53 protein-coding genes and 1 tRNA gene (1 of these 54 only partly in view) are annotated in these 55,290 nt (G+C 69.2%); 33 read left to right on the forward strand and 21 right to left on the reverse strand.

Annotation, left to right across the window (positions count from 1 at the left end; genetic code table 11):
- Positions 1 to 20 precede the first annotated feature (20 nt).
- The 4 genes from AC07YS_RS18285 to AC07YS_RS18300 all read left to right on the forward strand — a co-directional run bounded on the left by AC07YS_RS18285 (position 21) and on the right by AC07YS_RS18300 (position 5,021).
- Positions 21 to 1,016 (forward strand): LysR family transcriptional regulator, encoded by a 996-nt coding sequence (locus AC07YS_RS18285; RefSeq protein WP_495268812.1) that lies wholly within the window; start codon positions 21 to 23, stop codon positions 1,014 to 1,016.
- Positions 1,017 to 1,157: 141 nt separating this feature from the next.
- Positions 1,158 to 2,729, forward strand: a complete 1,572-nt coding sequence (locus AC07YS_RS18290; RefSeq protein ID WP_495268811.1) for an AMP-binding protein — start codon at positions 1,158 to 1,160, stop codon at positions 2,727 to 2,729.
- A gap of 20 nt (positions 2,730 to 2,749) precedes the next feature.
- Complete coding sequence (locus tag AC07YS_RS18295; RefSeq protein WP_495268810.1) at positions 2,750 to 3,988, forward strand: acyl-CoA dehydrogenase family protein; 1,239 nt, start codon at positions 2,750 to 2,752, stop codon at positions 3,986 to 3,988.
- A gap of 34 nt (positions 3,989 to 4,022) precedes the next feature.
- Positions 4,023 to 5,021 (forward strand): tripartite tricarboxylate transporter substrate binding protein, encoded by a 999-nt coding sequence (locus tag AC07YS_RS18300; protein ID WP_495268809.1) that lies wholly within the window; start codon positions 4,023 to 4,025, stop codon positions 5,019 to 5,021.
- A 12-nt stretch (positions 5,022 to 5,033) separates the two neighbouring features.
- Here the strand turns inward: AC07YS_RS18300 and trhA are convergent, their stop codons facing one another.
- Complete coding sequence (gene trhA, locus AC07YS_RS18305; protein ID WP_495268808.1) at positions 5,034 to 5,657, reverse strand: PAQR family membrane homeostasis protein TrhA; 624 nt, start codon at positions 5,655 to 5,657, stop codon at positions 5,034 to 5,036.
- Between the two features lie 197 nt (positions 5,658 to 5,854).
- Between trhA and AC07YS_RS18310 the strand changes: the two genes are divergently transcribed.
- A complete protein-coding gene (locus tag AC07YS_RS18310) occupies positions 5,855 to 6,850 on the forward strand; it encodes a sialic acid TRAP transporter substrate-binding protein SiaP (RefSeq protein WP_095947501.1) in 996 nt (331 codons plus the stop codon).
- Here AC07YS_RS18310 and AC07YS_RS18315 read toward each other — a convergent pair.
- Positions 6,847 to 7,866 carry an AraC family transcriptional regulator gene (locus AC07YS_RS18315; protein WP_495268807.1) on the reverse strand — a complete coding sequence of 340 codons (1,020 nt, stop codon included), beginning with the start codon at positions 7,864 to 7,866 and terminating at the stop codon, positions 6,847 to 6,849. The genes AC07YS_RS18310 and AC07YS_RS18315 overlap by 4 nt on opposite strands.
- A 140-nt stretch (positions 7,867 to 8,006) precedes the next feature.
- Between AC07YS_RS18315 and AC07YS_RS18320 the strand changes: the two genes are divergently transcribed.
- Entirely contained in the window at positions 8,007 to 8,798 is a 792-nt protein-coding gene (locus AC07YS_RS18320) for a crotonase/enoyl-CoA hydratase family protein (RefSeq protein ID WP_255221122.1), read from the forward strand.
- Between the two features lie 9 nt (positions 8,799 to 8,807).
- Here the strand turns inward: AC07YS_RS18320 and AC07YS_RS18325 are convergent, their stop codons facing one another.
- From AC07YS_RS18325 to AC07YS_RS18335, 3 genes are all read right to left on the reverse strand, one after another.
- Positions 8,808 to 10,232, reverse strand: a complete 1,425-nt coding sequence (locus tag AC07YS_RS18325) for a GTPase/DUF3482 domain-containing protein (protein WP_495268806.1) — start codon at positions 10,230 to 10,232, stop codon at positions 8,808 to 8,810.
- The gene (locus tag AC07YS_RS18330) at positions 10,229 to 11,617 is read right to left on the reverse strand and encodes a DUF2868 domain-containing protein (RefSeq protein ID WP_495268805.1); all 1,389 of its coding nucleotides are present in this window, start codon (positions 11,615 to 11,617) and stop codon (positions 10,229 to 10,231) included. The genes AC07YS_RS18325 and AC07YS_RS18330 overlap by 4 nt, the downstream gene beginning before the upstream one ends.
- Before the next feature lie 140 nt (positions 11,618 to 11,757).
- A complete protein-coding gene (locus AC07YS_RS18335; RefSeq protein ID WP_302622609.1) occupies positions 11,758 to 11,886 on the reverse strand; it encodes a hypothetical protein in 129 nt (42 codons plus the stop codon).
- A gap of 181 nt (positions 11,887 to 12,067) precedes the next feature.
- Between AC07YS_RS18335 and tssE the strand changes: the two genes are divergently transcribed.
- Positions 12,068 to 12,658, forward strand: a complete 591-nt coding sequence (gene tssE, locus AC07YS_RS18340; protein WP_083258999.1) for a type VI secretion system baseplate subunit TssE — start codon at positions 12,068 to 12,070, stop codon at positions 12,656 to 12,658.
- 58 nt (positions 12,659 to 12,716) lie between these two features.
- Positions 12,717 to 14,597, forward strand: coding sequence for a type VI secretion system baseplate subunit TssF (gene tssF / locus AC07YS_RS18345; protein ID WP_062475631.1), 1,881 nt, complete (start codon positions 12,717 to 12,719; stop codon positions 14,595 to 14,597).
- On the opposite strand, the gene AC07YS_RS18350 is transcribed toward tssF, so the two are convergent.
- Complete coding sequence (locus AC07YS_RS18350) at positions 14,594 to 15,187, reverse strand: TetR/AcrR family transcriptional regulator (protein ID WP_495268804.1); 594 nt, start codon at positions 15,185 to 15,187, stop codon at positions 14,594 to 14,596. The genes tssF and AC07YS_RS18350 overlap by 4 nt on opposite strands.
- Before the next feature lie 85 nt (positions 15,188 to 15,272).
- Here AC07YS_RS18350 and AC07YS_RS18355 point away from each other — a divergent pair, with 85 nt between their 5' ends.
- A complete protein-coding gene (locus AC07YS_RS18355; RefSeq protein WP_495268803.1) occupies positions 15,273 to 15,701 on the forward strand; it encodes a VOC family protein in 429 nt (142 codons plus the stop codon).
- Positions 15,702 to 15,708: 7 nt separating this feature from the next.
- Here AC07YS_RS18355 and AC07YS_RS18360 read toward each other — a convergent pair whose 3' ends face one another.
- Together AC07YS_RS18360 and AC07YS_RS18365 are read right to left on the reverse strand one after the other, a co-directional pair.
- The gene (locus AC07YS_RS18360; RefSeq protein WP_495268802.1) at positions 15,709 to 17,565 is read right to left on the reverse strand and encodes an ABC transporter ATP-binding protein; all 1,857 of its coding nucleotides are present in this window, start codon (positions 17,563 to 17,565) and stop codon (positions 15,709 to 15,711) included.
- A 94-nt stretch (positions 17,566 to 17,659) separates the two neighbouring features.
- Complete coding sequence (locus AC07YS_RS18365; RefSeq protein WP_489057131.1) at positions 17,660 to 18,595, reverse strand: LysR family transcriptional regulator; 936 nt, start codon at positions 18,593 to 18,595, stop codon at positions 17,660 to 17,662.
- Between the two features lie 100 nt (positions 18,596 to 18,695).
- On the opposite strand from AC07YS_RS18365, the gene AC07YS_RS18370 reads away from it, so the two are divergent.
- Both AC07YS_RS18370 and AC07YS_RS18375 read left to right on the forward strand, forming a co-directional pair.
- Positions 18,696 to 19,523: a DODA-type extradiol aromatic ring-opening family dioxygenase gene (locus AC07YS_RS18370; protein WP_495268801.1), complete on the forward strand. Its 828-nt coding sequence runs from the start codon at positions 18,696 to 18,698 to the stop codon at positions 19,521 to 19,523.
- Between the two features lie 31 nt (positions 19,524 to 19,554).
- Positions 19,555 to 20,433, forward strand: coding sequence for an alpha/beta fold hydrolase (locus AC07YS_RS18375; RefSeq protein ID WP_495268800.1), 879 nt, complete (start codon positions 19,555 to 19,557; stop codon positions 20,431 to 20,433).
- A 16-nt stretch (positions 20,434 to 20,449) separates the two neighbouring features.
- On the opposite strand, the gene AC07YS_RS18380 is transcribed toward AC07YS_RS18375, so the two are convergent.
- Both AC07YS_RS18380 and AC07YS_RS18385 read right to left on the reverse strand, forming a co-directional pair.
- Positions 20,450 to 21,454 carry a Bug family tripartite tricarboxylate transporter substrate binding protein gene (locus AC07YS_RS18380; protein ID WP_495268799.1) on the reverse strand — a complete coding sequence of 335 codons (1,005 nt, stop codon included), beginning with the start codon at positions 21,452 to 21,454 and terminating at the stop codon, positions 20,450 to 20,452.
- Positions 21,451 to 22,446: a Bug family tripartite tricarboxylate transporter substrate binding protein gene (locus AC07YS_RS18385; RefSeq protein ID WP_495268798.1), complete on the reverse strand. Its 996-nt coding sequence runs from the start codon at positions 22,444 to 22,446 to the stop codon at positions 21,451 to 21,453. The genes AC07YS_RS18380 and AC07YS_RS18385 overlap by 4 nt, the downstream gene beginning before the upstream one ends.
- Positions 22,447 to 22,612: 166 nt before the next feature.
- Here AC07YS_RS18385 and AC07YS_RS18390 point away from each other — a divergent pair, with 166 nt between their 5' ends.
- The 7 genes from AC07YS_RS18390 (at position 22,613) to AC07YS_RS18420 (ending at position 30,728) form a co-directional block, all read left to right on the forward strand.
- Entirely contained in the window at positions 22,613 to 24,067 is a 1,455-nt protein-coding gene (locus AC07YS_RS18390; protein ID WP_495268797.1) for an FAD-dependent oxidoreductase, read from the forward strand.
- An 88-nt stretch (positions 24,068 to 24,155) separates the two neighbouring features.
- Complete coding sequence (locus AC07YS_RS18395; protein WP_062475657.1) at positions 24,156 to 24,998, forward strand: IclR family transcriptional regulator; 843 nt, start codon at positions 24,156 to 24,158, stop codon at positions 24,996 to 24,998.
- A 50-nt stretch (positions 24,999 to 25,048) separates the two neighbouring features.
- Complete coding sequence (locus tag AC07YS_RS18400) at positions 25,049 to 26,344, forward strand: aconitase X (protein WP_495268796.1); 1,296 nt, start codon at positions 25,049 to 25,051, stop codon at positions 26,342 to 26,344.
- Positions 26,341 to 26,802: an aconitase X swivel domain-containing protein gene (locus AC07YS_RS18405; RefSeq protein ID WP_495268795.1), complete on the forward strand. Its 462-nt coding sequence runs from the start codon at positions 26,341 to 26,343 to the stop codon at positions 26,800 to 26,802. The genes AC07YS_RS18400 and AC07YS_RS18405 overlap by 4 nt, the downstream gene beginning before the upstream one ends.
- Positions 26,799 to 28,499 carry a dihydroxy-acid dehydratase gene (gene ilvD / locus AC07YS_RS18410; RefSeq protein ID WP_495268794.1) on the forward strand — a complete coding sequence of 567 codons (1,701 nt, stop codon included), beginning with the start codon at positions 26,799 to 26,801 and terminating at the stop codon, positions 28,497 to 28,499. The genes AC07YS_RS18405 and ilvD overlap by 4 nt, the downstream gene beginning before the upstream one ends.
- A gap of 114 nt (positions 28,500 to 28,613) precedes the next feature.
- The gene (locus AC07YS_RS18415; RefSeq protein WP_495268793.1) at positions 28,614 to 29,741 is read left to right on the forward strand and encodes a porin; all 1,128 of its coding nucleotides are present in this window, start codon (positions 28,614 to 28,616) and stop codon (positions 29,739 to 29,741) included.
- A gap of 24 nt (positions 29,742 to 29,765) precedes the next feature.
- A complete protein-coding gene (locus tag AC07YS_RS18420) occupies positions 29,766 to 30,728 on the forward strand; it encodes a Bug family tripartite tricarboxylate transporter substrate binding protein (protein WP_062475671.1) in 963 nt (320 codons plus the stop codon).
- Here AC07YS_RS18420 and AC07YS_RS18425 read toward each other — a convergent pair.
- Complete coding sequence (locus tag AC07YS_RS18425) at positions 30,715 to 31,542, reverse strand: aldo/keto reductase (protein ID WP_495268792.1); 828 nt, start codon at positions 31,540 to 31,542, stop codon at positions 30,715 to 30,717. The two genes, AC07YS_RS18420 and AC07YS_RS18425, sit on opposite strands and share 14 nt — an antisense overlap.
- A 170-nt stretch (positions 31,543 to 31,712) precedes the next feature.
- Positions 31,713 to 32,840: an ABC transporter substrate-binding protein gene (locus tag AC07YS_RS18430; protein ID WP_495268791.1), complete on the reverse strand. Its 1,128-nt coding sequence runs from the start codon at positions 32,838 to 32,840 to the stop codon at positions 31,713 to 31,715.
- Positions 32,841 to 32,951: 111 nt separating this feature from the next.
- Between AC07YS_RS18430 and imuA the strand changes: the two genes are divergently transcribed.
- From imuA to AC07YS_RS18450, 4 genes are all read left to right on the forward strand, one after another.
- On the forward strand, positions 32,952 to 33,749 hold the full coding sequence (gene imuA / locus AC07YS_RS18435) for a translesion DNA synthesis-associated protein ImuA (protein ID WP_495268790.1): 798 nt from the start codon (positions 32,952 to 32,954) through the stop codon (positions 33,747 to 33,749).
- Positions 33,718 to 35,061 carry a Y-family DNA polymerase gene (locus tag AC07YS_RS18440; RefSeq protein WP_495268789.1) on the forward strand — a complete coding sequence of 448 codons (1,344 nt, stop codon included), beginning with the start codon at positions 33,718 to 33,720 and terminating at the stop codon, positions 35,059 to 35,061. Before imuA ends, AC07YS_RS18440 begins: the two co-directional genes overlap by 32 nt.
- Positions 35,054 to 38,404, forward strand: a complete 3,351-nt coding sequence (locus AC07YS_RS18445) for an error-prone DNA polymerase (protein ID WP_495268788.1) — start codon at positions 35,054 to 35,056, stop codon at positions 38,402 to 38,404. The genes AC07YS_RS18440 and AC07YS_RS18445 overlap by 8 nt, the downstream gene beginning before the upstream one ends.
- A gap of 70 nt (positions 38,405 to 38,474) precedes the next feature.
- Positions 38,475 to 39,401 carry a hypothetical protein gene (locus AC07YS_RS18450; RefSeq protein ID WP_095744951.1) on the forward strand — a complete coding sequence of 309 codons (927 nt, stop codon included), beginning with the start codon at positions 38,475 to 38,477 and terminating at the stop codon, positions 39,399 to 39,401.
- Positions 39,402 to 39,420: 19 nt separating this feature from the next.
- Here AC07YS_RS18450 and AC07YS_RS18455 read toward each other — a convergent pair whose 3' ends face one another.
- From AC07YS_RS18455 to AC07YS_RS18470, 4 genes are all read right to left on the reverse strand, one after another.
- Positions 39,421 to 40,437 carry a phosphotransferase enzyme family protein gene (locus AC07YS_RS18455; protein WP_495268787.1) on the reverse strand — a complete coding sequence of 339 codons (1,017 nt, stop codon included), beginning with the start codon at positions 40,435 to 40,437 and terminating at the stop codon, positions 39,421 to 39,423.
- Positions 40,438 to 40,515: 78 nt separating this feature from the next.
- Entirely contained in the window at positions 40,516 to 41,121 is a 606-nt protein-coding gene (gene thpR / locus AC07YS_RS18460; protein WP_495268786.1) for an RNA 2',3'-cyclic phosphodiesterase, read from the reverse strand.
- A 36-nt stretch (positions 41,122 to 41,157) separates the two neighbouring features.
- Positions 41,158 to 41,394 (reverse strand): hypothetical protein, encoded by a 237-nt coding sequence (locus tag AC07YS_RS18465; protein ID WP_095744954.1) that lies wholly within the window; start codon positions 41,392 to 41,394, stop codon positions 41,158 to 41,160.
- Positions 41,395 to 41,472: 78 nt separating this feature from the next.
- A complete protein-coding gene (locus AC07YS_RS18470) occupies positions 41,473 to 42,741 on the reverse strand; it encodes an SGNH/GDSL hydrolase family protein (protein WP_495268785.1) in 1,269 nt (422 codons plus the stop codon).
- Positions 42,742 to 42,852: 111 nt separating this feature from the next.
- Between AC07YS_RS18470 and AC07YS_RS18475 the strand changes: the two genes are divergently transcribed.
- A complete protein-coding gene (locus tag AC07YS_RS18475; RefSeq protein WP_495268784.1) occupies positions 42,853 to 43,761 on the forward strand; it encodes a LysR family transcriptional regulator in 909 nt (302 codons plus the stop codon).
- On the opposite strand, the gene ku is transcribed toward AC07YS_RS18475, so the two are convergent.
- Both ku and ligD read right to left on the reverse strand, forming a co-directional pair.
- The gene (gene ku, locus AC07YS_RS18480; protein WP_495268783.1) at positions 43,762 to 44,676 is read right to left on the reverse strand and encodes a non-homologous end joining protein Ku; all 915 of its coding nucleotides are present in this window, start codon (positions 44,674 to 44,676) and stop codon (positions 43,762 to 43,764) included.
- A 33-nt stretch (positions 44,677 to 44,709) separates the two neighbouring features.
- Positions 44,710 to 47,244, reverse strand: a complete 2,535-nt coding sequence (gene ligD, locus AC07YS_RS18485; protein WP_495268782.1) for a DNA ligase D — start codon at positions 47,242 to 47,244, stop codon at positions 44,710 to 44,712.
- Positions 47,245 to 47,488: 244 nt separating this feature from the next.
- Here ligD and AC07YS_RS18490 point away from each other — a divergent pair, with 244 nt between their 5' ends.
- From AC07YS_RS18490 to AC07YS_RS18530, 9 genes are all read left to right on the forward strand, one after another.
- Positions 47,489 to 47,764 carry a hypothetical protein gene (locus tag AC07YS_RS18490; protein ID WP_495268781.1) on the forward strand — a complete coding sequence of 92 codons (276 nt, stop codon included), beginning with the start codon at positions 47,489 to 47,491 and terminating at the stop codon, positions 47,762 to 47,764.
- 7 nt (positions 47,765 to 47,771) lie between these two features.
- Entirely contained in the window at positions 47,772 to 48,947 is a 1,176-nt protein-coding gene (locus AC07YS_RS18495; RefSeq protein ID WP_495268780.1) for a DUF3182 family protein, read from the forward strand.
- On the forward strand, positions 48,931 to 49,707 hold the full coding sequence (locus tag AC07YS_RS18500) for an alpha/beta hydrolase family protein (RefSeq protein WP_354347656.1): 777 nt from the start codon (positions 48,931 to 48,933) through the stop codon (positions 49,705 to 49,707). The genes AC07YS_RS18495 and AC07YS_RS18500 overlap by 17 nt, the downstream gene beginning before the upstream one ends.
- A 112-nt stretch (positions 49,708 to 49,819) precedes the next feature.
- Complete coding sequence (locus AC07YS_RS18505; protein ID WP_492695732.1) at positions 49,820 to 50,095, forward strand: hypothetical protein; 276 nt, start codon at positions 49,820 to 49,822, stop codon at positions 50,093 to 50,095.
- Positions 50,096 to 50,247: 152 nt separating this feature from the next.
- Positions 50,248 to 50,472 carry a hypothetical protein gene (locus AC07YS_RS18510; protein WP_062472399.1) on the forward strand — a complete coding sequence of 75 codons (225 nt, stop codon included), beginning with the start codon at positions 50,248 to 50,250 and terminating at the stop codon, positions 50,470 to 50,472.
- Between the two features lie 50 nt (positions 50,473 to 50,522).
- Positions 50,523 to 50,759, forward strand: coding sequence for a hypothetical protein (locus AC07YS_RS18515; protein ID WP_487847188.1), 237 nt, complete (start codon positions 50,523 to 50,525; stop codon positions 50,757 to 50,759).
- A gap of 217 nt (positions 50,760 to 50,976) precedes the next feature.
- Positions 50,977 to 51,639 (forward strand): hypothetical protein, encoded by a 663-nt coding sequence (locus AC07YS_RS18520; RefSeq protein ID WP_495268779.1) that lies wholly within the window; start codon positions 50,977 to 50,979, stop codon positions 51,637 to 51,639.
- Positions 51,640 to 51,832: 193 nt separating this feature from the next.
- On the forward strand, positions 51,833 to 52,516 hold the full coding sequence (locus tag AC07YS_RS18525; RefSeq protein WP_495268778.1) for a DUF1780 domain-containing protein: 684 nt from the start codon (positions 51,833 to 51,835) through the stop codon (positions 52,514 to 52,516).
- A 52-nt stretch (positions 52,517 to 52,568) separates the two neighbouring features.
- Positions 52,569 to 52,642, forward strand: a tRNA-Gly gene (locus AC07YS_RS18530).
- Positions 52,643 to 52,671: 29 nt separating this feature from the next.
- Here the strand turns inward: AC07YS_RS18530 and AC07YS_RS18535 are convergent.
- From AC07YS_RS18535 to AC07YS_RS18545, 3 genes are all read right to left on the reverse strand, one after another.
- Positions 52,672 to 53,127, reverse strand: coding sequence for a DUF6841 family protein (locus AC07YS_RS18535; RefSeq protein WP_495268777.1), 456 nt, complete (start codon positions 53,125 to 53,127; stop codon positions 52,672 to 52,674).
- 61 nt (positions 53,128 to 53,188) lie between these two features.
- Positions 53,189 to 53,773, reverse strand: coding sequence for a BPSL1445 family SYLF domain-containing lipoprotein (locus AC07YS_RS18540; protein ID WP_495268776.1), 585 nt, complete (start codon positions 53,771 to 53,773; stop codon positions 53,189 to 53,191).
- Between the two features lie 70 nt (positions 53,774 to 53,843).
- Positions 53,844 to 54,269, reverse strand: coding sequence for a CBS domain-containing protein (locus tag AC07YS_RS18545; protein ID WP_062480639.1), 426 nt, complete (start codon positions 54,267 to 54,269; stop codon positions 53,844 to 53,846).
- 690 nt (positions 54,270 to 54,959) lie between these two features.
- Between AC07YS_RS18545 and AC07YS_RS18550 the strand changes: the two genes are divergently transcribed.
- Positions 54,960 to 55,290 carry the 5' portion of an HlyD family secretion protein gene (locus AC07YS_RS18550; RefSeq protein ID WP_495268775.1) on the forward strand. 947 nt of this gene lie beyond the right edge of the window, so the window shows 331 of its 1,278 coding nt (coding positions 1-331); the start codon lies at positions 54,960 to 54,962; its stop codon lies beyond the right edge, outside the window.

Raw genomic sequence — 55,290 nt, forward strand, 5'->3', positions numbered from 1 at the left:
ATCTTTCCCCCGCCCGCCCCATGGATCTGAGGTCTCTTCGCTATTTCATCGCGGTGCTCGAAGCCGGCAGCCTGTCGCGCGCGGCGGCGTCGCTGTACGTGGCGCAGCCCGCGCTGACCGCGCAGATCAAGAAGCTCGAGGCCGAGCTCGGCACGCAGCTGTTCGACCGCTCGCACGTCGGCGTCACGCCCACGGCCGCGGGGCTGCAGCTGTACCAGGACGCGCGACGCCTGCTGTCGGATGCTGCGGCCATGCGCGAGCGGCTGCAGCGCGCGCCCGACGGGCCCGAGGGCTCGGTCACGGTGGCCGTGCCGTTCCTGCTGGCCTCGCTGCTGCTCGGGCCGGTGCTGGCGCGGCTGAAGCAGTCGCATCCGCGCATCCGCGTGTTCGTGATCGACGACCTGAGCCTGATGGTGCGCAAGGCGATGGTCGATCGCCGCGCCGACATCGGCCTGCTGGTCGACACCCCGAGCGTCGAGGGGCTGGACGTGCGCCCCTTCGTGCGCGAAGGCATGTTCCTCTGCGGCTTCGATGCGAAGGGTGAGGTGGCGGCGTTGCTCGGCAAAAGTGCGAAGGGTGGGCGCGGGAAGAAGGGGGCGCCCGCGCGCCCCACGGTGCCTTTCGCACGCGCCGCGAGCCTGCCGCTGGTGCTGCAGTCGCGCCGCTTCAGCATCCGCCAGCGCGTCGAGGCGGCGGCCGAGGCGGTGGGCGTGGAACTCAACGTGGTGCACGAGCATGACTCGGCGCGCGTGCTGCGCTCGCTCTACCTGGCGGGTGCGGGCTTCACGGTCACGCCCGCCTGCGCGCTCGCGGACGGGCCGGGCGACCAGCCGAACTGGTTGATCGCACGCATCGTCGAGCCCGAGCTGGCGCGCACCTACCACCTGGCCACGCCGGCCGGCAAGGTGCCCGACGCGGCCACGCAGGTCGTGAGGCAGGCGCTGGCTGACGAAGCGCGCTCGATGATCGCCTCGGGGCGTTGGGACGCGCAGTTCCTGGGCGACGGCAAGCCATAGCCATCGCGGGCAGGAAGATCTCGCGTCGGGGTCATCATCTTTTGTGATGGCCGCGCATCAGCAATCGGTATTTGTTGTGCGGTGGCGTTGTTTGCGAAAGTTCTCCCCACGGTGCACAGGCACCGGCCTCAAGGAGACAACTTGCCCTCACTTTCGCCCGAGGTCGCCAACGTCGGCGAACTCGCATCCCGCGCCGCCCGCCTGCATGCGCGGCAGATCGCCGTGACCACGCCGCAGCGCGCCTGCACCTACGAACAGCTCGACCGGCGCGCCAACCGCCTGGCCAATGCCCTGCGCGGGCTCGGCCTGCAGCGCGGCGACCGCGTGGGCGTGTACCTGCCCAACTGCGTCGAGATCGTCGAGCTGGAGCTGGCCTGCTACAAGGCCGCCCTGGTGAAGGCGCCGATGAACGCGCGGCTCGCGCCGGTCGAGGTGGCCGAGGTCATCGAGAACAGCGACGCCGCGCTGATCGTCACCACCGCCGCGCGCGCCGAGACCTTCCTGCCGCTGCTGAAAGGCGCGGCCCCGAAGCTGTTGCTGCTCGACGCGGCCGAAGGCGCGCCCGCTTCCTACGAAGGCCAGTTGGCACGCGCGAGCGACGCCTTCACCTGCGAGCGCGTGCGCGCCGACGAACTGGCCGTGCTGCACTACACCTCGGGCTCCAGCGGCGTGCTCAAGGCCGCGATGCAGACCTTCGGCAACCGACTGGCCCAGCTGCGCAAGTTCCTCTCGCGCAGCGAGGGCCTGCGCCCCGGCGACCTGCTGGGGCTGGTGGGGCCGATCACGCACGCCTCGGGCATGCAGATCGTGCCGGCGCTGTGCAGCGGCGCGACCATCCGCCTGTTCACCGGCTTCGAGCCCGCGCGCTTCCTGGACGACATGAAGAAGGAGCGCGTGACCCACACCTTCATGGTGCCCACCATGATCAACATGCTGCTGGCCGAGCTGCAGGGCCGCTACCGGCCGCTGCCCGACCTGCAGCGCCTGGGCTACGGCGCCGCGCCGATGGCGCCCGCGCGGATCATGCAGGCGATGGACGTGTTCGGCCCGGTGCTGTCGCAGGGCTACGGCGCGGGCGAGACCACCTCGGGCGTGTGCGGCCTCTCGGTGGAAGACCACCTGTTCGCGCGCGCCGCCATGCCCGAGCGGCTGGCCTCGTGCGGCCGGCCCTTCCTCGAATCGCTGGTGGAGATCGTCGATGACGAAGGCCAGACGGTCGCACCCGGCGAGGTGGGCGAGATCGTCGTGAGCGGCGAGGACATCTTCGCCGGCTACTGGCGCGCGCCCGAGCTCACGGCCGAGGTGCTCAAAGAGGGCCGCTACCACACGGGCGACCTCGCGCGCGCCGACGACGAGGGCTACATCTACATCGTCGACCGCAAGAAGGACATGGTCATCAGCGGCGGCTTCAACGTGTACCCCTCGGAGGTCGAGGCCGTGCTGTACCAGCACGCGGCGGTGGCCGAGGCCTGCGTGTTCAGCGTGCCCGACGACAAGTGGGGCGAGGCGGTGGCCGCGCACATCGTGCTGAAACCGGGCGCCTCGCCCGACACGGCCGGGCTCGACGACTTCTGCGCCGCGCGGCTCGCGGGCTTCAAGCGGCCGCGCCGCATCGAGTTCGTCGAGTCGCTGCTGAAGAACGCCAACGGCAAGGTCGCACGCAAGGCGATCCAGACGCCGTACTGGGCCGGCCACGCGCGGCGCGTCAATTGAACAAGAGCGAAGAGAACGACATGGACACCACACTGACCCCTGCCGCCGCCCCCACCGAGGCTTCGGCCATCCGCGCGCCGCTGTTCGACGGCCCCTTCGAGGGCTCGCCGCGCGCGGCCGAGTTGATCGCCCGCATCGGCGATTTCCTGAACGGCGAACTGGCCGACCTGGTGCGCGAGAAGGGCATCGACCACGAGCACGGCCCCGACAGGGAGACGCTGCGCCACGTCTGGCGCCGCTCGCACGCGATGGGCTTCTACGGCATGACGCTGCCGCCGGCGATGGGCGGCCTGGGCCTGTCGCTGGTCGACCATGTGCTGGTGAAGGAATCGATCTACGCCAGCGGCTCGCCGCTCGCGCCGCATGTGTTCGGCGAACTCAGCGGGCCGCCGCGCGTCGGCGCGCTCGCGAAGTTTGCGACGCCGGAGCAGATGGCGACGTTCATCCGTCCGGTGGCGCAGGCCGAGAAGGCGATCTGCTTCGCGCTCACCGAGGCCGAGGCCGGCTCCGATGCCGGCGCGGTGCAGACGCAGGCGCGGCGCGAGGGCGACATGTATGTGCTGAACGGGCGCAAGCGCTTCATCTCGGGCTCGCCGTTTGCCGATCTCGCGGTCCTCATGGCGTCCACCTCGGACGATCCGGCGCGCCGCGAGGTGACGGCGTTCTTCGTCGACCTGACGCAGCCGGGCGTCCAGGTGCAGGCGGGCTACAAGACCATGGCGGGCCAGTCGACCACGGGCGACATCGTGCTCACCGATTGCCGCGTGCCGGCCGCGAACCTCATCGGCGAGCCCGGCAAGGGGCTGGCGCTGGCGCTGGGGCGCATCACGGTCAACCGGCTGCTGCACTGCCCGGGCATGGTGGGGCTGGCGACCGTGGCGCTGCAGGACGCACGCGACTACGCGCGCACGCGCCGCCAGTTCGGCCGCGCCATCGCGCAGTTCCAGGCGATCCAGCATTCGCTGGCCGACATGGCGACGCAGCTGTGCGCGGCGCGTGCGCTGATGCTGTCGACCGCGCGGCAGATCGACGCCGGCGGCGACCCGCGCGCCGAGGCCTCGATGGCCAAGCTGTTCTGCTCGGAGGCCGCGTTCCGCGTGGCCGACGCGGCGGTGCAGATCCACGGCGGCGAAGGCATCGTGCAGGGGCGGCGCGTGGAGTTCCTGTTCCGCATGCTGCGCATGTACCGCGTGCTCACGGGCACGAGCGAGATCCAGAAGAACATCATCGCGCGTGAGCTGATCGGCGATGCGGCCTGAGGCCGAAACAGACAATCAGGAGACAAGACAAGCCATGACTCTCATCAATGCCCATCGCCGCGCGCTGTGCGGCGCGATCGCGGCCTCGGCGCTGCTGCCGGCCATCGCGCGCGCAGCTGGCGCGAACGCCTCCGCCTGGCGGCCGACCCGCCCGGTCAAGTGGGTCGTGCCGTACCTGGCCGGTACCGGCCCGGACAACGGCGCGCGCATCCTCGCGGAAGCGCTCGGGCCCTTGCTGGGGCAGCCGGTGGTCATCGAGAACCGCGGCGGCGCGGCCGGCAACATCGGTGCCCGCCAGGTCGCGCGCGCCGCGCCCGACGGCTACACCTGGATCTACTCGAGCGCGCCCATGGCCGCCAACATGCGCATGCAGCAGAACCCGGGCTACGACGCGCTCAAGGACTTTCGCCACATCATGCGGCTGACCACCTCCGACGTGCTGCTGGTGGTGAATGCGGGCTCGGGCATCCAGACCCTGCAGGAGCTGGTGGCGCGTGCACGCGCCAACCCCGGCAAGCTCGACTACGCCTCGGGCGGCGTCGGCACGCCCTCGCACCTGGGCGTGGAGCTGTTCCTGCAGGCCGCAGGCGTGCAGGCCACGCAGGTGCCGTACAAGGGCGCGTCGGAAATCGTCAACGCGGTGCTGGGCAACCAGGTGAACTTCGGCATGCCGATCTTCTCGGTGGCGCTGCCGCACGTGCAGGGCGGCAAGCTGCGCGCCCTGGGCGTGGCCGGCGCCAAGCGCAACGCGGCCTTGCCGCAGGTGCCGACGCTGGCCGAGCTGGGGCTGCGCGGCGTCGAACTCACGTCGTGGGGCGGCGTCTCGCTGCCGGCAGGCACGCCTGACGCGATCGCTGCGCGCATCTACGAGGTGTTCGGTCAGGCGCTGAAGCAGCCGTCGGTGATCGCCGCGCTGACCGAGCTGGGCAGCGAGGTGAGCCCGTCGACGACCGAGGCCTACGTGCAGGGCTTCGCGAGCGAGATGGAACTGACCGAGCGGATGATGAAGACCGCGAAGCTGCAGCCGTTGTAAGAAGCAGCTGCTTCAGAGCACGAACCACCCCACGGCCACGTAGTGGCTCGTGGTGCCGGCCAGCACGAACAGGTGCCAGGCGCCGTGCGCGTGGCGCAGCCCCCGCCGGTTGCGATAGAACACCGTGCCCACCGTGTAGAGCACGCCGCCCGCGACCAGCCAGGCCAGTCCGGTCGCGTGCAGCTTGGCCGCCAGCGGCGCGGCGGCCAGCACGCCGAGCCAGCCCATGCCGATGTACAGCGGCAGCGAAGGCTTCTTCGCCGTGCCGGTCTCGGCGGGTTTCAGCTCGCGCCAGATGCCGAAGCACGCGGCGCTCCAGATCGCCGCGAGCAGCAGCCAGCCCCAGGGGCCTTGCAGCGTGACGAGCGCGAAGGGCGTGTAGGTGCCCGCGATGAGCAGAAAGATCGCGCAGTGGTCGGCGCGCTCCCACAGGCGCTTGCTCCGGCCGCGCGTGCTGTGAAAGAGCGTGGAAGCGGCGTACAGCGCCGCGGCCGAGAGCGAGAACACCAGCCCACCCGCGATGCGCGCCGGGTCGCCCGTGGGCAGCGTCTTGGCGAGCAGCAGCGCGGCCGCCGGCAGCGCGAGCAGCAGGCCGAACAGGTGGCTGTAGCCGTTGAGTCGTTCGCCGGGGTACATGAGGTGCGGTGGGGAAGTGGGCGCGTCGGGCGCACGCGGATGCTAGGGAAGGGCCATGACTGCCCCGTGACCGGGCAAACCCTGTCTGGATTCTGGTTGCAAATGTTTACATTCAGCGGCCGGGATGCGTTCCCGACACCCGCCGCGTGCTTTGGCGCACCCGCGCCGGCGGGCCTTCTCACCGCGAGGGACTGCCGATGAAAAAACGTTTGATGTCGTGGCGCCGGGCTGCTGTCCTGTGCGTCGCCATGGGGAGCGCCGCTGTCGCTTGTGCGCAAGTGCAGCAGTTCAAGTGGGGCCACATCTACGAGCCCGCGAGCATCTTTCACCAGCAGGCCGAACTGGCGGCGCGCAAGATCGCCGAGCAGTCCGAGGGCAAGATCAAGATCGAGGTGGTGCCCGCCTCGAAGCTGGGGCAGGAGCGCGACTACGCGCTGATGCTCGCCAACGACGCCATGCAGATCGCCTACGTCGGGCAGGCCACGCTGGCCGAGGGCTATCCGCCGCTGGGCCTGGGCAGCTACCCCTTCGCCTTCAAGGACCTGGACCACGTGCGCAAGTACCTCGCGAGCCCGCTGCTCGCGGACCTGATGAAGGGCTACAACGAACGCAGCGGCAACCGCATGGTCGCGTCGGTCTACTACGGCGCGCGGCAGGTGACCTCGGGCAAGCCGCTGCAGCGCCCCGAGGACTTTCGCGACCTGCGCCTGTATGTGCCCGACGCCGCGGCCTATCAGCTCTTCGCCACCGCGCTCGACGCCAAGCCCGTGTCGCTGCCGTTCAACAGCCTGTACGGCGCGCTCAAGAAGAACGAGGTCGAGGCGCAGGAGCATCCGCTGGGCACGGTGCGCGCCAAGCAGCTGTACGAGGTGCAGAAATACGTGCAGCTCACGGGCCACATCTACGACACGTTGGGCATCGTCATCGGCAAGGCGGCCTGGGCCCGGCTCACGCCGGCGCAGCAGGCGATGGTGGAGAAGACGCTGGCCGACACGGCCAAGTGGACCAACGTCGGCGTGATCGCCAGCGAGCTCGAAGACGAACAGTTCCTGCGCGGCAAGGGCATGACGGTGCAGCCGGTCAACCGCCTGCCGCTGCTGGAGCGCGTGACGAAGCGCTCCACGCCCGAGCAGATGGGCGCACGGCCGGGCGACTTCGCCAAGCTGCAGGCGCTCGCCGGCGCGGCGAACTAACCCGCGCGCTGGCGGTAGCCGCGCGGCGTGCTGCCGGTCCAGGTGCGAAAGGCGCGGTGGAAGGCCGGCGTGTTGTCGAAGCCGACCGAGGCGGCGATGCGGTCGATGGGCTCGCGCGTCTTCACGAGGCGCTGGATCGCGAGGTCGCGGCGCACCTCTTCCTTCAGCGCGCGAAAGCTCGTGCCCTCGGCCGCAAGCTGACGCGACAGCGCGCGCTCCGACATGTGCACCGCGCGCGCCGCCGCGCCCAGCGTGGCATCCGAGGCGAGGTGCGCGGCGACGAACTCGCGCACCGTGGCGCTGGTGGTGTCGTGGTCGAAGGTGACGAAGATCCAGTCGTCGGGCGCGCGGCGCACGAAGTCGAGCAGCTCGGCGCGCGTGCGCTGGAAGGTCTGGCGCAGCACCGGTTCGGCAAAGCGCACCGAAGACGTGTCCTGCTCGAACTGCAGCGGGCCGGGGAACAGGTTGGCGTACTCGTCGAAGCGCGCCGGGCGCGGGAACGCAAAGCCGACGCCCAGCACCGGCAGCTGCCGCCCCATGAGCCACGAGGCCACGCCGTGGATCAGCTTGACCATCAGTGCATGGCCGAAGGGCGTGGTGGGCCGCGCGGCGGCTTCCGGGTGCGGCGCGATGGTGATCGTGGCCACGCCGTGGGCACGCGTCATGCGCAGGCGGTGGTCGTCCAGCAGCAGGTTCCAGAAGCGCGTGAAGCGGTACATGGCGACCATGAGCGAGGGCGCGTCGAGCAGGCTGAGCCCGAGGTACTTGAGCGCGCCGGCGCGGATCGGGCGTGACCACAGCCCCAGCATCTCGTCGCCCATGAAGAGCGACACGCACTCGTACATGCGAACGAACTGCTCGCGCGTGACGCGCGCGCCGTCCTGGCGCAGCAGCTGCGGCGAGAGGCCGGCCTGCGCGGCCAGCATGTCGATGTCGCGCGGGCTCAGCTGGCGGCGCGCGCCGCTCAGCAGGTGCTGCAGGAAGCTGACGGCGACGGTGGCGCGCTCTGGCGGCATGACGGGTTCAAAAGACGGTTGGCGGAATCTGCAAATGAATGGGCGCGATCTGCAAGCAATAGCGCGGTACCCAGGGCTATCGTAGCCCTGAAGCGCCCCATTCCGGTGGCGGAACCCGCAACAACCCAAGGAGCCCTGCCGTGATCGAACGGAACGTCACCCTGCACATGGACGAAGAGGTCGCCGTCGTGACCCTGAACCGTCCCGCCAAGCGCAACGCCATCGACGAGGCCACGCTGGCCGCGCTGGACGCCGTGTTCAGTGCGCTGCCGCGCGAGGCCAAGGCCGTGGTGCTGACCGGCGCGGGGCCGCATTTCTGTGCCGGGCTCGACCTCAAGGAACACCACGACAAGGAACGCACGGCGGTCGACTTCATGCGCGTGTGCCAGCGCTGGCACAGCACCTTCGACAAGATCCAGTACGGCGGCATCCCGGTGGTCGCGGCGCTGCATGGCGCGGTGGTCGGCGGGGGGCTGGAGCTGGCGGCGGCCACGCATGTGCGCGTGGCCGACCCGTCGACCTACTTCGCGCTGCCCGAGGGACAGAAGGGCATCTTCACCGGCGGCGGCGCGACGGTGCGCGTGGCGCGCATCATCACGCCGGGCCGCATGGTCGAGATGATGCTCACCGGCCGCGTGCTCGACGCCCGCGCCGGCAAGACGCTGGGCCTGGCACACGAGATCGCCGCACCCGGCGAGAGCCTGCGCGCCGCGATGGTGCTGGCCAAGCGCGTGGCGAAGAACGCGGCGCTGTCGAACTACGCGATGGTCACGTCGATCAGCCGCATCGCCGACATGTCGGCCACCGACGGCATGTTCGCCGAGTCGCTGATGGCGGCGGTGGTGCAGACCGGCGGGGAAGTGCAGACGCGGCTGGGGGCGTTCGTCGACAAGTCACTGGCCAAGGTCACGCCCGAACAAGTGGCGGGCTGAGGCCCGGCGTCAGGCGTCGAAGGCGCGCCGCAGTTCGCTCGACAGCGTGCCGGCCAGCGCCTCGCGCTGCGGCGCGGGGCGCCAGAAGCTGCGCGTGAGGGCGCCGGTCGATTCCCACTCGGGATGGCTGCGCGCCGGCTGCACGGCGCGCACGGCGCCGGCGGCTGCACGCATCAGCGTGTCGTCCTCGTCCGCCGATGGGGCCTCGGCCCGGATGCGCTCCACGGCCGCATGGCCGCGCCGCTCCAGCGCCTGCGAAAGCTGCAGTTGCCATGCCGCGAGCGTGAACAGCACGCTGTCTTCCACCGTGAGCTCGTGCATGTCGCGCAGCTTGTTGGCCAGCTTGCGCCCGAGCGGGCCCCAGCCCTGCGACACCGCGCCGCCGATGGCGCCGCCCAATGCCGCGCCCGCGCCCAGCGACAGGCCCGCCACTGCGAGGTCGGCCACCACGCCCACGGCGGCGCCGATGACCGCGCCCTTGCCCAGGCGCAGGCCCGCGTCCTTCATCGCCTCGGGGTTGAAGAAGTCGAGCGTCCAGCGGCCTTCGATGATCGGCAGCGGCGCTTCGTCGGCGTCGCCCTGGCGAAAGCCGTAGAGCGCGAGCAGGTCGTCGGTGCAGCGCTGGGCCTTGTCGAACACGTCCTTCTGCACGCCGGCGACCAATGCCTGGCGGCGCGTGGCGTCGGCGAACTCGGCGGCGGGCACGGTGCGGCGGATGGCCGCGGCATCGACCAGCAGGTCCGCAATGCGCGTGCAGGCCGACTGGCGGCGCGCGTCGGCCTCGGCGTCGAGTGCGTCGACCACGCCGCGCAGCGCGTCGCGGCGGTCGCGCAGCAGGGTGGCCAGGTCGTTGTAGAGGTCGTGCTCGGCGCCCACGAAAGGCGCCGCCGCATCGAAGCGCACCTGCACATGCAGGCCGTAGGCCGAGAGCAGTTCCTTCCAGGCCGGCTCGCGGCTGGCGGCGTCGCGCACGAAGTTGAGCACCGGCAGCACCGGGCGCGCGCAGGAATTCAGGAGTTCGATCTCGTCGCGGAACTTGGGCAGCACCGGCTCGCGCACGTCGATCACGAGAAAGGCGGCGTCGATGTCGAGCATCGCGCGCAGCACCTTGGCCTCCTGCTCGAACACGCCGTGCGCCTCGGGGCCCTGCAGAAAGCGGCGGATGCGCTCGGGCGGCGTGGCCTGCTGGGCGGCGTCGAGGCCGGCCAGGTGCTCACGCAGCGCGACCGCGTCTTCCAGGCCCGGCGTGTCGAGGAAGCGCACGGCCGGCTGGCCGTTCACCTCGAGATCGACCGACTCGACATGGCGCGTGGTGCCCGGGCGCTGCGACACCTCGCCGAAGTTCACGCGCCGCGTGAGCGTGCGCAGCAGCGAGGTCTTGCCCGCGTTGGTGTGGCCGACGACGGCAATGCGGATCGGAGTCGGGGCGGTCATGCGGTGGCGGTGCCTTCCGTGAAGACGGCGTCGAGCCGGTCGCTCGCAACCACGTGGGCCAGTCCGGCGTCGCGCAGCCAGTCGCGCCAGCGCTGCGTGGCGGCGGCGTTGGGCGCGTCGGCCAGCCAGAGGCGGCATTCGCCGCAATGCGCCAGCACCTCGCGCAGGAAGCGCTCGGTGCCGCGGTCGGGGCTCGAGGCCGCATGGCAGACCAGCAGCACGGTGCGCGGGTGGGTTTGCACGAGCTGGTCGAGCAGCTCGCGGCGCGCCGGGGCGCTGCCGTCGATGCGGACCGCCGATGCCGGCAAGCCGGCGGGCGGCCAGGGCAGGTCGGGCGGCAGTTCGAAGCCGACGACGAACAGGCCATCGTGCTGCTCGGAAGCCGGCAGGCCCGTCGGCGCGGCGGGGTGCGCGCGGCCCGGGTCGGCATCGACGATGGCGGGCGGCGCCAGCGCGGCGAAACGGGCCAGCAGCTTGCGGTAGTAGGGCGCCTGCCAGTCGGGCTGCAAGGCGGGGCGACGATGGCGGCAGACGGCGGCGCTCAGCAGCACCAGCACCAGGCGCGGCAGCAGGCCGTACACCGCGATGCAGCCGGTGAGCCACAGCGCCCAGGTGCGCTGGGCCGCTGCGACCGGCACCGCCGATTGCACCGTGGCCGCATCGGGCACCGGAAAACCGAACTGCGCCGGCAGCCAGCCCAGCGCCTGCACCACGCGCACGAAGAAGGCGGGCTCGAGGATGGTGGTTTCCCAGCTCAGCGTGTAGCTGCGAAAGGCGAGGGCGAACAGCATCGCGGCCAGCACCACGGCGAACGACAGCGCCCAGATGCCGTGGCTCACGAGCCCGAAGGCCCAGGGCAGCAGACGCGCACGCGTCAAGAGCCCCGTGGCCGCGCGCACCAACTGCGGTGCCTGCCCACGCTGGCCGCCCGCCACGCGCGCCGTGAGCGAAAGCCACAGCCAGCCCAGCGAGGCCGTGCCGAAGGTGCCCGACGGCAGCCACAGGCCGGCCAACCACAGCAGCAGCGTGAGCGCGTGCAGGCCCAGCAAGCTGACGAGCGCGACGATCACGTTGATGTGGCGATCGTTGCCGCCGACCACCTGGCCCGCAAGACCCAGCCCCGCGATCACGACCAGCGCCACCAGCGCCAGCAGCACCCACGGCGCCCATTGCCGGCCGCGCGAGAGTTCGGCCTGCAGGCCCATGCGCTCGCCGAGGTGGCGGGCGCGTTCAACGATGCGGGTGGGGCCGTCGGCTGCGCGCGAGGCCGCGGTACGAAGGGCCGACGCGTCGTCGAGCGGGCCGTTCTGTTCGGTCCATCGGACCGCCTCGGTGATCACCGCATCCGGAAAAGCAGGTGCGCGCAGCGCGGTGGTGGTGATCAACAGGGTCCCTTCTTCTTCGCCAATGACGCCCCGGCGCAGCAAAGCGGTGGCGGGGCGCGCAAATTATGCCCGGCGCATGCAGAAGGCCTGCCCAAGAGAAACGGGGCCGCGAACGGCCCCGTGGCGCTGCGCTTGCGGTTTCAGCGCAGGCCGAAGAACGACAGCACGGCGACGACGACCACGACCAGGCCGACGATGTAGATGATGGAATTCACGCGAAGGCTCCTTGTGGTTGGCGATGACCCAGCATCGGGCGCCAACTGGCGCACGGGTGTCGGCGAGGGACGGTGCGTGCTGTAGGACTCGCGAAGCGCGCAGACGGCGACAAATGCCCGGGATGGGCGTGGACGTGAGCGTGGGCGTGCGCGCCCGGCCTGCTGTGTGACCATTGTTTGCAATGAGCGGCGGGCATCCACGCAAGACTCTGCCCCTTCCAGAAAAGGCCAGGTCATGCGGCTCACCGAGCAATCCCCGTTCACAGGTTCCCACCCCGCGCACCCCGGCGCCCGCGCGCCCCGCGGGCCCGATGCACCCGCCGCGCCGCGCGTCAACGCGCAGCTGCTGCCCACGCTGTTCGACCGCCTGCGCGACGAGGCGCCCGGCCGCAGCGCCGAGCTGCCGTCCGAGTACACGGCCACGCCGGCCCGGATGCGCGAGATCATCCAGCGCGACCTGGCCCTGCTGTTCAACACCACCAACGCCGAAGACCTGATCGACCGCACGCGCCATGCCGACGCGGCGTCTTCCACCGTCAACTACGGCGTGCCGCCGCTGGCCGGCAGCTACCTGTCGGAGCGCAAGTGGGCGGACATCGAACGCATCATCCGCCGCGCGATCCGCGACTACGAGCCGCGCCTGATCCCCGACAGCGTGCAGGTGGTGCCGCTCATGAAGGAAGACGGCGCGGCCGAGGCCTACAACGTGCTGCTGTTCGAGATCCGCGCGCTCATCCACCTGAAGCCGTACCCGCTGGCCTTCACGGTGCAAAGCGCGGTCGATCTCGAGACCAACCGCATGCGCATCGTCGGCGCGGCGGACTGAAGCCTGTCTGTCTTTCATTTCTCCTTTATTTCAACCACGCCAGGGAAGGCTCACCGTCATGGACCCGCAACTCCTCGAGTACTACAACCGGGAACTCGTCTACATGCGCGAGGCGGCGAGCGAGTTCGCCGCTTCGCACCCCAAGATCGCCCGCCGCCTGGGCATGCACGGCATCGAGGTGGCCGACCCGTACGTGGAGCGGCTCATCGAGTCGTTTAGCTTCATGTCGGCGCGCATGCAGATCAAGCTCGACGCCGAATTTCCGCGCTTCACGCAGCGCCTGCTCGAGGTGCTGTACCCCAACTACCTGAGCCCCACGCCGTCGATGGCCGTGGCGCAGCTGCACCCCAGCGTGAAGGAGGGCGACTTCACGCGCGGCTTCGTGGTGCCGCGCGGCACGGCCTTCCATGCGCGCGTGCCCGCGGGCGAGCAGACGCCGTGCGAGTTCCGCTCCAGCCAGGACGTGACGCTGTGGCCCTTCGAGATCGCCGAGGCCCGGCTCACCGGCGCACCGCCCGACATCCCGGCGCTGGAGCGTTACGTGCCGCCGCATGTGCAGGTGACGGGCGCGCTGCGCCTGCGGCTGCGCATCGTGGGCGAGATGGGCTTCTCGGCACTGTCGGGGCTCGACCGGCTGCCGATCTACCTGCGCGGCAACGAGCAGGTGGCGTCGCACCTGTTCGAGCTGCTGCACACCTCGGCGGTCGCGACCTTCATCGGCGAGCCCGGCCAGCTGATGGACCGTCCGCACGTCGTGACCGAAGGCGCGCTGGTGCACGAAGGGCTGGGGCCGGGCGAAGGCCTGCTGCCGCTGGCGTGGAACACCTTCCATGGCCACAACCTGCTGCACGAGTACTTCGCGTGCCCCGAGCGCTTCTACTTCTTCACGCTCACGCAGCTCGCGCCAGGGCTGGCGCGCATTCCCGGCAAGGAGGTCGAGATCGTCGTGCTGCTGAGCAAGCCGCCCGGCGCGCTGGGGGCGCTGGTCGATGCGGCGCAGTTCGCGCTGTTCAGCACGCCGGTGGTCAACCTGTTCGAGCGGCGCACCGACCGCATCGAACTCGACAGCGCGCAGACCGAGTTCCACCTCGTGCCTGACCGTTCGCGGCCGATGGATTTCGAGGTGTATTCGGTGCAGCGCATCGCCGGCCAGCAGGCGCGCACCACGGCCGAGATCGACTTCCGCCCGCTCTACCAGACGCTCAACGAAGACGAGGGCAACCACGGCCGCTACTTCTCGGTGCGGCGCGAACCGCGCCTGGTGTCCGAAACGGCGCGCAAGTACGGCACGCGCACGCCCTACATCGGCACCGAGGTGTTCCTGTCGCTGGTCGACCAGCAGGAGGCGCCGTACCCCGAGAGCCTGCGTTATCTGTCGGTGAAGGCGATGCTCACCAATCGCGACCTGCCGTGCCTGGTGCCGCGCAACGGGCAGGCCGACCTCGCGGTGGCCGATTCGATCCCGGTGTCGGCCGTGGGCCTCATCCGTGCGCCGAGCACGCCCAAGTCGCCGTTCGCGCAGCGCGAGATCGCATGGCGGCTGATCCGCCAGCTGGGCTTCAACCACCTGCCGCTGGCCGACATGCCGCACCGCGAGGGCGCGCAGGCGCTGCGCGACATGCTGCGGCTGTTCGTCACGGCCGACAACGACGTGCTGCGCCGGCAGATCGATTGCCTCGTCGGCTCGCGCATCGAGCCCGTGACGCGGCGCCTGCCGGGCGCGGGGCCGTTGATCTACGGGCGCGGCGTGCAGTGCACGCTGAGCGTTGATGAAGAAGGGTTCTCGGGCACGAGCCCGTACCTGCTGGGGCTGGTGCTGGAGCACTACCTCGCGCGGCACGTGAGCATCAACGTGTTCACGCAGACGACGCTCGAATCGATGCAGCGCGGCACCGTCGCGAAATGGCCCGTGCGCATGGGTGGGCGAGGCGCGGTCTAGTTTCTCCTGGGCGGGAGCGCCTGCTCCAGCAGCCACAGCATGGCGGCCCGCACCTTGGCGGCATCAGCGCCTGCATCGATCTCCAGGGCCGCGCGGTCGAAGGCGGCCGACAGCAGGCGGGCGAGGGCGTCGAGCGACACCTCGCCGCGGCCCATGCCGGCGCGCGCCAGCCCCTGGCGCAGCGAGTTCGCCGAGGTGGCGTCGTCCATCGACATCATTTCCGCCAGGCCCAGCACGGCCGGCCCGTCGATCAGCAGCAGCCGGGTGCGCCCCGGCACCGTCATCGCCTTCAGGTAGGCCTCGCTGCCCACGAGCAGGGCTTCGCGCGGGCCGAGCTCGTCGGGCGTGACGGCATCGATGTCGGCCGCGACCGCCTGCGCCTCGAGCAGCAACACCTGGCGGAAAAGGTCGCGCTTGTCGTTGAAGTGGTGGTACAGCGCCCCGCGCGTGATGCCGGCGGCCATGGCGATCTCGGGCGTGGAGGTGTCGCCGTAGCCCTTGCTGACGAAGAGCGTGCGGGCCGCCTCGGTCAGGGCGAGGCGGGTGGTTTCGGTGCGTTCGCGGTTGGTGCGTGCCGGGGTTTTGGCCATGACCCTAATTTACATGCAGTCTGTTTGTGGATTAATATTTAACTTACATGCAGTTTGTACGTTTTATCCACGAAGGAGTCATCCCATGAAAGTGACGAGCTATTACCCGGTGATCATGACCAACGACGTGGCCGGCACCGCGGCCTTCTACCAGGCGCATTTCGGGTTTGCGTCGCTGTTCACGACCGACTGGTACGTGCACCTGCAGCTGGCGGACGATGCCTCGGTGAACCTCGCCGTGCTCGACGGCAGCCACACGACCATTCCCGCCGAAGCGCGCGGGCAGGTGGCGGGCGGGTTGCTGCTGAACTTCGAGGTGGAAGACCCCGACGCGGAGCACGAGCGCCTGAAGGCGGCGGGCCTGCCGATCCTGCTGTCGCTGCGCGACGAGGCTTTCGGCCAGCGCCACTTCATCACGCGCGACCCGAACGGCGTGCTGATCGACATCATCAAGCCGATCCCGCCGTCGGGTGAGTTCGTGCAGCAGTACGAAGCCAGCGCGCTGCCGACCTGACGCCCGTTCAGGCGCGCAGGGCTTCGTCTTCTTCCAGCCCGTCGCCCAGGAAGCCGCCGCTCTGGTGCGCCCACAGCCGCGCATACAGGCCGCCCTGGGCCATCAGCGTGCGGTGGTCGCCTTCTTCGACGACGCGGCCTTCGTCGAGCACGATGAGCCGGTCCATCGCGGCGATGGTCGAGAGCCGGTGCGCGATGGCGATCACGGTCTTGCCTTCCATCAGCGTGTACAGGCTCTGCTGGATCGCGGCCTCGACCTCGGAGTCGAGCGCACTCGTGGCTTCGTCGAGCAGCAGGATCGGCGCGTCTTTCAGCATCACGCGCGCAATCGCCACGCGCTGGCGCTGGCCGCCCGACAGCTTCACGCCGCGCTCGCCCACATGCGCCTCGTAGCCGCGCCGTCCGCCCGCGTCGCCCAGCGTCTGGATGAAGTCGTGCGCCTCGGCACGCCTGGCGGCGGCTTCGATCTGCGCCAGCGTGGCGTCGGGCCGGCCGTAGGCGATGTTGTCGGCCACCGATCGGTGCATCAGCGACGTGTCCTGCGTGACCATGCCGATGTGCATGCGCAGCGAATCCTGCGTGACCTTCGAGATGTCCTGCCCGTCGATGAGGATGCGGCCGCTCTCCAGGTCATGGAAGCGCAGCAGCAGGTTCACCAGCGTCGACTTGCCGGCGCCCGAACGGCCGACCAGACCGATCTTCTCGCCGGGCCTGACCACGAGGTTCAGGTCGTCGATCACGCGGCGGCCCGCGTCGCCGTAGCGGAAGCTCGCCTGCTCGAAGCGCACCTCGCCGTGCGGCACGTCGAGCACCGTGGCATGGGGCGCGTCGAGCACCGTGCGCGGGCGCGACAGCGTCTTCATGCCGTCCTGCACCGTGCCGATGTTCTCGAACAGGCTGGTCATCTCCCACATGATCCAGTGCGACATGCCCTGCAGCCGCAGCGCCATCGCCGTGGCGGCGGCCACCGCGCCCACGCCCACCGTGCCGTGCGACCACAGCCACAGCGCCATGCCCGCCATGCCGGCCGTGAGGCCCATGCTCAGCGTGTGGTTGACGATCTCGAAGGCGCTCACCAGCCGCATCTGGCCGTAGCCCGTCTTCATGAACTCGCGCATCGCGTCGCGCGCAAAGCCGGCCTCGCGCTGCGTGTGCGAGAACAGCTTGACGGTCGCGATGTTGGTGTAGGCGTCGGTCACGCGCCCGGTCATGAGCGCGCGCGCGTCGGCTTGTGCCTTGCCGACCTTGCCCAGGCGCGGCACGAAGTACACCAGCGAGGCGATGTACAACGCCAGCCAGATGACGAAGGGCCACACCAGCTGCGCGTCGAGCACGCCCACCAGGATGATCATCGTGGCCACGTACACGCCCATGGCCACCAGCACGTCGGCCAGCACGAACACGGTCTCGCGCACGGCCAGCGCGGTCTGCATCACCTTGGCCGTGATGCGGCCCGCGAACTCGTCCTGGTAGAAGGCCATGCTCTGGCCCAGCATCAGGCGGTGGAAGTTCCAGCGCAGGCGCATCGGCAGGTTCACCGCCAGCGTCTGGTGCTTCACGATGGTCTGCAGTGCCACCACGCCGATGCTGATCACCAGGAACGCAGCCAGCCACAGCAGCGTGTCGCCGCGCTCGGCCCACAGCTTGGACGGCACCTGGCCGCCGAGCCAGTCGACGATGCGCCCGAGGATCGCGAACAGCGCGGCCTCGAAGGTCGACATCACCGCCGTGAGCACCGCCATCGCGGCGATCTTGCCGCGCACGCCGTGCGTGCAGGCCCACAGGAAGGCAAAGAAGCCCTGGGGCGGCAGCGTCGGTTCGGCGGCGGGGTACGGGGGAAGGAGTTTTTCGAAAAAGCGGAACAAGGAATCGGTCTCCAGGAGAGCCTTCGACTGTAGCCCTGCATGCATGACCTTGCCCCGAAAAGGTGCGTTCGCAGCCGATGCCTTCAGCAACCCTTCAGCTGCGTCGTGTCTTGGTGTCGTCAGCGCGTGCTGCCTTTGTTTCCATGCCCCCGAGCCGCTCGCTCAGGAAGTCGATGAAAGTTCGCAGCTTGGGCGACATGTACTGCCGGCTCGTGTACACGGCGAACAGCGTGACCGGCGTGGCTTCGAACGCGGGCAGCAGCCGCACCAGCCGGCCTTGCGCCAGGTCGTCGTCGATGAGCCACACGGGCAGGTACGCAATGCCCATGTCGGCGCGCACCGCGTGCAGCGTGAGCGTGGTGTCGTCCGAGCGCATCGCGGGCGTGAGCCGCAGCGGGAACATGCGCCCGCCCGGCCCCTTGAGCGCAAGGTTGTCCAGGTTCACGTAGCTGGGCACGATCGCGCCCAGCTTCGCGAGGTCGGCCGGCACCGCGGGCAGGGCGCCGTGGCGCTTCAGGTAGGCCGGCGTGCCCGCAAGATGAAAGGGCACGCGGCACAGCGGCCGTGCGATGAGCGCGGGCGAGGGCTCCTGCGTGGCGCGCAAGGCCAGATCGTAGCCGTCGGCCGCGAGATCGACCTTGCGGTTTTCCAGGTGCATGTCGACCAGCACCTCGGGGTACGCCGCGCGGTAGTCGGCCAGCACGCGCGCAAAGCGCGGCGTGGCGCACCACACGGGCGCGCTCACCTTGAGCTGGCCGCGCGGCGCGTCGCTGGTCTGGCCGATGGCGGCCTCGGCCGCGTCGAGCAGGTCGAGTGCGCGGCGGCTCTGCTCGTACCAGGCGGTGCCGGCCTCGGTCAGGCTCAGGTGGCGGCTGGAGCGGTGCAGCAGCCGCGCGCCCAGCGATTTCTCGAGCTGTGCCACGTGCTTGCTGGCCATTGGTGCCGACAGGCCCAGGCGCTCTGCCGCGGCCACGAAACTGCCGGCCTCGACGACCTCGCGGAACACGCGCAGGCTGGTCATGCGGTCCATCGATGATTTCCTGTGAAGAAAGGATTCGATGCATCGTAGCCTGTCGATTTCCTGAAAGGAAATGTCTACAGTCGATCCAACGCCTTCAAGGAGCATCGACTTGACCCACGACACCCCCACGCTTTCCCGCCTGCCCACGTACTTCATCTCGCACGGCGGCGGCCCCTGGCCCTGGATGAAGAAGGAGATGGGCGCCACCTATGACCAGCTCGCCGCCTCGCTGGCCGACATGCCGCGCCAGATCGGCCGCACGCCGGCGGCCATCCTCATGGTCTCGGCGCACTGGGAGTCGCCCGTGTTCACCGTGCAGGGCAACCCGCGCCCGCCCATGATCTACGACTACGGCGGCTTTCCGGCCCACACCTACGAGGTGCGCTATGCCTCGCCCGGTTCGCCGGAGCTCGCGCAACGCGTGCAGTCGCTGATCGCCGTCGCCGGCCTGCCGGCGCAGATCGACCCCGAGCGCGGCTACGACCACGGCATGTTCTCGCCGATGGCCGCGATGTACCCGAACGCCGAGGTGCCGGTGGTGCAACTGTCGCTGCGGCGCGGGCTCGACCCGGCCGAGCACCTGACGCTGGGCCGCGCGATTGCGCCACTGCGCGACGAGAACGTGCTCATCGTCGGCAGCGGCCTGAGCTATCACAACCTGCGCAACTTCGGTCCGCAGGCGCACGGCGTGTCCAAGGCCTTCGGCGACTGGCTCGACGAGACGGCTGTGCAGGCCACGCCGCAGGCGCGCGTGCAACGCCTGCAGGACTGGGCCTCGGCTCCGTCGGCGCGCATGGCGCACCCGCGCGAGGAGCACCTGATTCCGCTGATGGTCGCGGTGGGTGCGGCCGAGGGCGACGTCGGCGAGCGCGTGTACCACGAGGACGCCTTCATGGGCGGGCTCGTGGTGTCGAGCTACCGGTTCGGCGCCGCCTGAAGGCACGCGGGCCGCGCGGCAGAATGAAGCCATGCCCACGCCCGCTCTGCCCACCCCCGACGAATCCGCCGAAGCCCGGCGCCAGATCGCCCGCATCGAAGCCCTGTCCACCTCGCACGACCTGGTGCACGACGGCGTGCGCGTGCGCTGGCGCCGCTTCGGCACCGACACGACGAAGCCGCCCATCGTGCTGCTGCACGGCGGCCACGGCAGCTGGATGCACTGGCTGCGCAACGCCGAGGCGCTGTCGGCGCAGCGCACGCTGCTCCTGCCCGACATGCCCGGCTTTCACGATTCCGATGCGCTGCCGCGCGTGGCGCCCGGCGAAGACGCGCTGGTGCCGCTCCTGGCCGCGCTCGGCGGCACGCTCGATGCGCTCATCGGCGCCGGCACGCCCATCGACCTGGGCGGCTTCTCGTTCGGCGGGCTTACCGCTGCGCGCTTCGCGGTGCGGCGCGGCGCGATCCGCCGGCTGGCGCTGATGGGCAGCGGCGGCCACGGCACCTTGCGCCGCATGACGGTCGAGATGATCAACTGGCGCGCCGCCCCCGACCGCGAGACCGAACGCGCCGCGCTCATGCACAACCTGGGCGCGCTGATGCTGCACGCGCCGGCCGCCATCGATCCGCTGGCCTTCGAGATCCACGACCTCTCGTGCCATGGCACGCGCTTTCGCAGCAAGGAGGTGTCGCTCTCGGGCGGACTGCAGGCCGCGATCGACGCGCTGGGTGTGCCGACGCTGCTGCTGTGGGGCGAGTTCGACGTCACCGCCGATTCGCGTCCGCTGGTGGCGCAACTGGCCAGCGAAGGTCCTAGCCGCGAAGGCGTGGTGATCGACGGCGCGGGGCACTGGGTGCAGTACGAACGCGCCGACGAGACCAATGCGCGGCTGCTGAAGTTCTTCGGCTGAACGTCGCCGCGACCGGTTACTGCTTCGTGAGGCCGAGCTTGCGGATGGTCTCGGCCCACTGGTCGTAGGTCGTGCGCGTCAGGTCGGCCAACTGCTGCGGGGTCGACGATTCGGCTTCGTACGCACCCTGGCGGAAGAAGTCGCGCGTGGCCGGCATCGCCAGCACCTGCGCCAGCGCGGCATTGAGCTTGGCGACCACCGGCGCCGGCATGCGCGCCGGGCCGTAGAAGCCGAGCCAGCTCGCCATGTCGACGCCGCTCACGCCTTGCTCGCTCATCGTGGGCACATCGGGCAGCATCGCGCTGCGTTTCGGCGCCGCCACCGCGAGCATGCGCACCTTGCCGGTGGCCGTGTTCTGGATGGCGTTGGGCGCCGCGTCGAAGTAGTACTGCACGCGGCCCGCGAGGAAGTCCTTCGCCGCATCGGCACCGCCCTTGTAAGGCACGTGCACGACGTCGAGCCCGGCCTGCCGCGCGAAGACCTCGCCGTAGATGTGCGACGAGGTGCCGGAGCCGAACGAGGCGTAGCTCATCTTTCCCGGGTTGGCCTTGATGTACGCCACCAGCTCCTGCACGTTGCGCGCCGGCACGCTCGCGTGCACCGTCAGCACCAGCGGGCCGCGCGCGCCGAGCGAGATGGGCGTCAAGTCCTTGAACGGGTCGTAGCGCACCTGTGCCAGCGTCTGCGGGTTCTGCGCGACCACGGAAGAGGGCGCGTACATGAAGGTGTAGCCATCGGGCGCCGCTCGGATCACTTCCTCGGTCGCGAGGATGAAGCTCGCGCCCGGGCGGTTCTCCACGATGACCGGCGTCTGCAGCGCCTCGCCGAGCTTGTTGGCGACGAAGCGCGCCTGCGCGTCGGACGCGCCGCCCGCCGCCAGGCCGAGCACGATGCGGATGCTGCGGCCCTTGACCGGAAAGTCCGCGGGTGAGGTCGCGAATGAAGACAGCGGCAAGGCGATCGCGCCCAGCGCAAGCCACGCGGCCGCGCTGCGTCGGGTGATGAAGGAAGAAAGGCTCATTGCTTGGCCAAGCCTACCTGCTGCACCATCGCGCCCCAGCGCTCGTAGGTCGTGCGCGTGATGCCGGCGAATTCTTCCGGCGTCGTCGCACCGGCTTCGTAGCCGCCCGTGCGATAGAACTCGCGCACCTGCGGCATCGCGAGCACCTGCGTGAGCGCCGCGTTGAGCCTGGCGACCACCGGCGCCGGCATGCGCGCCGGCCCGTAGAAGCCGAGCCAGCTCGGCAGGTCCAGCCCGGCGTAGCCTTGTTCGGCGAAGGTGGGCACGTCGGGCAGCGCCGGGATGCGCGCGTTCGCCGCGATGGCCAGCACCTTCACCTTGCCCGTGGCCGAGGTGATGATGGCCGACGAGGCCGAGTCGAACATGTACTGCACGCGCCCACCGATCAGGTCTTTGGCCGCGTCCGAGCCGCCCTTGTAGGGGATGTGCACCGCATCGACGCCGGTCTTCTTCACGAAGGCCTCGCCGTAGATGTGCGACGAGGTGCCCGCGCCGAACGAGGCGTAGCTCACCTTGCCGGGATTCGCCTTCACGTAGGCCACGAGTTCCTTCACGTTGTGGGCCGGCACCGAGGTGCTGACCGACAGCACCAGCGGTCCGCGCCCGCCCATCGAGATGGCGGTGAAGTCCTTGAACGGGTCGTAGGGCACCTGCGCGAAGGTGTGCGGGTTCTGCGCCATCGTGGACGAGGGCGCGTACAGCAGCGTGTAGCCGTCGGGCAAGGCGCGCGACACCTCGTTGGCCGCGAGCATGGTGCTCGCGCCGGGCTTGTTGTCGACGATCACGCTGGTGCCCAGCACCTCGCCGAGCTTCTGCGCCACGATGCGCGCCTGCGCGTCGGTGCCGCCGCCGGCGGTGAAGCCCACGACGATGCGGATCGGTTTGTTGCGCGCCGGAAAGTCCTGCGCGAACGCGAGCGGCGCCAGGCCCAGCAAAGCTGCGGCGCCGAGCGCCGTGCCGAATGCACGGCGGGTGCCGTTGAGTTTCTTCATCGATGTCTCCGTTGGAATGTTCTCCTGATATTGATTTAGAAAATCATAAAAATCCATATTAACTAGGGAATACCCCGAATAAAGGCCTTTTCTCGGCTTTTGTGTTTGACAAAATGAACATTGAAATCAAAATACGACGAAACAGCCAATCCAGGACACCCATCTCATGAAAACTGTCGTCCGCACCGACGAGCGCATCCTGTCCTCCGACATCTTCGACCGCGACAGCCGCGTCAAGCGCCCTGACCACGGCAGCTGGGCCGAGCCCGGCAAGAACATCCCGGTCTATCACCGCTGCGGCGTGCTGGTGGTCGGCGGCGGCCCGTCGGGCACCGCCGCAGCCGCTGCCGCGGCCCGCGCGGGTGCCGACGTGGCGCTGCTCGAGCGCTACAACCACCTGGGCGGCTTGTCGACCGGTGGCCTCGTGATCTGGATCGACCGCATGACCGACTGGGAAGGCAAGCTGGTGATCCGCGGCTTCGCCGAAGAACTGTTCGACCGCCTGCCCGCCGACGCCATCGCCGGCCCGCAACGCGCGGACTGGGGCTCGCAGGACGTGGCCAAGGCCGCGCACTGGTCGCAGCGCACGGCCGCCTACCACGGCATCGTCACCTGGTCGCCCACCATCGACCCCGAGCGCCTGAAGCTGCTTTCGCAGGAGATCGTGCTGGAGCGCAAGGTCAAGCTCATCTACCACTCGTGGGCCGCCATTCCGATCGTGCAGGACGGCGCCGTCAAGGGCGTGGTCTTCGAGAGCAAGGAAGGCCGCATGGCCATCATGGCCGACGTGGTGGTCGACGCCACCGGCGACGGCGACCTGTTCGCCCGCGCCGGCGCCGCCTACGTGAACGACATCGAAGAGGCCGACGTGCACCACTGCATGAACACCTCGTGGCTCTTCGGCGGCGTGGACATGAACCGCTGGATCGACTTCAAGGCCGGCCAGCCCGAGGCCTTCGCCGGCTTCATGGCGCGCGGACGCGAGCAGCTCGGCCTCTTCGAGCGGCCCTTCGTCTCGTGGCGCAACGACGTGGCGCTCTTCATGGGGCCGCGCCAGTCGGGCTACTCGGCGCTCGACGTGGACGACCTCACGGCCGTCGAAGTGCGCTCCCACCGCGCCATGGCCGCGCACCTCGACTACTTCAAGGCGCACGCGCCCGGCTTCGAGGACGCCTACCTGATGCTGAGCGCGCCGCAGATCGGCGTGCGCCATGCGCGGCGCCTCACCGGCGTGGGCGCGGTGCTGCGCAGCCAGTGGCCCGACGGCGTGGCGCTGGCGGACGAGATCGGCGTGACGCCCGCGGTGTCGCCGAAATTCCCGAACATCTCCATCCCCTATGGCGCGCTGGTGCCGCAGCAGCTCGACGGCCTCGTGGCCTGCGGGCGCCACATCTCGTGCGATCGCAACTCGCACGGCTTCATGCGCGAGATTCCGCAGTGCTGGATCACGGGCCAGGCCGCGGGCGTGGCGGCGGCGCTGGCGTCGCAGGGCGGCATCGCGCCGCGCTTCGTCGATGTCGGCGCGCTGCAGTCCGCGCTGCTGGCGCAGGGCGTGTACCTGCGGGCCGGGGCTGAAGGCGGGCAGGGCGCGACCTCCGGCGCGGCTGAAGCCAGCGCCTGACCCGGCCCTTTTTGCCATGAACCCGGCCGACCTCCTTTCGCGAGCCTCTACATTGCAGAGTCTTGCAAAGCGTTCAAAGGGTCCTTCCATGTCCACCGATAAAAACGACAGCTCTCTTTCCGCGGCCGATGCGTCCGATTCGCGCGGCGAACGTTCCGACACCGTGAGCGCGCTGGAGCGCGGCATCTCGGTGCTGCGCTGCTTCAGCGAAGACCGCCCGGTGCTCGGCCACGCCGACGTTGCGCGCATCACCGGCATTCCGCGTCCCACGGTCAACCGGCTGGTCGCGACGCTGCTCTCGCTGGGCATGCTCAAGCCCGCGCAGGCGCCCGACCGCTTCATGCTCGGGCCGGGCGTGGTGTCGCTCTCGCGCGTGTTCCTCGGCAGCCTCGATGTGCGCGCCGCTGCGCGGCCCAGCATGCAGGCGATGGCGGAGGAGGTGGGCGCTTCGGTCTACCTCGCGGTGCGCGACGGCATGGAGATGGTGCTGATCGAGGCCTGCCGTCCGCGCTCGTCGATGCTCTCGGCGCGGCTGGACGTGGGCTCGCGCGCACCGCTGCCGAACTCGGCGCTAGGCCGCGCGTACCTCTCGGCGCTGCCCGATGCGCAGCGCAACCAGCTGGTCGATTCGATGCGCCTGCTGCGCGGCCCCGAGTGGGACGGCATCGCCGCGCCCATGACGCGCGCCATCGGCGAAGCCAAGCGGCTGGGCTACTGCCTCTCGCTGGGCGAATTCCACCGCGAGATCAACTCGGTGTCGGTGCCGCTCATCGGCCCCGACGGCGAGGTGATGGCGCTCAACGGCGGCGGCGCCGCCTTCGTGTTCACCGAAGACAGATTGCGCAACGAACTCGCACCGCGCCTGCACGACATCGCGCTCACCATTGCGCGCGACATCGGCGGCCACGTGCCTTCACCCTCGCCGGGTTAGCCGCCCGGCCGGGGACCCTTCCCCACGATAGAAGAACGGAGACACAGGTCATGCACCTGAGCGATGAAGAAAAAGCCATGTACGACGGCCGCGACGGACCGGCCGTGCAGAAGGCGATGGACCTGCTGATGCGCTACGGCGAAGCCCTCGGCGCCGAGCGACTGGTCGAGACGCGCAACGTCTGCGCCACCATCACCTCGACCACGCCCTTTCAGCGCGACTTCGCGCTCGCCAAGGGCGGCGGCATGGACGCGGTGTTCTCCGAATTCAGCCTCGACAGCCAGGAGACCGTCGAGATCCCGAAGTTCAAGGTCTTCACGAGCCACCTGCAATTGGGCTTCGACCCCGGCCAGCCCGAGCGCATGGGCGTGAGCGAGGAGATCGTCCAGTTCTACAACAGGAGCGAGCGCCATGCGGCCGGCCTCGGCGCGCAGATCATGAACACCTGCACGCCCTACCAGGTGGGCAACATCCCGACGCGCGGCGAGCACTGCGCGTGGATGGAATCGTCGGCGGTGGTGTATTGCAACTCGGTGCTCGGTGCGCGCACCAACACCGAGGGCCGCGAGAGCACGGGCGCGGCGATGCTCACCGGGCGCATTCCCTACTGGGGCTACCACCTCGAAGAGAACCGCCGCGCGACGCATGTGATCGAGCTGGACATCGAGGTCGAGTCGGTGCAGGACTGGGGCCTGCTCGGCTACTACATCGGCGAGCACGTGCAGGAGCGTGTGCCGGTGGTGCACAGCCGGCGCGGCATCGGCCGCGTGCCGAACCTGCCGCGGCTCAAGCATTTCGGCGCGGCCGCCTCGTCCTCGGGCGGCGTGGAGATGTACCACATCGCCGGCGTCACGCCCGAGGCGCTGACGCTGGCGCAGGCGCTCGGCGGCAAGGCGCCCATCGAGGTGCTGCGCTACGGCGAGGCCGAGCGCCGCGCGACCTACGAAAAGATCAACGTCACCGGCAAGGACAGCGAAGTCCAGTACGTGATGCTCGGCTGCCCGCACTACACCATCGAGCAGATCTGGGAGGCCGCGCAGCTCATCGAAGGGCGCCACGTGCACCCCGATTGCGAGCTGTGGATCTTCACGCCGCGCGCCATCAAGTCGCTGGCCGACCGCAACGGCTACACGAAGATCATCGAAGACGCGGGCGGCATCCTCATGACCGACAGCTGCTCGGCCATGAGCCGCGCCGTGCCCAAGGGCACGAAGACCGTGGCGCTCGATTCGGCCAAGCAGGCGCACTACCTCCCCGCCATCCTCGGCGTGCAGGCGTGGTTCGGCAGCACGGCCGAATGCGTCGATGCGGCCTGCACCGGTCGCTGGAACGGAGCCTACGCATGAGCGCCGCAGTCATCACCGAACAAACCATCGTGATCCGCGGCCGCAAGGTGGTCGGCGGCGTGGCCGAAGGCGAGGCGCTGGTCACGCGCGACCGCATCTCGGGCTGGGGCGGTATCGACCCGCGCACCGGCACCGTCATCGAGACGCGGCACGAACTGCGCGGCCAGAGCTTCGCCGGCAAGGTGCTGGTGTTCCCGGGCGCCAAGGGCTCGTCGGGCTGGTCCGCGATGTTCCACATGACGCGGCTCATGAACTCCGCGCCCGCGGCGTTCCTGTTCAACGAGATGACGACCAAGATGGCGCTCGGCGCCGTGGTGACGCACTCGCCCTCGATGACCGACTTCGAGCGCGACCCGCTCGCATGCATAGAGACCGGCGACTGGGTGCGCGTGGACGCCGACCGCGGCGTGATCGAGATCACCAGGAAGAACAACGACAAAACCGGAGACCGTTCATGACCCGCCCCCTGCGCAGCAACTTCCCGCGCGGCTCCTACCTCTGGTCGGTGCGCAATGCGCACTGGCGCGCGCTCGGCATCCCCGAAGAGGATTGCGAGAAGCCCAAGATCGCCATCGTCAACAGCTCCTCGGAGCTGGCCGCGTGCTTCAGCCACCTCGACAAGGTGGCGGCGGAAATCAAGGCGGCGATCCGGGCGGCGGGCGGCGTGCCGTTCGAGATCCGCACGGCCGCGCCCAGCGACTTCATCACCGGCGCGGGCGCGCGCGGCGCCTACATGCTCGGCGCGCGCGACCTCGTGACCAACGACATCGAGGTCGCGGTCGAAGGCGCGCAGCTCGACGGCATGGTCTGCCTCACCTCGTGCGACAAGACGGTGCCGGGGCAGCTCATGGCGGCCGCGCGGCTCAACATCCCGACCTTGCTCGTGCCCTGCGGCTACCAGCCCAGCGGCGAGTACCGCGGCAAGCACATGGACATCGAGGAGGTGTTCATCGGCGCGATGCACGCGGTCACCGGCCACCTGCCGGTGGAAGAACTCGTGGGCATGAGCCGCGAGGCGATCCGTGGGCCGGGCGTGTGCTCGGGCCTGGGCACGGCCAACTCGATGCACATCGTCTGCGAAGCGCTCGGCATGGCCTTGCCCGGCAGCGCGCCGGTCGCCGCGCTGAGCCCGAAGATGATGGACGACGTGCGCGCGGCCGGCACGCGCATCGTGCAGATGGTGCTGGACGACCTGAAGCCGCGCGACATCCTCTCGGCCGGCGCCTTCGCCAACGCGGTGCGCGCGGTGCTCTCCGTCGGCGGCTCGCTCAACACGGCCAAGCACCTGCAGGCGATATCGACCGAAGGCGAGTGCGGCGTCGACGTGTACGACCTCTTCGAAAACCTCGGCCCGACGACGCCGGTGCTGGCCGGCGTGCGGCCCATCGGCGAGCATTCGATCGAGGCCTTCGAGGCGGCGGGCGGCTGCCGTGCGCTGATGAAACAGCTCGCGCCCTTGGTCGACACGGGCGCGCTCACGGTGACCGGCGGCACCGTCGCCGACAACCTGCGCCACGCCGAAGTGAGGGACGCCGAGGTGATCCGCCCCATCGACCGCCCGGTCGCGCCGCTGCCGGCCATCGTGCTCTTGCGCGGCAACCTCGCGCCCGAGTCGGGCCTCATCAAGACCGGCATCGCCGAGCGCAAGGTGCGGCGCTTCACCGGGCCGGCCGTGTGCTTCTGGACTTCGGACGCTGCCATCGCCGCGATCAAGAACCACGAGATCGTCCCCGGCCAGGTGGTCGTGATGCGCGGCGCCGGCGCGTGCGGCGGGCCGGCCATGGGCGGTGGCGCATCGCGCGTGGTCTTCGCGGTCGATGGCGCGGGGCTCGGCGACCAGGTCGCGCTGCTGACCGACGGGCATCTCTCGGGCCTGGTCTGCAAGGGGCTCGTGGTGGCCGAGGTGTCGCCCGAGGCGGCACTGGGCGGTCCGCTCGGGTTGGTGCGCGATGGCGACGTGATCACCATCGACCTGGACGCGCGCCGCCTCGACATCGCCTTGACCGACGTCGAACTTGCCGCGCGCCGCGCCGACTGGCAGGCGCCGCCGCCGGCCTTCGATACCGGCTGGCTGCAGCAGTACCGGCGCAACGTGAGCCCGCTGTCCAAGGGCGCCGTGCTCGTGCGCACGGAGCGGCCACAGCCCGCCAGCTAGACCTTTTTCACCCCGGCCTTCGCCAACCGGTGCGCACCCCCGTGCGCACCCGGTGGCGCAGCCCTGCGCGCGATCCAAGTTTTCAACCCAAAAAAGAGCAGGAGACAAGAAACCATGAAGAGACTTTTGATGTGGTCGGCCATCGGCCTGGCCAGCAGCGGCGCGGCGCACGCGCAATCCAGCGTCACCGTGTTCGGCGTGATGGACCTCGGCGTCCAGTACACGAAGGGCGAGGGCGGCGGCTCGGTCAAGGCGCTGTCGAACGGCGGTCTCTCGACCAGCCGCATCGGCTTTCGCGGCACCGAAGACCTGGGCGGGGGGCTGCGCGCAGGCTTCTGGCTCGAAGGCAGCCTGAACCCCGACCTGGGCACCGGCCGGCCGAGCAACACCAACAACCAGACGAGCGGCGCGGGCCCGGCGGGACCGATCACCTTCGACCGCATGTCCTTCGTGAGCCTGTCGCACGATGCGCTGGGCGAAGTGCGGCTGGGCCACGACTTCATTCCCACGCACTACAACAGCATCTACTTCGACCCCTTCAACGCCAACGGCGTGGCGCGCGCGGGCAACCTCACCTTCGCGGGCGCGGGCACCGGGCCGCTGCCCACGGCCATCACCGGCAGCAACACGGTGAGCTACTGGCTGCCGGCCAAGCTGGGCGGCTTCTACGGCATGGCGATGATCGGCACCGGCGAAAACAACTCCACCGCGCCGAACCGCGACGACGGCAACTTCGGCGGCGCGCGCTTCGGCTTCGCCTCGGGCGCGTTCGACATCGCGGCGGCCGTGACGCGCTCGCACTTCAACGCCACCTCCACCATCGGCAACTACACGCACGCCAACATCGGCGGCTCGTGGGACGCGGGCTTCGCGAAGTTCTTCGCGCTCTACAACAAGGTGACGGTGAAGCTCGCAGCCGGCGCGGTGCGCAAGAACACCGTCGAGATCGGTGCGCACATCCCGGCCTTCGAGGTCGGGCGCATCCGCGTGAGCTACGCCTACCTGGACGACCGCAGCGACGAAAGCCTGCGCAACGCCAACGGCATGCCGCGCAACCGCGACGACGCGCGCCAGTTCGGCATCGGCTACGTGCACAACCTCTCCCGGCGCACCGCGCTGTACGGCACCTACGCGCGGCTGATGAACAGCGGGCAGGCGCGCTACGTGGTGAGCGGCGGCAGCGCGCCGGCGGGCGGGATGCGCTCGTCGGGCTGGGAGTTCGGCGTGCGGCACCTCTTCTGAACTTTCTTGAACAAGGAGGCTTTCATGCGACGCAGAACCCTGACTCTCGCGGCCCTCGCCGCCACGGCACTGCCCGGCGCGGCGGCCTGGAGCGCCGACGCGTACCCGAACAAGCCGCTGAAGCTGATCGTCGGCTTCGCCGCGGGCGGCGGTGCCGATTCGCTCACGCGCATCATCGCGGAGGGGCTGTCGAAACAGCTCGGCCAGCAGGTGATCGTGGAGAACCGACCCGGCGCCGACGGCGTGCTCGCGGCGCAGGCCACCTCGTCGGCCAAGCCCGATGGCTACACGCTGCTGATGGGCACCAACACCGCGATGGTCGCCGCGCCCACGCTGCGGCCGACCTCGCCCTACGACCCGTTCAAGGCCTTCACGCCGATCAGCTCGGCGGGGCAGTTCTCGATGTTCCTCGTGGTGCCGTCGAGCTTGCCGGTGAAAAGCGTGAACGAGCTGCTGGCGCTCGTGGCGTCGAAGCCCGGCGCGCTCAACTCGGCCTCGAGCAACAGCGCCTCGGAGCTTGCGATGCTGCAGTTGCTGGGCGAGCGCAAGGTGGTCAACGCGCGCTACAAGGGCGACATGCAGGCCATGACCGACCTGCTGGGCGGGCAGATCCAGATGATGTTCACCACCGGCACGCTGGCGCCAGGCTTCGTGAAGGAGGGACGCATCCGCGCGCTGGTCACGCTGCTGCCGCAGCGCAGCGGCCTGCTGCCCGATGTGCCGACGGGCGGCGAGCTGGGGCTGGGCAAGCTCACGATCACGCCCTGGGCCGGCTTCTTCGGGCCGCCGGGGCTGCCGAAGGAGATCACCGACAGGCTCTCGCAGGAACTGCAAAACACGCTCAAGCGGCCCGACGTGCATGCGCAACTGGTGCAGCAGGGCTTCGAGGGCTACGGCATGAGCCCCGCGAAGTTCGCCGAGTTCTTCCGCACGCAGTACGACGCCTTCGGCGCGACCGTGCGGGAGCACAACGTCAAGTTCGAATAGAAGAGGCCTCGCGGCGCCAGAAGGCGGCATCGGGGAAGGTGCCGGCGCCGGCCGCGGCGTTGTCGGCCATGTGCTCCGCGCGGCCCGTGCCCGGGATCGTGCAGGTCACGGCCGGGTGGCTCAGCACGAACTTCAGCAGCACCTGCGCCCAGCTCGTGCAGCCGATCTCGCCGGCCCAGGCGGGCAGCGGCTTGTCGCGCAGGCGGCGCAGCAGGCCACCGCCGCCGAAGGGCATGTTGACGATCACCGCCACGCCGCGCTCGGCCGCGAGCGGCAGCAGGCGCTGCTCGGCATCGCGTGCATCGAGCGAGTAGTTGATCTGCAGGAAGTCGAGCTTCTCGGCGCGCAGCACCGCTTCGACCTCGTCGTAGGCCGAGGCGGTGTAGTGGGTGATGCCGATGTAGCGCACGCGGCCTTTCTCCCTCCAGCCGCGCAGCGTGGCGAGGTGGGTGCGCCAGTCGACGAGGTTGTGCACCTGCATCAGGTCGATCTCTTTCGTGCGCAGCCGCGCGAACGATTGCTCCATCTGCGCGATGCCGGCTTCGCGGCCCGAGGTCCAGACCTTGGTGGCGAGGAAGGGTTTGGCGCCCGGCTTCGCGGCGGCCAGCAGTTCGCCGGTGGTTTCCTCGGAGCGGCCGTACATCGGCGAGCTGTCGATCACCGTGCCGCCGGCCGCGAAGAGCGCGTCGAGCACGCCGGGCAGGCGCCCGTATTCGTCGGTGCCGGGGCGCTGGTCGAAGCCGATCCAGGTGCCGCAGCCGACGACCGGCAGGGCTTCCTTCGTGGAGGGAATGGGGCGGGTGGTCATCTGCATCGCGGGCCTGCGGGGTGGCTGCTGGGCGAAGGAGGGGAGCGCGACACCCGCGCACAGGGCTGCGCCCAGTCGGAGCAACCGGGCGCGCGTGAGGGCGTAAGGGTGTGCGTTCGTGAGGGGCGTCGTCACGAACGAAATTCTGCGCCCGCCATGCCGGCGGGCGGAAGGGCTCAGCGCAGGTAGCGCCCGTCGGCCTTGAGCATCGACAGCTCGGAGAAGGTCAGCCCGCGGTGCTCGCCGGGCCGGTACGACACGGCGATGCCACCGAGGTCGAGCGTCTTGAATGACTCCAGGCCCTTCTGCAGCGACTCGGGCGTGGGATTGGCGCCCGCGCGCTTCAGGCCTTCGACCATGACCTTGGCCGTGACGTAGCCCTCCAGGCTGGCGTAGCTGAACTCGGTCATGCCGATCTTCTTCATCGCCGCCTGGTACTCGGCAATCACCGGCATCGCGCTGTTCCACGGGTAGGGCACGACCTGCGAGATGACCACGCCGGCCGCGTCCTTCCTGATGTCCTGGAACAGCTTTTGCCCATTCAGGAACGAGAACGAATAGAACGCCGTCTCGCCGCCGGTCGCGCGGTAGGCCGCGATGAACTTCGCCGCCACGTCGTTGGTGGCCGACAGCACCACGGCCTTGGGCTTGAGCTTGGCCAGCTCGGCGGCGCGCTCGGCCGCGTCGGAGCCGTCGTTCTTGATGGCCACGCTGCCGACCATCTTGTCGCCGCGTTCGGCAATGAACTTCTGCGTGCTCTCCATCGCCGAGCGCGCGCCGGGGTTGTCGTTGTGCGCGAAGGCGATGCGCGACAGGCCGATGGTGAACAGGTGGTTCACGATGCGGCTGTATTCCTCGTCGAAGCTGATGCGCACCGGAAAACCGAACTCGCTGAACTTCACCACCGGGCCCGCGCCCGTGTACGGGCCGACGACGGGAATCTTCAGCTCGTTGGCCGCCTTCAGCGCGCCGACCGCCGACGAGGTGCCGATGGGCATCAGCACGCCGATGGCGCCGTCGCGTGCGAAGGTCTTGACGTTCTCGGCGCCCTTGGCGGGGTCGTAGGCGTCGTCGAGCTGGCGCAGCTCGACCGGCCGGCCGTTGACGCCGCCGCTCGCGTTCAGCGCGGTGAACATGGCACGGATGCCCACCAGCGGCTCGGTCGACAGCGACGCGAGCGGGCCGGTCTGCACGTAGGTCTGGCCGATCAGGAGCGGCTTGGCGGGCTGGGCCGAGGCGGGCACCCCTGCGAAGACGAGCGCGGCGAAGGCCAGAAGCCGCAGGTGAATCTTTTTGTGTCTCATGGTCACTAATTGTTAATAAACCGATCTTAAGGCGCGGGCCTTCGCACGTAAATCGATCGCTGGTTGCGACCTGGGAAATACTGTATAAAAATACAGTTAACAACTGCAATCATGGGCCTCCCTTTCCTCGACTCCTTTTCCACCGCCGCGGGCCGCGGCGTCTGGCACGCCGACGAACTCGGCCTGGCCGACGCGCAGGTCGTGACCACCGGGCATGCCGCGCTCGACGCCGAGCTGCCCGGCGGCGGCTGGCCCGTGGGCGCGATGACGGAGCTGCTGCAGGCCACGCCCGAGGCCCATGTCTGGCGCCTGCTGCTGCCCGCGCTGGCGCAGGCCGTGGAAGCGCGCGGCGGGCCGGTGGTGCTGGTCGGCGCGCCTTACGAACCCTGCGGCACCGCGCTGGCGGCGCAGGGGCTGCCGGTGGAGGCGCTGATGTGCGTGCGCAGCGACGCCCCGGCCGCGCGGCTGTGGGCCTGCGAGCAGGCGCTGCGCTGCGCCGAGATCGCCGCCGTCGTCGCCTGGCTGCCGCAGGCCCGCGTGGGCGAACTGCGGCGGCTGCAGCTGGCGGCCGCACAGCACGAGGTGCTGCTGTTCGTGTGCCGGCCCGAGTCGGTGGCGCTGTCGGCCTCGCCCGCGCGTCTGCGCCTGCGCGCCGAGCGCTGCCCGGACGACCCGGCGCAGATCGCGCTGCACCTGCTCAAGCGCCGGGGCCCGCCGCTGGCCGCGCCGGTGCGGGTGCCGGCGCGCAACGCCCGCATGAGCGCGCTGCTGGCCGCCGCCCGCGTGCGGCGCCAGCTGCGCCTGCAGCCGCCCGTGGCACCGGCCGCCGCGCCGTCGGCCACGGTGGTGCGCATCGACGCATGGAAAGGAGGCCCGGATGCACTGGATCGCCTTGCAGTGGTCGTCTGAGTCCGAAGAAGCCGACGCCCCCGACATGCCTCCGCCCGAAGCCCTGGGCTGGTGGGCGCTGCAGTTCACGCCGCACGTCGCCTGGCAGGACGAGGCGCTGATGCTCGAGGTCTCGGCCTGCGAACGCCTGTGGGGCGGTCGCGCGCCGCTGATGCGCCAGCTGCTGGCCCTCAACCCCGCGCCCGACGCGCGCATGCGCGGCGCGCAGGGCGCCACCAGCCTGATCGCGCTGGCGCGGCTGCGCCTGTTCGCGCGCAACGAACACCGGCCCGCCGAGGTGCCGGCCGGCCTGCCGCTGGACACGCTGACGGCCGCGCAGGGCCACCTCGATCTGCTCGCGCGCCTGGGCTGCCGCACCTGGGGCGAGGTGGCCGCCTTGCCGCGTGGCGGTCTCACGCGGCGCTTCGGCACCGGGCTGCGCGAGGCGCTCGACATCGCCTGGGGCCTGCGCCCCGAAAGCCACGCCTGGCTCACGCTGCCCGACGTGTTCGAGCAGAAGCTCGAACTGCCCGCGCTGGCCGAGACCGGGCCCGAACTCATGTGGTCGGCCAACCGCCTGCTCTCGGCGCTGCAGATCTGGCTGCGCGCCCGCCAGCGCGGTGCGCGTGCGCTCGAGCTGCAGTGGACGCTCGACCTGCGGCGCCTCAACGGCGTGACCCTGCCGCCGCACCAGCAGCTCACCGTGCGCACGGCCGAGCCCACGCAGGACATGGCGCACCTGCGCCGCCTGCTGTCCGAAAAACTCGCGCTCACCACGCTGGCCGCGCCTGCGAGCTGGCTGAAGCTGCGCACGCTCGAAACCGATCCGCTGGCCGGCGCCAGCACCAGCTTCCTGCCGGAAGACAACCGCAAGGGCGACAAGCTGCACGAGATGGTCGAACGGCTCAGCGTGCGGCTCGGTGCCGACCAGGTGGTGGTGCCGCTCGCGCAGGCCGACCACCGGCCCGAGCGCCAGCAGCGGTGGCGGCCCGCCTTGCAAAAAGAGAAAACACCTGCACCCGACAAGGCCCGCAAGGACGCCGCCTCGCAGCCCGATGCGATCTACCCGCCCTGGCTGCTGCCCGAGCCCTTGCGGCTCGAGATGGACGGCGAGCGCCCGTGCTACTGCGGGCCGCTGCGCAAGCTGGTCGGGCCGCAGCGCGTCGAGGCCGGCTGGTGGGGCGGCGAGGAAGACGGCGGCCAGCCCGCGATGCGCGACTACTACGTGGCCGAAAGCCCCGAGGCCGGCCTGGTGTGGATCTTCCGCGAGCGGCCCGCCACGCGCTTTTCGTCGGGCGAGGTGCGCTGGTACCTGCAAGGCTTCTATGCCTGACCTGAGCGGCAAGGAAGAGCGCAAGCGCCAGCCTGCCAAGGTGCATGTGCTGCCGCAACGGCTGCGCCCGGCGCCGGGCCTGCCCGGCTATGCCGAGCTGCACTGCCTCACGAACTTCAGCTTCCAGCGCGGCGCCTCGACGCCCGAAGAGGTGGTCGAGCGCGCCTACCACCTCGGCTACGCGGCGCTGGCCATCACCGACGAATGCTCGGTGGCCGGCATCGTGCGCGCGCATGTCGCGTTGCGCGATCTGCCCGTCAAGCTGGACACCTACGAGCGCGAGCACCCGGACGAGCCGCCGATCCCGCGCCACCCCGAATTCCGCCTGCTGTTCGGCAGCGAGTTCCGCTTCGAACGCTTCAAGCTCGTGGTGATCGCGAACGACACCGAGGGCTGGGGCAACCTCTGCGAGTTCATCACCGCCGCGCGCAACACCGAGCTGCCCAAGGGCGAGTACCGCGTCGACTGGGACACGAGCGACGTGGCCTCGCTGCAGCGCTGCCAGGTGCTGTTCGTACCGCACCGTCCGCCGGGTGGCATGCCGGATGCAGCCACCGTGCAGGAGGACCTGGCCGCGGCCAGGGCGCTGTACGGCGACAACCTCTGGCTGGCCGTGGAACTGTTCAATGAACTCGACGACGACCTCTGGCTCGTCACGCTGATGCAGGCGGGCGAACAGGCCGGCGTGCCGCTGGTCGCGGCCGGCGACGTGCACATGCATGCGCGCGGGCGCAAGCCGCTGCACGACGTGCTCACGGCGGTGCGCGAAGGCCGCACGGTGGCCGAGTGCGGCTTCGCGCTGCAGTCGAACGCCGAGCGGCACTTGCGCCAGCGGGTGCGGCTGGCCGAGCTGTACCTGCCCGCGATGCTGGCGAACACGCTGGAGGTGGCGCAGCGGTGCCGCTTCGATCCCGAGGTGATCCGCGAGACCTACAAGTACCCGCTGGAGACCGTGGGCAGCAGCGAGACGGCGGCGCAGACGCTGGTGCGCAAGACGTGGGAAGGCGCGCGGGTGCGCTACCCCGACGGCCTTCCCGAGAAGGTGCGTGCACAGGTCCAGAAAGAACTCGACCTGATCACCGAGCTCGAATACGAGATGTTCTTCCTCACGGTGGAAGACATCGTGCGCTTCGCACGCTCTCAAGACATCCTCTGCCAGGGCCGCGGTTCGTCGGCCAACTCGGCGGTCTGCTACTGCCTCGGCATCACCGCGATCAACCCCGACAAAGGCCACCTGCTGTTCGAGCGCTTCCTGAGCCGCCATCGCAAGGAACCGCCCGACATCGACGTCGACTTCGAGCACCAGCGGCGCGAAGAGGTCATCCAGTACATCTACGAGAAGTACGGCCGCGAGCGCGCCGCCATCGCCGCCGTCGTCATCTGCTACCGCTCGCGCAGCGCCTTGCGCGACGTCGGCAAGGCCATCGGCATCGACGAGCGGCTGGTCGACGAGTTCGCCAAGGACCACTACTGGTTCGACGACACCGTGCTCGGCGAGCAGCTCGACAAGGCCGCCGCGCGCGTCGGCGTGAAGGAAGACCGGCTCAAGCTGATGCAGTGGATCGAGCACACGCAAAAGCTCAAGGGCTTTCCGCGCCACCTGAGCCAGCACGTCGGCGGCTTCGTGCTCACGCACACCAGGCTCACGCGGCTGGTGCCGGTCGAGAAGGCGTCGATGAAAGACCGCTCCGTCATCCAGTGGGAGAAAGACGACCTCGAAGCCATGGGCATGCTCAAGGTCGACGTGCTCGCGCTGGGCATGCTCAGTGCGATTCGCCGCGGGCTCGATCACATGAACCGCTGGCGGGGCTCGATGATGGAGATGCACCACATCCCCAACGACGACCAGAACGTGTTCGACATGATCTGCGACGCCGACACCATCGGCGTGTTCCAGATCGAGAGCCGGGCGCAGATGTCGATGCTGCCGCGCTTGAAGCCGCGTACCTATGAAGACCTGGTGATCGAGGTGGCGATCGTGCGGCCGGGGCCCATCCAGGGCGGCATGGTGCATCCGTACCTCAAGCAGCGCGAGCGGGTGGCCAAGGGCTTGGAGATCACCTATGAAAAGGAAGCACTCCGTCCGGCCTTGGAGCGGACCTTGGGCATCCCGATCTTCCAGGAGCAGGTGATGCAGATCGCGATGATCGCGGCCGGATTCTCTGCCGACGAAGCCGACCAGCTGCGCCGTGCGATGGCGGCCTGGAAACGCAAGGGCGGCCTGGGCAAGTTCCACGACAAGCTGGTCAAGGGCATGACCGCCAACGACTACAAGGAAACTTTCGCCGAAGCCATCTTCAAGCAGATCCTCGGCTTCGGCGACTACGGCTTCCCCGAAAGCCACGCCGCGAGCTTCGCGCTGCTGGTCACCATCAGCAGCTGGCTCAAGAACTACGAACCCGCCTGCTTCCTCGCTGCACTGCTCGACTCGCAGCCGATGGGCTTCTACAGCCCCTCGCAGCTGGTGCAGGACGCGCGCCGCCATGGGGTCGAGGTGCGGCCGGTCGACGTCACATGCAGCGAGATCGACACCACGCTCGAGGCCCGCGCACCCGATGCGCCGCGCATGCCGCCAGGCACCGACACGCGCTACGCCGAGCGCCTGGGCAACGAGAACCAGCCCGCCGTGCGGCTGGGCCTGAACCGGGTCCTGAGCCTCAGCGAAGCCGGCGCCAAGCGCCTGCTCGCAGCGCGTGCACAAGCGCCTTTCACCAGCACCGAAGACCTGGCCCTGCGCGCCGAACTCGACGGCAAGGACATGGCCGCGCTCGCGGCGGCCGATGCGCTGATGTCGCTCTCGGGCCATCGGCGCCAGCAGGTGTGGGATGCCACCGCGCAGCACCGCTCGTCGGCCCTGCTCAAGGGCGTGCCGATCCACGAACAGGCGCTGCTGCTGCCCGCCGCCCCCGAGGGCGAGGAAATCGTCGGCGACTACGCGGCGCTGGGCCTTACGCTGCGCCGCCATCCGCTCGCGCTGCTACGCCCGCGCCTGGCGCGCATGCGGCTCCTGAGCGCGGTGGAGCTGCGCGCCGCGCGCAGCGGCCAGACCGTGCGCGCCTGCGGCATCGTCAAGGGCCGGCAGCGGCCCGGCACTGCCAACGGCACCATCTTCGTCACGCTGGAGGACGAGACCGGCAACGTCAACGTGATCGTGTGGAGCCACGTCATCGAGGCCTGGCGCGAGCCGCTGCTCAAGTCGCACCTGCTCGCGGTGCAGGGCACCTGGCAGCGCGACGACGACAGCGGCGGCAAGGTGCAGCACCTGATCGCCACCGGCTTCAAGGACCTCACGCCGCTGCTGGGCCGGCTGGCACAGAGCAACACCAGCCGCGACTTCCACTGAGGCATTGCGAATGCAACCGATCGTTCCATGCCTCGCGCCGCCCCTCACTTTTCGCTAACCTGTTCCTCCCATGTCCGCACTCGCCGCAACCGCCGGATTTGCCCTTGCCGATGAGGTCGTCGCCACGCCGATCGGCCCGCCGCCGCCCGCGCCCGATGTGCCCATGCCGCCACCGCCGCCGCCCGTGCTGCCGCCCGAAGGCGATCCGCCGCCGGTCATGCCCCCGGTGACGGACCCCGGTTTTCCGCCGCCGGTGAGCGACCCGCCGCCCTTGCAGACGGCCGTGCCCTTCGGCAAGCCGCACGCACGGCGCCTGCGCGAGATCTACCGCTCGGCCGGCTGGCCCTGCTGCGACACCATCGAGGTCGAGCTGCTCGCGGGCGGTTTTCTCGAACGCGTGCGCAGCGCGCTGGGCCACGAGACGCTGCGCGTGACCGACGCGGGCATTGCGCGCATTGCCACCACGCTCACGGTCAACCGTGCGGCGCTGTCGCCGCACGAGGCGCTGGTGGAGCGCGTGGCGCGCGAGATGACGCGCGGCGGCCGCATCGCCTGGCGCGGCCTGGGTCTGCGCGCCCGGCTGCCGCCGCTGGAGGAGGGCGGCAAGCCGCGCTGGTGCATGGCGCGGCCCGATGTCTTTTCGATTCGCAACACCAGCGTCGAGGCCTACGCGCATCCCATCGTGCACGAGGTGAAGGTCAGCCGCGCCGACCTGCTGGGCGATCTGCGCAAGCCCGACAAGCGCGCGGCTTATCTCGACCTGGGCGGCGAGTGCTGGTACGTGCTGGGCAACGACGCCAAGGGCCGCTGCATCGCGTCGCCCGACGAGATCCCGGCCGAATGCGGCGTGATGGTGCTCGAGGGCGAGCGCCTCGTGGTGGCGCGTGCCGCGGTGCACCGCGCCTTCGAGCGCATTCCTTTTTCGGTGTGGCTGGCGCTGGCCAAGGCGCAGCCCGTGGCGGGCTTCGAGGACGACGCGCAGGATCTGCTGATCTGAGCGGCGCCCTGCAGGTGCTTCAGGTGATGGCGTCGTAGTCGCGGTGCGCGACGGCGACCACGTTGCCCGGATCGAACTGGCTCGCCATCTGGCGCAGGCCTTCCTCGCGGTCTTCGCGACTGGCCTGCGGGTCGAACATCTGGTCGCAGAACTCGAGCAGGTCGCGCACGATGCGTTCGTGGCGGTAGTAGGCGAGGGCGAGCGTGTCGACCGCCTCGCTCGTGCCGTAGCCCTGGAAGAACAGCGCTTCTTCGCGCGGCTGGTTCCACACGCCGCCGACCCCGCCGCCGATGAACATCAGGTCGCGCTCCTTCGGCGCGAGGATGAGCGTGTCCCAGTCGACGATGCACAGGCGGTCGTCGTCGCCCAGCAGCACGTTGCCCGCGTGCAGGTCGGCATGGCACAGCACCTGCGGCAGCGACTTCTCGAGCAGGATCGAGGCAAGCTGTTCGCTGCGGTAGACGATCGAATCGATCTCTTCGTCGTGCGTGTCCCAGAAGGCGAGGAAGCGCGCCACCAGATCGTCGCCCGCCACGCCGTTGATGAAGCGGCGCTGGTAGCGGCGCACGCCTTCGCGCCAGTGGTGCGAATAGCTTTCGCGTGGCAGGCCTGCCAACAGCGATTCGGGCAGCTCGGTGCGGTGGATGGCGTTCAGCGTGGTGCCGAGCAAGGTCCATTGCCGATCGGTCGGCGTGCGCGTGAAGCCGTCGACGCCGTCGAAGAAGGGGTAGAGCGCCCAGCTGAAGCCATGGTCTTGCACGCTGAGTTGCTGCGTGCGCGTGGGCATCGGCGCCATCACGGCGTCGATGCCTTGCGTGTGGTGCAGGAAGGCCGGCACATCGACCACGGCGGCATTGAAACCGCTGCGGCGCAGCTTCAGGAAATGCACGCGACCGTCCGGTGCCTCGATGCGGAACGCGGCCGAATCGACGTCGGCGCCCAGCGGCAGGAATTCGGTGCGTGTCGCCTGCAGGCCGTAGGTTTCGGCGAGACGCGCTTGAACGGCATCGGGGGCGATATCGGGTGGTGTCAGCATGCGGCGGGCGTGGCGTGGGTTCGATGGGCGCCGAAAATTGTCTCACCCGATAAGGCCACGAAAGCCGGCCGGCCCTTGTCAGACGGCGTCTTCTTTGTCTTCTTCGTCGGCCTCGTAGGTCGCCAGCACCTTGTGCTCGACGGGATGCGAAGTGAACGAGCGCACGAGCAGGAATTTCCTCACGCGCCATGGGATCGGCGGCAGGCGCATCGGGTAGGCCGCGCCCTCGGTGCGGCGGGCGATGGTGATGTGCGGTGTGAACGTCGGCGTTTCCGTGACGATGCCCGCCTTCTGGACGGCACGCCCGATGTCCGCATGCAGGGTGCGCAAGGCGCCGTGCTCGGCGGGCTGCAGCACCGCGATGTCGTTGCGCCATGTGCGCGAGCTGTCCAGCACCAGGCTCATGGGCCGCACCCGAACCTGGGCGAGCGCTTCACGCAGGCGTTTCTCAACCTCCTTGGGCTGGTCTCCGAAGCAGTGGAGCGTCAGGTGCAGTCGCGGGCTGCGAGGAAAGTAGTGGCCCTTGGGCCAGATCCATTCCTTGCGGTGCGCTTCGATGGCCGCTTGCACGTCGGGCTCTGGAAACAGCGCGATGAGAAGGTGGCGTTGCCTCTCGAAAGCGGGGGAGTCCCAGTCGGGTTCGGGCCCGTTCGCAAACGCATCGCCACGGTTGAAGTCGTCCATTGCAGTTCTCCGGGGGAAGAAGGATGAAAAGGCGGTTCAGGGCTCCGGCGGCCACCAATGCGCGGCCGTCGTCCGGATGACGCGCGCCGCCTGAACGCGGATGTCATCCTGTTCGTTGCTGTCGTCGTGGCCGTGCTCCCGCGTCACGCGGAAGGGCCAGTTCGAAATCCGGCCTGTCTTGCCGGTGGTGCGCGGACGCGACTGCAACGGATGCTGTCGCGAGGAAAAAAAGAGCACCTGCGCCGAGGGCGCAGGCGGGTTGGCGGTGGTCATGGCGTCGCCTCGAATGTTGTTCTTGGAGACGAGCCATTCTAGAGAAAAGACTGTATTTATGTACAGTATATTTGCAGTCTATCGAAGATCGTTGCCCAGCAAGGCGTCGAGGTCGATGGCCGCCGCCATCGCCCGGTAGCCGGCGTCGCCGGGATGCAGGTGGTCGCCCGAATCCATGGCGGCCTTCAGCCGCGCAGGCCGGGCCGGGTCGCGCAGCAGGGCGTCGACATCGACCACCGCATCGAAGGCGCCGCCTTCACGGATCCAGCGGTTGATGGCCTGGCGCACCTTGTCTTTCTCGGGCGAGTGGTGGCCGGCCAGCGGCGTGCCTTCGAGCGCGCGTTCATTCGGCGGAATCGTCGCGCCCACGATGCGCACGTTGTGGGCGTGGGCCATCTCGATCAGCTGGCGAAAGCCCTGGATCACGGTCTCGGCGCGCACCGCGGGTTCCTGCGGCGCAAAGGGACCGCCGGGCCAGCCGATGTCGTTGGTGCCCAACAGCACGACCATCGCGCGCACGCCGGGTTGCGCGAACACGTCGCGGCCCGCGCGTTCGAGCGCCGCGCGGCCCATGCCGTCCTTCAGCAGCCGGCCGCCCGAGATGCCGGCGTTGAGCACGCCCACGCCGCGCGGCGCGAGCCGCTCGGCCAGCGCGTCGGGCCAGCGCGTGTGGGCGCCGGGCGTCGAGCCGTTGCCGTCCGTGATCGAGTCGCCCAGCGCGACGACGGTGACGGGCGCCTGGGGCGTCTCGACGATCAGCCCGCTCACGTAGACGCGCGTGCTCCACGAGGTGGCGGCGGCCGGCAGCCGCGCGGCGGCGCTCAGGTCGCCGTCGGCGATGTACAGCGTCTGCCGCGCGTCGAAGTGAAAGCCCGCGGGCTGGCTGGGTTCCGGCAGGTAGAGCGACACGGCCACCTCGCTCAGCGCGGGCAGCGGCAGGCCGACTGGGTCGCTCACGAGGCGCGCACCGGGCGGCAGCGTCACGTCGCTGCGGCCACCGAAGCGCAGCACGCGGTCGGTGCCTTCGACGACCGCCGAGCCGCTCGCATGGCGGGCCACGCGCGCCGCGCCGATGTGCAGCGGCGTGATGCCGCCTTCGTTGCTGATCACCACGCGCAGCCGCGTGCCGCCGATGCTCAGGCGCGCCACCTGGCGCAGCGTCTGCCGCCCGAAGCGGGCGGGAATGCCCAGGGGCAGCACGAAGCTTTCGTCCCACAGCGGCTGGGTGGCGGCCATCCAGCTGGGGCTCCAGTGGGTGGGCGCGGCCATGGAAGCGGTGGCGGCGCCCGCGAGGGAAAGGGCGAGTGCGCCCTGGCGCAGGATGGTGGTGAGTCGCGAAGCGGTCATGTGGAATGTCCTCAGGTGAAAGAAGTGTCGATGGACGAACTTTCTTCCATTCGAATCGCGAGGGGTAGAAGGCAGAATGGCATGCATCGCATTCCTGATTCGAATGACCCCATGGACACCCTTCGCGCACTCTCCGCCTTCGTGCACAGCGTCGAACTCGGCAGCCTCTCGGGCGCGGCCCGCGCGCTCGACACCACGCAGCCCACCGTGAGCAAGCTGGTCGCGGGGCTGGAGCGATCGCTGGGCGTGCGGCTGCTGCGGCGCGCAGCCACCGGCCTGAGCCTCACGGAAGAGGGCCAGCGCTTTCACGAACGCGCGCGCCGCATGCTCGAGGACTACGGCGATGCCGTGGCCGACGCGCGCGCCCAGGTGCAGCAGCCGCGCGGCCTGCTGCGCCTGAGCGCGCCGGTCACGCTGGGGCAGCGGCACCTCAACGCGATGGCGGTCGAGTTCCTGCGGCTGTACCCCGACATCGAACTGGAGCTGGTGCTCGACGACCGCTTCGTCGATCCGCGCGAGGAGCGCATCGACGTCTCGCTGCGCGTCGGCGGCGCGCTGCCACCCGATCTTGTCGCGCGCCACCTGGGCAGCTGGCCGCGCGTGCTCGTCGCCTCGCCGGACTACGTGGCCGCACGCGGCAAGCCGCGCACGCCGCACGATCTGCTGGCCCACGACTACCTGCGCTACGCGGCGGGCGACGACGGCGTGCTGCTCACGGGCCCGGACGGCGCGGTGACCGTGCCGGTGCGCAGCCGCTACCGCGTCAACAACGCCGTGGCGCTGCTCGACAGCGTGCTGGCGGGCGCGGGCGTGTCGCTGCAACCCACGTGGATGGTCGCGGACCTGCTGGCCCAGGGGCGGCTGGTGCGCGTGCTCGCGCGGCACACGGGGCCGGCGCAGGAGCTGCACCTGCTCTACGCGCCGCGCCGGCAGCTGCCGCTGCGCGTGCAGGTGCTGGTCGACTTCCTGGCGCAGCGCGTGGCGGCGCTGCCGGGGGCTGCGAAAGCGCCGCGGCGCTAGTCAGGCCGCCTTGCGGGCCACGCTCTTCGCGCGTTTGGCCGCAGCAGGCTTGCGCGCGGTCTTGCGTGCAGAAGCCGTCGACTTCGCCGCACGTTTCTTCGCCGCAGGCGGCGTGCGCTTGCCGCTGCGCAGGCTGCGCGCGAGCAGCTCGGTCAGGTCGATCACCTCGGCACCGCCCTCAGGTGCTTCTTCTTCCGGCTGCACCACCGTCTCCGTGTCGCCCGCCTTGACCTTCTTCTCGACGATCTTCATCACGGCGTGCTTGAACTCGTCCTTGAATTCGTCGGGGTTCCACGGACCCGACATGTCGCCGACCAGCTGCTCGGCCATCTTCATCTCGGCGGCCGACAGCTTTGCGCCCTTGATGCCGGCGGCCGGCAGGTCGAGCCCGTCGGCGTCCTTGATCTCGTCGCCCCAGCGCAGCAGGTTGAGCACCAGCACCTTGCCGAAGGGAATCAGCAGCGCCAGGTGCTGCTTGGTCGCGATCACCACCTTGGCCAGCCCGACCTTGCCGGTCTTCACCAGCACCTCGCGCAGCAGCGCGTAGACCTTCTGGCCCTTGTTGATCGGCGCGAGGTAGTAGGGGCGCTCCAGGTACACGAAGGGAATCTCGCCCACGTCGAGAAAGCGCTGGATCTCGATGGTCTGCGTGGTGCGCGGGTAGACGGCCTCGATCTCCTTGGGCGAGATCACGACGTACTTGCCGTCTTCGTACTCGAAGCCCTTCACGATCTGCTCGCGCGCGATCTCCTTGCCCGTGCGCTTGTTGATGCGCTTGTAGCCCACGGGGTCCATGCTGCGCTTGTCGAGCCAGTCGAAGTCGATGCCCTGTTCGGTGCTGGCGGTGTGCAGGCCCACCGGGATGTGGACCAGCCCGAAGGTGATGGCGCCTTTCCAGAGGGTTCTCGTGGCCATGGTGTGCTTCCTTCCTTGTTCGTGGGTTCGTGGCTATCGCTTGAAGCCGAGCCGCTTCATCGCCTCGCCCAGCGGCTGGCGCGTGGTCCAGTAGTCGGCCCAGGGGTCTTCGGACTGGAACGACAGGTGTTCGCGCGCCGTGGCGATGGTCCAGTGCGCGCCGCTCTTGAGGCCGGCGAGGTCGTCCCAGCGCACCGGCATCGACACGCCCATGCCCGGCCGCGCCCGCGCCGAGTAGGCCGCCACGGTGGTCGCGCCCACGCCGTTGCGCAGGTAGTCGGCAAAGAGCTTGCCGACGCGGTTCGACGGCCCGCTCTTGGCCACGAACTTCGACGGAATCACGTGGGCCATGTGCTGCACGATGGCGCGCGAGAAGGCCTTCACCGTGTCGTTGTCGTAATGCATGCGCAGCGGCACGACCACGTGCAGGCCCTTGCCGCCGCTGGTCTTGAGCCACGACACCAGCCCCAGTTCGGTGAGCAGCGTGCGCATCAGCAAGGCGGCTTCCTGCACATGCGCCCACGGCGTGCCTTCGCCCGGGTCGAGGTCGAAGATCATGCGGTTGGGCCGGTCGAAGTGCGTCGAGGTCGCGTTCGATGTGTGGAACTCGATCACGTTGAACTGCGCGGCGTTCAGCAGGGCTTCGCGCGTGCCGACCTCGAGCATCGACGGATGACCGGGCCACAGGGCCGGGTCGAGCTGCTTCACGCCGGCGATGTGGACCTTCTCGGCATGCTTCTGGAAGAAGATCTCGCCGCCCACGCCCTGCGGCCCGCGCACCAGCGCGCAGGGGCGCCCCTTCAGGTGCGGCAGCATGTCGTCGGCCACCGATTCGTAGTAGCGCACGAGGTCGAGCTTGGTGCGACCCGAGGCCGCATCGATCACGCGCTCGCCGTGGCTCACGGCGACGCCGCCGACGGTGGAGGCGGATTTCTTCGATGAGGTCTTCATGGCCTTCGTGCCTTTTTCGCGAGGGGCAGGTGCGATGTCGCGAGGCTCTTCATGCACGATCTCCGAGGCCGGCTTGTCGTCGCGCATCGCCACGAAGGACGCGTGGCGGATCTGCCCGTCCGGCGTCCATGCGGCGAAGCGCACCTCGGCCACGAGCCTGGGCTTCACCCAGTGCCGCGTGCCGCCCGGCCGGCGGCGGCCGGGCTTGGCCTCGCCGCCGGTGAACGGCGCGTGGTCGGTATCGAGCGCGGCGAGCTGGCGGCGAATGTCGCGCGCCTCGCGGTCGTTCCAGCCGGTGCCGACGCCGCCGACCGACACCAGCTCGCCGTTCTTCGCGTGCACGCCCAGCATCAGGCTGCCGATGCGCGTCGGGCTGTCGGTGCGCAGCGTGTAGCCGCACACCACGAACTCCTGGCGCCGGATGCACTTGAGCTTGAGCCAGGTGTCGCTGCGGCGCGAGACATACGGCGCGTCGGCGCGCTTGGCGATCACGCCCTCGAGGTTCATGCGGCAGGCCGATTGCAGGATCGAGTCGACATCGGCCTCGAAGTCGCTGCTGAAGCGCAGGCGGCGCGTGGCGCGCGCGTCCATCAGCTGCCTGAGCAGCCGGCGGCGTTCGGCGAGCGGCGTGTGGCGCAGGTCGAAGCCCTCGAAGAAGGGCACGTCGAACAGGAACATCACGATGGGGTCGGCGCGTTCGCGGTCGAGTGCGTTCTGCAGCGCGTTGAAGTCGGGCGTGCCGTTCTGGTCGGGCACGACGATCTCGCCGTCGAGCCAGGCGTTGCCGATGCCCAGGCGCTCCAGCTCGGCCACCAGCTTCGGCAGCTTCGCGCTCCAGTCGTGACCGCCGCGCGTGAGCAGGCGTGCCTTGCCGTTGCCGATGCGCGCCATGAGCCGGTAGCCGTCGAACTTGATCTCGAAGATCCAGTCGCCGGGTGCGCCTTCGGGCACGCCGGTGGCCAGCGTCGCGAGCTGCGGTGAAAGTTTGGCGGGCAGGCGTGCCTTCACCGCGCCCGTTGCGGGCAAGGCGGGCAAGGCTTGGGCCTTGGCCTTGGCGGTCTTGCGCGCCCCGGCCACGCTGTCGGGCAGCGCGGACACCACGTCGTACTCGGCATGCGAGCGCGCGAAGGCATCGCGCTTCTTGAACAGCAGCCAGGGCGCCTGCCGCTCGCCGCCCTTGGCGATCCTGACGAGTTCCCACAGCCCTTCGAGCTTCTGGCCGTGCAGCCGGAACGCGAGCTTGCCCGCGGCCAGGCCCTTGCGCGGATCGCCCACGGGCTCCCAGGTGCCGTGGTCCCACACGATGACGTCGCCCGCGCCGTAGTGGCCTTCGGGAATCGTGCCCTCGAAGCCGGCGTACGAGAGCGGGTGGTCTTCCACATGCACGGCCATGCGCTTGTGCGCGGGGTCGAGGCTCGGCCCCTTGGGCACGGCCCACGACACCAGCACGCCGTCGAGTTCGAGCCGGAAGTCGTAGTGCAGCCGCCGCGCCGCGTGCTTCTGGATCACGAACGCGGGCGCGTGTGGCCGGGCCTTGCCGCCTTCGGCGGGTTCGTCGGTGACGGCGAAGTCGCGCTTCGCCTGGTAGGTTGCGAGGGGCGTGTCGGAACGGGCCATGGCCTCTGGTGTGCCCGCATTCGCGCCGCGCCGCATCGGCCAGGTGCCCGGTCTTCGTGTGGGCCAAGGCCGCACGCGCGCGAGGACGGGGCAACGGTCAGGCGGGTGCCAGACGGGTCCCACGCGCAGGCGCTGTGCCCTCCGACCGGCGCGCCGCGCGATCCGCAGAACATGAAGGCACTGCAGCCGCCAACCCGGAGGAGGCAGCCATGTGAGCCCGTGTGCATCGCACCAAGGAGACCCCATGACTTCGAAGCAGACCCCCGACCCGAAGCCGGCGAGCCCGGACAAGAACCCGCCGGAGAAGTTTCCGTTTCCCACGTCCGAGAACCACGGCAAGCCACCCACCGAGGCCGCCAAGCCGACCGAGCAACCGTCCAGCGAAGAAGCGCTCGACAGCGGCGTGGAAGAGTCCTTTCCGGCGAGCGACCCGGTGTCGGTCACCGTCACGAAGGTCAAGCTGCCATCGGGCGATGCGGACAAGGACAAGAAGGACGAGAACAAGAAGGCCGACGCCTGAGGCTCCGATGGACCTGCGCCTGAACACCGTCATGGCCGCGGAACCCGCCACCGGCCCGGCCACGCGCCGCGTCGTCACCTGGGACGTGCGTCCGCAGGGCTACTGCAGCGAACACGAGCACGCCACGCGCGCCAACGTTGCGCAGCGCCTGGCGGCGCTCCAGGGCTGGGCGTTCGCGGGCGCCTACGACGCCAGCCAACCGGGGCCGGACCTGCTCTACTTCGTGCCGAGCGACACGCTCACCGATCCGCACCAGGCGCGCGCCATGGGCATCGCCGGCGTGGACGACCTCTTCGGCGGCGTGGTGCCGCATGCCTTCGTCGCCACCAAGGCGATCAGCCATCCGCTCATCGGCCCCGACGCCGTGCGGCCCTTGGGCTGGTCGGCCCGGATCGCGGTGGAGATCGCCGATGCCGCCTTGCCCGGCTTCACCTGCTTCAGCCTGGACGAGGCGCGCGTTGCGGGGAGGGCGCTGCTCGACATCGGCCGCGTGCGCCTGAAGCCCGTGACGGCGACCGGCGGGCGCGGCCAGCAGGTGGTCGACGGCATCGATGCGCTCGAGCGCTGTCTCGATGCGATGGGCGACCGCGCGATCGCCACCGAAGGCCTCGTGCTCGAAACCAACCTGGAACAACCCCAGACCTACAGCGTCGGGCAACTGATCGTGGCGCAGCGCCTCGTCAGCTACTGCGGCGAACAGCGCCTCACGCGCGACAACGCCGGGCAGGAGGTCTACGGCGGCTCCGACCTGCTGCTGGTGCGCGGCGACTTCGACGCGCTGCTGGCCCGCGTCGATCCGCTGCCGCCGCTGCGCCGCGCGATCGAGCAGGCCCGGCGCTACCACCGCGCGGTGATCGATTGCTACCCCGACTTCTTCGCCTCGCGCGTGAACTACGACGTGGCGCAAGGGCTCGACGGCCAGGGCGACTGGCGCTCGGGCGTGCTGGAGCAGTCGTGGCGCGTCGGTGGCGCCACCGGCGCAGAGATCGCGGCGCTCGAAGCCTTCCACCAGGACCCGGCGTGCCAGCGCGTGCACGCGTCCTGCTTCGAGGTGTACGGCGAGGCCGCCCGCGTGCCCGCTGGCGCCATCGTGGCCTACCAGGGCAACGACCCCGAAACCGGGCCGCTGTGCAAATACACGGTGATCGAAACCACCGCCACCCCGCATGCCGACACGCCATAGTTCCATCGACATTCCCGTGGACGGCCATCACATCGAGGGCACGCTGTTCGCCGCGTCCAGCATGGTGCCGGGCGTGTTGCTGGTGCACGGGTGGGACGGCAGCCAGGAGCAGTACCTCAAGCGCGCGCAGGAGATCGCAGCGCTTGGCTGCGTCTGCCTGACCTTCGACCTGCGCGGCCATGCGCGCCATGAAGGGCTGCGCCAGCAGGTGACGCGCGAAGACAACCTGCGCGACGTGCTCGCCGCCTACGACGCGCTGGTGGGCCACCCGACCGTCGACCCCGCGGCCGTGGCCATCGTCGGCAGCAGCTACGGCGGCTACCTGGCCGCGCTCGTCAGCGCGATGCGGCCCGTGCGCTGGCTCGCGCTGCGCGCGCCCGCGCTGTACCGCGACGGCGAGTGGGACACGCCCAAGGGCCTGCTGAGCCGCTCCGACCTCGTGGCCTACCGCCGCACGCTGGTCGGGCCCGACGACAACCGCGCGCTCGCGGCCTGCGCAGCCTTCACCGGCGACGTGCTCATCGTCGAATCGGAAGACGACCAGACCGTGCCGCACCCCGTCATCGAGAACTACCTCGCCGCCTTCAAGCGCGTGCGCTCGGCGACCTACCGCACCTTGTCCGGCGCGGACCACGCGCTGTCGCGCCTGGAATCGCGCCAGGCCTATGGCGCGCTGCTCGTGTCGTGGATCACCGAGATGACGCTGGGCGCCAAGGCGACGTCGACGCTCACCAGGCCGGTGTCGAGCGGCTCGGCCTGAGGCACGCGCCGAAGCTGTAGGCCGCTTCCTTCCCGAACATGCGCGCCAGTCCATCACCATGCGCCGCGTCGCGCGCGCCGAATCCTGACCCCATGGTGACGGAGACAAAGAGATGGACTTCGAAGGCATCTACTGCTTCGATACGGCCACGGTGCGTTTCGCCGTGTACCCCGACGGTCCCGACGGCGCGCGCGTGCTGGCGCAGATTTCGCAAGACGTGCTGCACGATGCGCTCGGCGCGAAGGAAATCGGCGAGCACACGCTGCATGCCTGCAAGCGGCATTTCGACGTGATTTCGGCGGCGGCGGTGGCGCGCTTTCGGGCCGATCCGCGCGGGCCCATCGTGCTGGCCTGCGGCGATTTCGCACGGATGCATGCACCGCGCTGAGACGCGGGTGGCGAGGCGCTGTCGGGCGAAAGTTCTCGCACGGCGCTCGCACCGTGCGACCTGTCGATTTGGTTACAAAAGCAACCTATCCGGCCCGCATTTTCGGGGGCGCAACGACCTAGACTGCGCCTCGTTTCCTCAGGAGCCTTCCCATGCCCATGGACTTTCTGGAGCGCATCGAAGACGCGTCGTTCCCGATGGCGGTCCGCGACGAAGCCGACATCCACTGCGCGACCATGCTGGTCGCCGCGCACCTCATCGAAGCCGTGCTGCCACCGGCCGCCAGCGGCACGGGCCCGCGCGTCGCTGTCGTCCTGCTCATCACGCCGCAAGGGCGTGCGGCGCTGCGGCTGCGAAGGGATGCGCTGCAGACCTGAGCTATTGCGCTTTGGTCGGCATACTCAGGCCTTCCAACCAAGGAGCGCGCATGACGATCGCAGGAACGTTTCATCTGGAGCCCGCAGGAGAGTTCATTCCCGTTCAAGGACTCCCTCGGGCGATGCTCTACCGGTTCTCCAATACGGGATCTGACGTACTCCACGTAAACGATATCCCCGTACCAGCAGGCAACAGTCTCGATCTCTGGGCGGCCAAATTCAGGCTGTGGAGTTCCGGTGCCAGCGTGGGCACGAAAGGCACCTTCGAATTGCTCGCCGCGAACTAGTATTCGCGTCACAGTTTTTTCTCTTGAATTCGACGCATCAAATCCATGAGTTTGGCTTTCCAGCCCCCCACAGGTTGATTTGCTTCCGGAGCTGTGCGTACCAGGAGAGATACGGAGTCCTCGTGGCCAGACGCTCGGGCACCCTCGGGCTGGGCATCAATTGGATCTTGAGGATTGAGCCAGCGATACTCCCTCCCATCAAATGATGGAGGCGGAGATGAAGGAAGAAGGACCCGAATGGGCCTCGGCACTTGGTGCCTCTGGACTCGCGTTGCTACTGGTGTCGTTGGGGCTGATAGCCGCCGGGGGCTGGTCTTGGTTCGCGAGCTTCCTGGGGTCGGCTGCGCCAGCTTGGGTGCAGGCGGTGGGATCCGTCGCGGCGATTGGTGTGGCAGTTGCCATACCGCTGCGGCAACAGCGGCAGCAAAAGAAGGACGAGGGTCATCGGCACAGGGAATCCCGACTCGCAATCGCGCGTTCTTGCTACCTAGCATGCGACGAGGCTGCTCAAACCATGGGCTATATCGCAGGGAAGCTTCGCGCGAATGTTGGAGCAGCGTTTCGCCTCCGGACGGAGCGGGTCACTGACTTGCTTGCCACCCTGCAAACGCTGGTTGGGAAAGATATCCCGCCCGAGCTTCTTAAAGATTTGCTGACGATTCAGCGTGAGCTTTCGTACACGCATATGGCCTTGAAACAACTATGGGGCGTGAACCTTGTTTCGTCGAAGCGAGCCGCTGCTGCAGAGGCTCGAGAGCAGCGCGTGAACGATGCCCTTAATGCTCTCAAGTTGAGGCATCAACTCTACGAGTGGATTCATAGTGAGAGTGGGCCTCGCGTTTCCGCTCCTCCGCTCGATTTCAGTGACATGGGCGAGTAGGTCCATTCCATTGCACTTGTCGCTGGACGCCAGCTACGTGGCCGCGTTTCTATCCGAAGGGCGCCTGAAGCACATGCTGGACGGCAGTGGGATGGGGGAATCCAATGCCTGAGCACAGGGCAAGAGGCTGGCAATTCGTCATCCATTTAGCGGCTCTGAGCGGATCGACGATCGTGAAGGAACTCATCGGACGGTGAACAAGCAGAATGGCTCGGTGCATGCCGAGCCGTCCTTGCGGCGAAGAGTGATACTTCACCGGATGACAACGATTGCACCTCCCGATGGATACATCCCCGACCCTCCGGGCGAGGATGACGATCGATTTGCGCGAGACTTCAAAAGCTGGCGCGAGTGGAACGTCACTGTCGACTTTCTGACCAATCTTCACTTCGGCGCTGACGAGTCAGAGATATTCGCCCTCAAGAGCGATCCTCCCGACGTGGTCTTTCGCGATGCCCGCTTCGAAGTGAAGGAAATCCTGGATTCAGGACGACGTCGACATGACGAGGTCAAAGCCGCCCGGCTCCGTGCAACAGCCAAAGAGGGGCGGGCCCCCGCAGAGATGTACACGGCAGAGGATCTCACGCCCACGGATGCGGGGGTTCTCGTGCTTGAAGAACTCAATCGACTTGATCAGAAACGCTATCTGTTTGGGCAGCGCGCAACTATCGATTTGCTCTTCTACATCAATAAGCTGAAGCACTGGTTTGAGGACGGTCCAATGCCTAGCCCGCAGTTGTTTGAGGGCCATGGATGGCGGTCCGTATCTGCGGTTGTCGACACGCAGCAGAGTTTGGTTTTCCACTGTCGATTCGATGCGCCTGCGTTCCTGATCGAGAACATGGGTGTTGTCCGCAAACGCTGGGAATCGCTGTGAAGGTGCCTGAGTTCAGGCGTCTTTTGGACTGACGTTAGAATCCGCGCCTGCTGCGGGTGTAGCTCAATGGTAGAGCTGTTGCTTCCCAAGCAACTGACGAGGGTTCGATTCCCTTCACCCGCTCCAGCCAACATTCCTCGGCGCCCGGCGGCCTCTCAAGCGATGCGGTGCTGCCGCAGCACCTCGGCCTCATCGCCGGTGATCCAGCCGAACACCTTCGCGGTGCTGCCCTCGAGCCGCACCAGATAGCCATTGGTGAAGTCGATCACCTTCTGTGCGCCGTCGACCTTGTAGATCGCTCTCCACGCCACGCGGGCGAGCCCGTGCAAATCGTCGATGGCCGAGATGTCCAGGTTGCGCACGTGCATCCGCTGCACGCCGGTGTCGCGGTAATGCTTGAACCCCTTCGCGGACACGCGCCTGAGTTCTTCATCGTTCTTGCCCGTGAAGACGCCGGCGGGCGAGGCGGCAACGAAGCACGCGGCGTACAGCGCCGCCACGGCCTCGAGGTCGGCTTCGCCGGTCAGTCCCGCATTGAATTCGCGCTCATAGCGGTCGAACAACGCGCGCGTCGCGGATTGGATCGGGTGGGCTTCGGCTCCGTTGAGCATGATGGCGGGCACTCCTTGTCGATGGCGTTTCCGACCGGATGCCCGTCATGCCATGCCCGCATCAAGGTCGAATTTCGGTGACCTTCGCACCCTGCACCGACGCACCCGCCTCCAGGCCCACATTGGTCATGACGAAAGCGACCACGGGTTGCCGGAAGGTGCTGCTGTCGACGACGCCGTTGGCACCGTAGCGTGCCAGCGCCACCGTCGCGTCGACGCCCACCGTCCAGCCCCGGCTCTGGCGGAACTTGTCCAGCGCCTCCCTGGACGTGAAGACGTAGAACACGGCCTTCGACTGCGCACCGGCCTGGAAGCCGATGGAGCCGGCGGTCGTGCTGTAGTAGCTCTGCGTGCGGCCGCCGCTGCGCAGGGCACCGCGGCCATAGTCGGCGCCGATGCCGAAGCTTCCGCCCACCACGGACGGGAAGACCAGCACGCCCTGCGCGCCAGCGACGAGCGCGCGCGAACCGGCGACGGTGTCATAGAGGCGGGCCAGCGATGCATCGACCTGGGCATCGATGGCCGATGCAGACGAGGCCGGGATGTCGTTCGCCGCGCCGCTGGGGCGGGTGACCGTGCAACCGGTCACGGCGAGGCTCGCCGCGATGGCGGCGGCTGCGAACAGGTGGAAAGGTGCGACGTGCATGGCAAGTCCTCCAGGAAGAAAGGGAAGGGGCAGTGAATCGGGGTGAAGGACCTCGCCTGGTCAGACCTTCTCAGGCCTCGACGGGTTGCGAGATGCCGCACAGCGCCTCGGCGGCCGGTTTGACCTTGGGCTCCTTCACCGCGACATCGGCCAGCGCCAGGATGCCCACCAGCCGCTTGTCGCGGTTGACGATGGGCAGGCGCCGGATCTGGTGCTCGGCCATGAGCTGCGCCGCATGATCGACGGCGTCGTCCTCGTAGGCCCAGCGGATGCCGTCCGACATGACGTCGCGCACCTTGGCGTTGCCGTCGTGTCCTTCGGCGATGCCGCGCACGGCAATGTCGCGGTCCGAGATCGCGCCGATCATGCGGTCGTTCTCGCCCACCGGCATCATCCCGAAGTCGCCGTCGCGCATGCGCCTGGCGGCCTCCGCGAGGGTGGCGTCGGGACTGATGACCTCGACATCGCGGGTCATCACAGCGTTGACTTTTCGCATCTGGAATCCTTTGAAGAAAAAGTAAGTTGGGCGGCCGTGGTTCATGGCAGGAAAAGGGGTGCGCACGGCGCTGAACCGGCGCAGGTACAGGTCTAGTCTTCTGCGCGGCCCAAGGTGTAGGACAACCGCCGAAAAGCCGGTGGTGCAAAGGAAGAACGCGCGCATGCCGCAGCCTGGGCGTGTCCCCATGTCGCGAAGGGCATCGGGCTCACCGGGGTTGATGACCGTCGCTGATGCGTGCCCGCCACATCGCCCCCGCGGCGGCTGTGACCAATCGCGGCAATATCGTTACGGCCTGTTGAACGCGACGCCGAAGCCGCGTTCTCGACGCCGCGCGCGCAGGGGGCCGCTTCATCGGACCTCGCCCTGCGCCATGCCCGCGGGCCTTCGAGACAAACGCGATCACGCGCTGTTCCGCGCGTGCCCACACGCCCAGCCCGTGTCAACCCCCACCGCCGCAACACCTATGTAGGACTTCGCCCGGTCCGCGGCCGAAAAGTAGATGTGAAGTTCGCACATCTTGTTTCGCCCGGAAGCAGGACGGGCCGCGCTTTGGGCGTACCTTTATTGCACCGCAGCACGAAAAATCGAAGGCGCGGACCGAGGGGTCGGGAGGTTGATTCGAGTCTCTTTCTTCACCAGACGGCATGCCGTTCGCCGGCATGCCGTCGATGTTTCCAAGAGGTGGTTATGCGAGTGTCCAGACCCATTCCTTTTCCGTCGGAACCGGGCCGGCCGCGTGCCCCGGGTGCCGGACGTGCCCGGCGCCAGCGGGGCGCCTTCGTTCCCAAGCTGGCGGCCTATGCGCTGCTGGCCTTCGTGCTGTGGCTGATGGTGGCCACGCTGGTCGAGCCGCTGCTGTCCTCGCAGGCCACGCGGGCCGTGCTGCAGGCGCCGGTCGGCATCGTCACGTCGCCGATCAACGGCGTGGTGACGCAGATGGCGGTGCGCACGCGCGACGCGGTGGCGCCCGGCACAGTGGTGGCCACGGTGCGCAACCCGACCGTCAGCCAGGAGATCC

Source organism: Variovorax sp. GW458-11-26-14-LB1, from assembly GCF_059423965.1.

Bases quoted from the DNA above. Each gene is read 5' to 3' on its own strand.
- AC07YS_RS18285 (WP_495268812.1), top strand. From the start codon at position 21: ATGGATCTGAGGTCTCTTCGCTATTTCATCGCGGTGCTCGAAGCCGGC.
- AC07YS_RS18295 (WP_495268810.1), top strand. From the start codon at position 2,750: ATGGACACCACACTGACCCCTGCCGCCGCCCCCACCGAGGCTTCGGCC.
- AC07YS_RS18300 (WP_495268809.1), top strand. From the start codon at position 4,023: ATGACTCTCATCAATGCCCATCGCCGCGCGCTGTGCGGCGCGATCGCG.
- trhA (WP_495268808.1), bottom strand. From the start codon at position 5,657: ATGTACCCCGGCGAACGACTCAACGGCTACAGCCACCTGTTCGGCCTG.
- AC07YS_RS18310 (WP_095947501.1), top strand. From the start codon at position 5,855: ATGAAAAAACGTTTGATGTCGTGGCGCCGGGCTGCTGTCCTGTGCGTC.
- AC07YS_RS18315 (WP_495268807.1), bottom strand. From the start codon at position 7,866: ATGCCGCCAGAGCGCGCCACCGTCGCCGTCAGCTTCCTGCAGCACCTG.
- AC07YS_RS18325 (WP_495268806.1), bottom strand. From the start codon at position 10,232: ATGACCGCCCCGACTCCGATCCGCATTGCCGTCGTCGGCCACACCAAC.
- tssE (WP_083258999.1), top strand. From the start codon at position 12,068: ATGCGGCTCACCGAGCAATCCCCGTTCACAGGTTCCCACCCCGCGCAC.
- tssF (WP_062475631.1), top strand. From the start codon at position 12,717: ATGGACCCGCAACTCCTCGAGTACTACAACCGGGAACTCGTCTACATG.
- AC07YS_RS18350 (WP_495268804.1), bottom strand. From the start codon at position 15,187: ATGGCCAAAACCCCGGCACGCACCAACCGCGAACGCACCGAAACCACC.
- AC07YS_RS18355 (WP_495268803.1), top strand. From the start codon at position 15,273: ATGAAAGTGACGAGCTATTACCCGGTGATCATGACCAACGACGTGGCC.
- AC07YS_RS18365 (WP_489057131.1), bottom strand. From the start codon at position 18,595: ATGGACCGCATGACCAGCCTGCGCGTGTTCCGCGAGGTCGTCGAGGCC.
- AC07YS_RS18375 (WP_495268800.1), top strand. From the start codon at position 19,555: ATGCCCACGCCCGCTCTGCCCACCCCCGACGAATCCGCCGAAGCCCGG.
- AC07YS_RS18380 (WP_495268799.1), bottom strand. From the start codon at position 21,454: ATGAGCCTTTCTTCCTTCATCACCCGACGCAGCGCGGCCGCGTGGCTT.
- AC07YS_RS18385 (WP_495268798.1), bottom strand. From the start codon at position 22,446: ATGAAGAAACTCAACGGCACCCGCCGTGCATTCGGCACGGCGCTCGGC.
- AC07YS_RS18390 (WP_495268797.1), top strand. From the start codon at position 22,613: ATGAAAACTGTCGTCCGCACCGACGAGCGCATCCTGTCCTCCGACATC.
- AC07YS_RS18395 (WP_062475657.1), top strand. From the start codon at position 24,156: ATGTCCACCGATAAAAACGACAGCTCTCTTTCCGCGGCCGATGCGTCC.
- AC07YS_RS18400 (WP_495268796.1), top strand. From the start codon at position 25,049: ATGCACCTGAGCGATGAAGAAAAAGCCATGTACGACGGCCGCGACGGA.
- AC07YS_RS18405 (WP_495268795.1), top strand. From the start codon at position 26,341: ATGAGCGCCGCAGTCATCACCGAACAAACCATCGTGATCCGCGGCCGC.
- ilvD (WP_495268794.1), top strand. From the start codon at position 26,799: ATGACCCGCCCCCTGCGCAGCAACTTCCCGCGCGGCTCCTACCTCTGG.
- AC07YS_RS18415 (WP_495268793.1), top strand. From the start codon at position 28,614: ATGAAGAGACTTTTGATGTGGTCGGCCATCGGCCTGGCCAGCAGCGGC.
- AC07YS_RS18420 (WP_062475671.1), top strand. From the start codon at position 29,766: ATGCGACGCAGAACCCTGACTCTCGCGGCCCTCGCCGCCACGGCACTG.
- AC07YS_RS18425 (WP_495268792.1), bottom strand. From the start codon at position 31,542: ATGCAGATGACCACCCGCCCCATTCCCTCCACGAAGGAAGCCCTGCCG.
- AC07YS_RS18430 (WP_495268791.1), bottom strand. From the start codon at position 32,840: ATGAGACACAAAAAGATTCACCTGCGGCTTCTGGCCTTCGCCGCGCTC.
- imuA (WP_495268790.1), top strand. From the start codon at position 32,952: ATGGGCCTCCCTTTCCTCGACTCCTTTTCCACCGCCGCGGGCCGCGGC.
- AC07YS_RS18440 (WP_495268789.1), top strand. From the start codon at position 33,718: ATGCACTGGATCGCCTTGCAGTGGTCGTCTGAGTCCGAAGAAGCCGAC.
- AC07YS_RS18445 (WP_495268788.1), top strand. From the start codon at position 35,054: ATGCCTGACCTGAGCGGCAAGGAAGAGCGCAAGCGCCAGCCTGCCAAG.
- AC07YS_RS18450 (WP_095744951.1), top strand. From the start codon at position 38,475: ATGTCCGCACTCGCCGCAACCGCCGGATTTGCCCTTGCCGATGAGGTC.
- AC07YS_RS18455 (WP_495268787.1), bottom strand. From the start codon at position 40,437: ATGCTGACACCACCCGATATCGCCCCCGATGCCGTTCAAGCGCGTCTC.
- thpR (WP_495268786.1), bottom strand. From the start codon at position 41,121: ATGGACGACTTCAACCGTGGCGATGCGTTTGCGAACGGGCCCGAACCC.
- AC07YS_RS18465 (WP_095744954.1), bottom strand. From the start codon at position 41,394: ATGACCACCGCCAACCCGCCTGCGCCCTCGGCGCAGGTGCTCTTTTTT.
- AC07YS_RS18470 (WP_495268785.1), bottom strand. From the start codon at position 42,741: ATGACCGCTTCGCGACTCACCACCATCCTGCGCCAGGGCGCACTCGCC.
- AC07YS_RS18475 (WP_495268784.1), top strand. From the start codon at position 42,853: ATGGACACCCTTCGCGCACTCTCCGCCTTCGTGCACAGCGTCGAACTC.
- ku (WP_495268783.1), bottom strand. From the start codon at position 44,676: ATGGCCACGAGAACCCTCTGGAAAGGCGCCATCACCTTCGGGCTGGTC.
- ligD (WP_495268782.1), bottom strand. From the start codon at position 47,244: ATGGCCCGTTCCGACACGCCCCTCGCAACCTACCAGGCGAAGCGCGAC.
- AC07YS_RS18490 (WP_495268781.1), top strand. From the start codon at position 47,489: ATGACTTCGAAGCAGACCCCCGACCCGAAGCCGGCGAGCCCGGACAAG.
- AC07YS_RS18495 (WP_495268780.1), top strand. From the start codon at position 47,772: ATGGACCTGCGCCTGAACACCGTCATGGCCGCGGAACCCGCCACCGGC.
- AC07YS_RS18500 (WP_354347656.1), top strand. From the start codon at position 48,931: ATGCCGACACGCCATAGTTCCATCGACATTCCCGTGGACGGCCATCAC.
- AC07YS_RS18505 (WP_492695732.1), top strand. From the start codon at position 49,820: ATGGACTTCGAAGGCATCTACTGCTTCGATACGGCCACGGTGCGTTTC.
- AC07YS_RS18510 (WP_062472399.1), top strand. From the start codon at position 50,248: ATGCCCATGGACTTTCTGGAGCGCATCGAAGACGCGTCGTTCCCGATG.
- AC07YS_RS18515 (WP_487847188.1), top strand. From the start codon at position 50,523: ATGACGATCGCAGGAACGTTTCATCTGGAGCCCGCAGGAGAGTTCATT.
- AC07YS_RS18520 (WP_495268779.1), top strand. From the start codon at position 50,977: ATGAAGGAAGAAGGACCCGAATGGGCCTCGGCACTTGGTGCCTCTGGA.
- AC07YS_RS18535 (WP_495268777.1), bottom strand. From the start codon at position 53,127: ATGCTCAACGGAGCCGAAGCCCACCCGATCCAATCCGCGACGCGCGCG.
- AC07YS_RS18540 (WP_495268776.1), bottom strand. From the start codon at position 53,773: ATGCACGTCGCACCTTTCCACCTGTTCGCAGCCGCCGCCATCGCGGCG.
- AC07YS_RS18545 (WP_062480639.1), bottom strand. From the start codon at position 54,269: ATGCGAAAAGTCAACGCTGTGATGACCCGCGATGTCGAGGTCATCAGT.